Source organism: Shewanella sp. Koi 1, from assembly GCF_052907445.1.
Map to the genome: position 1 here is coordinate 1,265,082 of NZ_JBREJM010000001.1, position 57,671 is coordinate 1,322,752.

Annotated in this window: 48 protein-coding genes and 1 pseudogene (1 of these 49 only partly in view); 25 read left to right on the forward strand and 24 right to left on the reverse strand. The window is 48.3% G+C overall.

What is annotated here, in order from left to right:
• Positions 1-43 precede the first annotated feature (43 nt).
• Positions 44-655: a glycerol-3-phosphate 1-O-acyltransferase PlsY gene (gene plsY / locus ACUZ8J_RS05640; RefSeq protein WP_011717922.1), complete on the reverse strand. Its 612-nt coding sequence runs from the start codon at positions 653-655 to the stop codon at positions 44-46.
• Positions 656-916: 261 nt separating this feature from the next.
• Between plsY and folB the strand changes: the two genes are divergently transcribed.
• From folB to ACUZ8J_RS05660, 4 genes are all read left to right on the forward strand, one after another.
• The gene (folB, locus tag ACUZ8J_RS05645; protein WP_126511720.1) at positions 917-1,267 is read left to right on the forward strand and encodes a dihydroneopterin aldolase; all 351 of its coding nucleotides are present in this window, start codon (positions 917-919) and stop codon (positions 1,265-1,267) included.
• Between the two features lie 55 nt (positions 1,268-1,322).
• Positions 1,323-1,826, forward strand: coding sequence for a 2-amino-4-hydroxy-6-hydroxymethyldihydropteridine diphosphokinase (gene folK, locus ACUZ8J_RS05650; protein ID WP_446693311.1), 504 nt, complete (start codon positions 1,323-1,325; stop codon positions 1,824-1,826).
• A gap of 18 nt (positions 1,827-1,844) precedes the next feature.
• The gene (locus ACUZ8J_RS05655) at positions 1,845-2,645 is read left to right on the forward strand and encodes an undecaprenyl-diphosphate phosphatase (RefSeq protein ID WP_446693312.1); all 801 of its coding nucleotides are present in this window, start codon (positions 1,845-1,847) and stop codon (positions 2,643-2,645) included.
• A gap of 83 nt (positions 2,646-2,728) precedes the next feature.
• Positions 2,729-3,568, forward strand: coding sequence for a putative RNA methyltransferase (locus ACUZ8J_RS05660; RefSeq protein ID WP_446693313.1), 840 nt, complete (start codon positions 2,729-2,731; stop codon positions 3,566-3,568).
• A gap of 623 nt (positions 3,569-4,191) precedes the next feature.
• Here the strand turns inward: ACUZ8J_RS05660 and ACUZ8J_RS05665 are convergent.
• Both ACUZ8J_RS05665 and ACUZ8J_RS05670 read right to left on the reverse strand, forming a co-directional pair.
• Positions 4,192-4,458: an Lpp/OprI family alanine-zipper lipoprotein gene (locus ACUZ8J_RS05665; protein ID WP_011623648.1), complete on the reverse strand. Its 267-nt coding sequence runs from the start codon at positions 4,456-4,458 to the stop codon at positions 4,192-4,194.
• A 234-nt stretch (positions 4,459-4,692) separates the two neighbouring features.
• Positions 4,693-5,943, reverse strand: a complete 1,251-nt coding sequence (locus ACUZ8J_RS05670; RefSeq protein ID WP_446693314.1) for a multifunctional CCA addition/repair protein — start codon at positions 5,941-5,943, stop codon at positions 4,693-4,695.
• A gap of 174 nt (positions 5,944-6,117) precedes the next feature.
• Here ACUZ8J_RS05670 and ACUZ8J_RS05675 point away from each other — a divergent pair, with 174 nt between their 5' ends.
• Positions 6,118-7,806, forward strand: coding sequence for an AAA family ATPase (locus tag ACUZ8J_RS05675; protein ID WP_446693315.1), 1,689 nt, complete (start codon positions 6,118-6,120; stop codon positions 7,804-7,806).
• On the forward strand, positions 7,806-8,906 hold the full coding sequence (locus ACUZ8J_RS05680; RefSeq protein ID WP_446693316.1) for a general secretion pathway protein GspB: 1,101 nt from the start codon (positions 7,806-7,808) through the stop codon (positions 8,904-8,906). The genes ACUZ8J_RS05675 and ACUZ8J_RS05680 overlap by 1 nt, the downstream gene beginning before the upstream one ends.
• A 62-nt stretch (positions 8,907-8,968) precedes the next feature.
• Here the strand turns inward: ACUZ8J_RS05680 and nhaD are convergent, their stop codons facing one another.
• The gene (gene nhaD / locus ACUZ8J_RS05685; RefSeq protein ID WP_086903117.1) at positions 8,969-10,216 is read right to left on the reverse strand and encodes a sodium:proton antiporter NhaD; all 1,248 of its coding nucleotides are present in this window, start codon (positions 10,214-10,216) and stop codon (positions 8,969-8,971) included.
• Positions 10,217-10,749: 533 nt separating this feature from the next.
• Here nhaD and ACUZ8J_RS05690 point away from each other — a divergent pair.
• Complete coding sequence (locus ACUZ8J_RS05690; protein WP_011717913.1) at positions 10,750-10,947, forward strand: hypothetical protein; 198 nt, start codon at positions 10,750-10,752, stop codon at positions 10,945-10,947.
• Between the two features lie 97 nt (positions 10,948-11,044).
• On the opposite strand, the gene hemL is transcribed toward ACUZ8J_RS05690, so the two are convergent.
• The 3 genes from hemL to ACUZ8J_RS05705 form a co-directional block, all read right to left on the reverse strand.
• On the reverse strand, positions 11,045-12,337 hold the full coding sequence (gene hemL, locus ACUZ8J_RS05695; protein WP_089067246.1) for a glutamate-1-semialdehyde 2,1-aminomutase: 1,293 nt from the start codon (positions 12,335-12,337) through the stop codon (positions 11,045-11,047).
• Positions 12,338-12,363: 26 nt separating this feature from the next.
• Entirely contained in the window at positions 12,364-13,383 is a 1,020-nt protein-coding gene (locus ACUZ8J_RS05700) for an aspartate carbamoyltransferase (RefSeq protein WP_088210475.1), read from the reverse strand.
• Positions 13,384-13,574: 191 nt separating this feature from the next.
• A complete protein-coding gene (locus tag ACUZ8J_RS05705) occupies positions 13,575-15,299 on the reverse strand; it encodes a chloride channel protein (protein ID WP_374918533.1) in 1,725 nt (574 codons plus the stop codon).
• Between the two features lie 74 nt (positions 15,300-15,373).
• On the opposite strand from ACUZ8J_RS05705, the gene ACUZ8J_RS05710 reads away from it, so the two are divergent.
• Positions 15,374-16,180: a DUF6776 family protein gene (locus tag ACUZ8J_RS05710; protein ID WP_446693317.1), complete on the forward strand. Its 807-nt coding sequence runs from the start codon at positions 15,374-15,376 to the stop codon at positions 16,178-16,180.
• Positions 16,173-16,523, forward strand: coding sequence for an iron-sulfur cluster insertion protein ErpA (gene erpA, locus ACUZ8J_RS05715; RefSeq protein ID WP_011623639.1), 351 nt, complete (start codon positions 16,173-16,175; stop codon positions 16,521-16,523). Before ACUZ8J_RS05710 ends, erpA begins: the two co-directional genes overlap by 8 nt.
• A 126-nt stretch (positions 16,524-16,649) precedes the next feature.
• On the opposite strand, the gene ACUZ8J_RS05720 is transcribed toward erpA, so the two are convergent.
• The 3 genes from ACUZ8J_RS05720 to aqpZ all read right to left on the reverse strand — a co-directional run bounded on the left by ACUZ8J_RS05720 (position 16,650) and on the right by aqpZ (position 18,357).
• Entirely contained in the window at positions 16,650-17,105 is a 456-nt protein-coding gene (locus ACUZ8J_RS05720; protein WP_446693318.1) for a hypothetical protein, read from the reverse strand.
• Between the two features lie 19 nt (positions 17,106-17,124).
• On the reverse strand, positions 17,125-17,505 hold the full coding sequence (locus ACUZ8J_RS05725) for a DUF2750 domain-containing protein (RefSeq protein ID WP_011626909.1): 381 nt from the start codon (positions 17,503-17,505) through the stop codon (positions 17,125-17,127).
• Between the two features lie 156 nt (positions 17,506-17,661).
• Positions 17,662-18,357 carry an aquaporin Z gene (gene aqpZ, locus ACUZ8J_RS05730; protein ID WP_446693319.1) on the reverse strand — a complete coding sequence of 232 codons (696 nt, stop codon included), beginning with the start codon at positions 18,355-18,357 and terminating at the stop codon, positions 17,662-17,664.
• 690 nt (positions 18,358-19,047) lie between these two features.
• Here aqpZ and ACUZ8J_RS05735 point away from each other — a divergent pair.
• Entirely contained in the window at positions 19,048-22,071 is a 3,024-nt protein-coding gene (locus ACUZ8J_RS05735; protein ID WP_446693320.1) for a TonB-dependent receptor plug domain-containing protein, read from the forward strand.
• A gap of 597 nt (positions 22,072-22,668) precedes the next feature.
• On the opposite strand, the gene ACUZ8J_RS05740 is transcribed toward ACUZ8J_RS05735, so the two are convergent.
• Positions 22,669-25,077, reverse strand: coding sequence for a prolyl oligopeptidase family serine peptidase (locus tag ACUZ8J_RS05740; RefSeq protein WP_446693321.1), 2,409 nt, complete (start codon positions 25,075-25,077; stop codon positions 22,669-22,671).
• 310 nt (positions 25,078-25,387) lie between these two features.
• Between ACUZ8J_RS05740 and ACUZ8J_RS05745 the strand changes: the two genes are divergently transcribed.
• The gene (locus ACUZ8J_RS05745; RefSeq protein WP_446693322.1) at positions 25,388-27,538 is read left to right on the forward strand and encodes a winged helix-turn-helix domain-containing protein; all 2,151 of its coding nucleotides are present in this window, start codon (positions 25,388-25,390) and stop codon (positions 27,536-27,538) included.
• 9 nt (positions 27,539-27,547) lie between these two features.
• Here the strand turns inward: ACUZ8J_RS05745 and ACUZ8J_RS05750 are convergent, their stop codons facing one another.
• Both ACUZ8J_RS05750 and ACUZ8J_RS05755 read right to left on the reverse strand, forming a co-directional pair.
• Positions 27,548-28,657 carry an anhydro-N-acetylmuramic acid kinase gene (locus ACUZ8J_RS05750; protein WP_109285512.1) on the reverse strand — a complete coding sequence of 370 codons (1,110 nt, stop codon included), beginning with the start codon at positions 28,655-28,657 and terminating at the stop codon, positions 27,548-27,550.
• Between the two features lie 19 nt (positions 28,658-28,676).
• Positions 28,677-30,076: pseudogene (locus tag ACUZ8J_RS05755) on the reverse strand (peptidoglycan DD-metalloendopeptidase family protein).
• Positions 30,077-30,203: 127 nt separating this feature from the next.
• Between ACUZ8J_RS05755 and tyrS the strand changes: the two are divergent.
• Positions 30,204-31,400, forward strand: coding sequence for a tyrosine--tRNA ligase (tyrS, locus tag ACUZ8J_RS05760; RefSeq protein WP_011626902.1), 1,197 nt, complete (start codon positions 30,204-30,206; stop codon positions 31,398-31,400).
• A 152-nt stretch (positions 31,401-31,552) separates the two neighbouring features.
• Here tyrS and ACUZ8J_RS05765 read toward each other — a convergent pair whose 3' ends face one another.
• From ACUZ8J_RS05765 to gltB, 8 genes are all read right to left on the reverse strand, one after another.
• The gene (locus tag ACUZ8J_RS05765) at positions 31,553-31,981 is read right to left on the reverse strand and encodes a hypothetical protein (protein ID WP_089067254.1); all 429 of its coding nucleotides are present in this window, start codon (positions 31,979-31,981) and stop codon (positions 31,553-31,555) included.
• Positions 31,982-32,103: 122 nt separating this feature from the next.
• Positions 32,104-32,595 (reverse strand): nuclear transport factor 2 family protein, encoded by a 492-nt coding sequence (locus tag ACUZ8J_RS05770; protein WP_374918541.1) that lies wholly within the window; start codon positions 32,593-32,595, stop codon positions 32,104-32,106.
• 1 nt (position 32,596) lies between these two features.
• Positions 32,597-33,223 (reverse strand): trimeric intracellular cation channel family protein, encoded by a 627-nt coding sequence (locus ACUZ8J_RS05775; protein ID WP_086903127.1) that lies wholly within the window; start codon positions 33,221-33,223, stop codon positions 32,597-32,599.
• Positions 33,220-33,597: a DUF2721 domain-containing protein gene (locus ACUZ8J_RS05780; protein WP_011623626.1), complete on the reverse strand. Its 378-nt coding sequence runs from the start codon at positions 33,595-33,597 to the stop codon at positions 33,220-33,222. Before ACUZ8J_RS05780 ends, ACUZ8J_RS05775 begins: the two co-directional genes overlap by 4 nt.
• Before the next feature lie 55 nt (positions 33,598-33,652).
• Positions 33,653-34,642, reverse strand: a complete 990-nt coding sequence (locus tag ACUZ8J_RS05785) for a cobalamin biosynthesis protein CobD/CbiB (protein WP_446693323.1) — start codon at positions 34,640-34,642, stop codon at positions 33,653-33,655.
• A gap of 31 nt (positions 34,643-34,673) precedes the next feature.
• Positions 34,674-35,384 carry a 5'-methylthioadenosine/adenosylhomocysteine nucleosidase gene (locus ACUZ8J_RS05790; RefSeq protein WP_037427597.1) on the reverse strand — a complete coding sequence of 237 codons (711 nt, stop codon included), beginning with the start codon at positions 35,382-35,384 and terminating at the stop codon, positions 34,674-34,676.
• Between the two features lie 247 nt (positions 35,385-35,631).
• Positions 35,632-37,038 (reverse strand): FAD-dependent oxidoreductase, encoded by a 1,407-nt coding sequence (locus ACUZ8J_RS05795; protein WP_446693324.1) that lies wholly within the window; start codon positions 37,036-37,038, stop codon positions 35,632-35,634.
• 6 nt (positions 37,039-37,044) lie between these two features.
• The gene (gene gltB / locus ACUZ8J_RS05800; RefSeq protein ID WP_446693325.1) at positions 37,045-41,493 is read right to left on the reverse strand and encodes a glutamate synthase large subunit; all 4,449 of its coding nucleotides are present in this window, start codon (positions 41,491-41,493) and stop codon (positions 37,045-37,047) included.
• Positions 41,494-42,079: 586 nt separating this feature from the next.
• Here gltB and ACUZ8J_RS05805 point away from each other — a divergent pair.
• The 3 genes from ACUZ8J_RS05805 (at position 42,080) to oxyR (ending at position 44,689) form a co-directional block, all read left to right on the forward strand.
• Entirely contained in the window at positions 42,080-43,009 is a 930-nt protein-coding gene (locus ACUZ8J_RS05805; protein ID WP_446693326.1) for a TIGR01212 family radical SAM protein, read from the forward strand.
• Between the two features lie 185 nt (positions 43,010-43,194).
• Positions 43,195-43,560, forward strand: a complete 366-nt coding sequence (locus tag ACUZ8J_RS05810) for an Hpt domain-containing protein (RefSeq protein WP_086903132.1) — start codon at positions 43,195-43,197, stop codon at positions 43,558-43,560.
• A gap of 217 nt (positions 43,561-43,777) precedes the next feature.
• The gene (gene oxyR, locus ACUZ8J_RS05815; RefSeq protein WP_086903133.1) at positions 43,778-44,689 is read left to right on the forward strand and encodes a hydrogen peroxide-inducible genes transcriptional activator OxyR; all 912 of its coding nucleotides are present in this window, start codon (positions 43,778-43,780) and stop codon (positions 44,687-44,689) included.
• Between the two features lie 24 nt (positions 44,690-44,713).
• On the opposite strand, the gene ACUZ8J_RS05820 is transcribed toward oxyR, so the two are convergent.
• Entirely contained in the window at positions 44,714-45,781 is a 1,068-nt protein-coding gene (locus ACUZ8J_RS05820) for an adenylate/guanylate cyclase domain-containing protein (protein ID WP_041412723.1), read from the reverse strand.
• A gap of 123 nt (positions 45,782-45,904) precedes the next feature.
• Positions 45,905-46,576: a DNA mismatch repair endonuclease MutH gene (gene mutH / locus ACUZ8J_RS05825; protein ID WP_446693327.1), complete on the reverse strand. Its 672-nt coding sequence runs from the start codon at positions 46,574-46,576 to the stop codon at positions 45,905-45,907.
• A gap of 691 nt (positions 46,577-47,267) precedes the next feature.
• Here mutH and rppH point away from each other — a divergent pair.
• The 10 genes from rppH (at position 47,268) to ACUZ8J_RS05875 (ending at position 55,987) form a co-directional block, all read left to right on the forward strand.
• Entirely contained in the window at positions 47,268-47,792 is a 525-nt protein-coding gene (gene rppH / locus ACUZ8J_RS05830; protein WP_011623615.1) for an RNA pyrophosphohydrolase, read from the forward strand.
• A gap of 23 nt (positions 47,793-47,815) precedes the next feature.
• Positions 47,816-50,050 carry a phosphoenolpyruvate--protein phosphotransferase gene (gene ptsP / locus ACUZ8J_RS05835; protein WP_446693328.1) on the forward strand — a complete coding sequence of 745 codons (2,235 nt, stop codon included), beginning with the start codon at positions 47,816-47,818 and terminating at the stop codon, positions 50,048-50,050.
• A 58-nt stretch (positions 50,051-50,108) separates the two neighbouring features.
• Positions 50,109-50,909: a sulfite exporter TauE/SafE family protein gene (locus ACUZ8J_RS05840; protein WP_086903298.1), complete on the forward strand. Its 801-nt coding sequence runs from the start codon at positions 50,109-50,111 to the stop codon at positions 50,907-50,909.
• Positions 50,910-50,954: 45 nt separating this feature from the next.
• Positions 50,955-51,761 (forward strand): prolipoprotein diacylglyceryl transferase, encoded by an 807-nt coding sequence (gene lgt, locus ACUZ8J_RS05845; RefSeq protein ID WP_089067262.1) that lies wholly within the window; start codon positions 50,955-50,957, stop codon positions 51,759-51,761.
• On the forward strand, positions 51,761-52,555 hold the full coding sequence (gene thyA / locus ACUZ8J_RS05850; protein WP_086903299.1) for a thymidylate synthase: 795 nt from the start codon (positions 51,761-51,763) through the stop codon (positions 52,553-52,555). Before lgt ends, thyA begins: the two co-directional genes overlap by 1 nt.
• A gap of 117 nt (positions 52,556-52,672) precedes the next feature.
• On the forward strand, positions 52,673-53,842 hold the full coding sequence (nhaA, locus tag ACUZ8J_RS05855; RefSeq protein ID WP_446693329.1) for a Na+/H+ antiporter NhaA: 1,170 nt from the start codon (positions 52,673-52,675) through the stop codon (positions 53,840-53,842).
• 2 nt (positions 53,843-53,844) lie between these two features.
• Positions 53,845-54,231: a hypothetical protein gene (locus tag ACUZ8J_RS05860; RefSeq protein WP_086903301.1), complete on the forward strand. Its 387-nt coding sequence runs from the start codon at positions 53,845-53,847 to the stop codon at positions 54,229-54,231.
• Positions 54,232-54,326: 95 nt separating this feature from the next.
• Positions 54,327-55,235 carry a transcriptional activator NhaR gene (gene nhaR / locus ACUZ8J_RS05865; protein WP_086903346.1) on the forward strand — a complete coding sequence of 303 codons (909 nt, stop codon included), beginning with the start codon at positions 54,327-54,329 and terminating at the stop codon, positions 55,233-55,235.
• 82 nt (positions 55,236-55,317) lie between these two features.
• Complete coding sequence (locus ACUZ8J_RS05870) at positions 55,318-55,566, forward strand: FAD assembly factor SdhE (RefSeq protein ID WP_084294861.1); 249 nt, start codon at positions 55,318-55,320, stop codon at positions 55,564-55,566.
• Positions 55,547-55,987 carry a protein YgfX gene (locus tag ACUZ8J_RS05875; protein WP_446693330.1) on the forward strand — a complete coding sequence of 147 codons (441 nt, stop codon included), beginning with the start codon at positions 55,547-55,549 and terminating at the stop codon, positions 55,985-55,987. Before ACUZ8J_RS05870 ends, ACUZ8J_RS05875 begins: the two co-directional genes overlap by 20 nt.
• An 89-nt stretch (positions 55,988-56,076) precedes the next feature.
• Here the strand turns inward: ACUZ8J_RS05875 and nadB are convergent, their stop codons facing one another.
• On the reverse strand, positions 56,077-57,671 hold the 3' portion of the coding sequence (gene nadB / locus ACUZ8J_RS05880) for an L-aspartate oxidase (protein WP_446693331.1). 19 nt of this gene lie beyond the right edge of the window; 1,595 of the gene's 1,614 nt are visible here — the last part of the coding sequence; its start codon lies beyond the right edge, outside the window — the gene reads right to left on this strand; the stop codon is at positions 56,077-56,079.

Sequence of the window (57,671 nt, forward strand, 5' to 3'; positions counted from 1 at the left end):
GTTTTGCGTAGCTATGGGCTTACGTGACTAAGGTGTTGCTTGCCTAAGGTGCTTTAGGACGCTTTTTACGTGACACCTTAGACTCTTCACCTTTCAGCAGTCGCTGAATATTTTCTTTATGGCGGATGATAATCAGCGTTGAGAGCATAGCGACGGGAATCGTAAATCTATCATCTAGCCACCAAGTATAAAGTGGCGCCAGTAGGGCTGTGATAATTGCGGCGAGGGAAGAGTAGCGGCTGATCAGGACTAAGACGACCCAAGAAGCCATTAAGCAGATGGCCAAGTCATCGCCAATCGGCGCCATGGCACCAAAAGCTGTCGCCACGCCTTTACCACCTTTAAAACCAAAAAATATCGGATAGATATGCCCAAGACAGGCGGCGATGGCGATCAGGCCGAGGGATATGGCGTCAATTCCCATTAAATAGGCAAGATAAGTGGGTAAGGCGCCCTTAAGCATATCGAAAAATAACACCATGGCAGCCGAGCTTGCGCCGCCAATGCGCAGCACGTTGGTGGCTCCGGGGTTACCTGAGCCTTGCAATCTTGGGTCGGGTAGGCCTCTCATCCTACACACTAGCACAGCACTTGAGACAGAACCGGCTAAATAGGCGGCCACAATCATCAAAAGTGTCAGTGTTAATTGACTCACATTGGTTTCCTTACACGTCTTAAGGTATTATCGCGCCACAATTAAACAGCCTCTTGGCAAGCATTCAGTCATAAGCGATAGCGATAACGCGACTTATCAAGTTGCGATAGTTTCTGAACGAACAAATCCATTTGGGCGTTATCCTACTTCGGATTGGTCCGAGTAGAAAGTAAATTAGTCGTTCCATCGAACGGCGGATTATACAGACTCTATCGCGTTTAGCTTATCAGACCTCATTGGCATGAGTTAGTAGGAATTAGTATGGATAAAGTGCTTATTCGACAATTACGTATTGATACTGTGATTGGCGTCTATGAATGGGAAAAGAAAATCCAGCAGAGCCTGTTTTTGGATCTCGACATGGCTTGGGACAATAAGGCCGCGGCGGCAACTGACGACTATCAATACGCACTCTGCTATGAAACGGTGTCAAACCGCCTGACTCAGCTCGTCACCGAAAAGCCCATCGAGTTAATCGAAACAGTGGCCGAACGAGTGGCCGAATGTGTGCTCAACGAGTTTAAGGTCAATTGGGTGAAAGTCGTGGTGATGAAACCCGGCGCCGTGCCTTCGGCCTCTGCCGTTGGGGTTGAGATTGAACGCTCACGCTAGTCGTTACTCTAGATTCGGGTTTTAGCTTAGTTAGGCGGACGTTTCGGACATTGGTATGGCACGTATATACATTAGTTTAGGCAGTAATATAGAACCTTCTCGCTATCTGAAAGCGGGCTTGCAGTCATTACGAGAGCACTTTGGTCCACTGCAGCTTTCCTCTATGTATGAGAGTGAAGCCGTAGGGTTTGATGGCACTAACTTTTTAAATATGGTGGCCTGTGCACAAACGAGCCTGAATATTGCTGAGGTAGTTGCGCAGTTTAAGCAAATCGAGCAAAATCACGGCCGGTTGGTGGGGGCCAAAAAGTTTAGTCCAAGAACCTTAGATATTGACCTATTGCTTTACGATGATGTCGTTTGTCTGACCCCTGTGGTACTGCCCCGCGCTGAAATTGTCACTAATGCTTTTGTGCTTTGGCCTTTAGCGGAAATCGCCCCCAATTTGGTTCACCCATTGCAGCAGAAAACCTATGCCGTAATGTGGGATGAATATGATAAAGCGTCGCAAAAGCTGTGGCCGGTAGCCTTTGAATGGCCTCATGGGCTCACTTTTTAATTGATTGATAGGATTGTCATGGATACGTTTCAGGTAGTTATTTTAGCGTTAATTCAAGGATTAACAGAGTTCCTCCCCATTTCTAGTTCGGCGCACCTTATCCTACCCGCACAGCTTTTAGGCTGGGAAGACCAAGGCTTATCCTTCGACGTTGCCGTGAACACGGGCTCATTATTCGCCGTGGTGATTTATTTTCGCAATGAACTCTGGGCCATGTTCAAGGCCTGGATTGCCAGCATGGTGAAAGGTCAGCATTCCGATGACAGTAAGTTAGCCTGGTGGATCATTCTTGCCACTTTACCCGCAGTGTTTTTTGGCTTTATGGCCAAAGACTTTATCGAAACCCATCTGCGCAGCGCTGGTGTGATCGCCGTGACGACTGTGGTCTTTGGTTTGCTGCTCTGGTGGGCGGATAAGATGTCACGCCGTGACTTAACGGTTTATCAAACGGGTTGGCGCAAGGCGTTATTAATTGGTTTTGCTCAGGCGCTGGCATTAATCCCTGGTACTTCACGCTCGGGCGCGACGATGACGGCCGCGCTGATGTTAGGCCTTAGCCGCGATGCCGCAGCGCGTTTCTCGTTTTTGATGTCTGTGCCTGTCAGTTTGGGCGCGGCTATTCTAGTGGGTAAAGATTTGGCTGAAAGCCCGCTTCCCATTGATTATCAAGCACTGACACTTGGCACTGTGATTTCATTTGTAGCCGCTTATCTGTGTATTCACTATTTCTTAAAAATCATCAGCCGTATGGGTATGACGCCATTTGTGATTTACCGCCTCATCCTCGGTGCTGTGTTATGTGGATTTATCTTCCTATAATACAAAGGCGTCATGGCTAAAAATCGGGTCTAGTACCCGATTTTTGTGTTTTTAGGCGCGGATTTTCGTTAACGGAGTAAGTTATGGGCCTTCAATTTCAATGTCCTACCTGTGGTTCGGCACTGATGCAGCATCAGGCATCCCAAGGTTTTTACTGTGCGAACAAGCACCATTTTGATAAAAGCGAAGCGGGTTATTGGATTTTTACTAAACCAGCACGGCAAAAGCCAACTGGCGACTCTCGTCAGCAAGTGCGGGCAAAGCGCTTCTTGCTTGAGTCGGGGATTTTTTCACCTTTAGTTGAAAAAATGGCGGCGATCATCGCCCCTCATCTGAAAGCGGATGATTGCCTATTGGACTATGAGTGCGCTGACGGCTTCTATTTGCGAGCTTTAGCTTCTGTACTACCTAAACTCACAAACGAGCTAAACGTCCAGTACAGTGGCGTAGCGGACGCAGAAAATACTATTTTTGCTGCGGCCAAAGCGCAAACCCCTGCCGCGCTGTGCTTAAGCACCTCAAAAGTGCTGCCTTTTGCCGACAATTGCATTGACCTTATTACAGTGGTCGATAAGCCGTTGAAGGGGAAGGAATGCGTTCGAGTCCTTAAAGATCAGGGCTTGATGTTACAGGTGATCCCGGGGGCGCGGCATTTGTGGCAAATCAGGGAGTGTATTTATCCGGAACTGACTGAAAAAACGCCCCAAATTAACTTACCTTCGGGGTTAATTGTCAAAGAACAGCAGCAATTGCAATTTAGTTTGTCCGTTACGGGTGAACAAGCGCTGGTCTTGCTGGATATGACACCCTATGCATGGCGAGCCTCTGAACAAGTTAAACACCTTATTCGGACGAAAGCCTTCGATACGCTGGAAATTGATTTTGTTTTGGTCTTAGCGCAAAAGTCTTTAATTGAGTCCTAATAGGCCAAAACACCTAATTGAATAGGATGTTTTTTAATCTATTCATTGGCTTAGGGAATGCGTTTCTGGGTGCTTGAAGAGGGCGAATTGCGCAAGTCTATGATACTAATCGAGCTTTTTATGTTGTTTTAATGTAAATGCGAAACGGCGTCCCTTAAACTTCATCTTTATTACACTTTTGTCTCTCACAATTATTACCAGTTTATTGCCTTTGTTTCCCTAACAGCCTCAGTTTGTCGCGTTGCAGTTTCTTTAAAATGCCGACGATAACACTGGGGCAAAAATAAAGTTTTAAGCAAAAAGATTCGTGGAGATTAAGAAAACTTAAAATCTCAGTTTATGGATGAGATTAAAAATCAAATCCACTTAAAACAAATGAGCGATGAACTTCGGTTTTGAACTGGCATTGCCGTTAAGCCGAATGAGTTTTAAAGAGATGATGAGTGTAAAGGGCTAAAGAGCCGAGAAAGTTTAGGCTTAAATTGGAGATGACTTTTAAAGATAAGATGGGTGCTTGGATTAACTGAGGCCATAAAAAAAGGCTTGGATGGATGTGCTATTCGCTTTCATCTCTCTCAAGCCTTTTATGCTAACCTGCTGAATTACAGGTTAATTACTTATCATTACTTCTTGTAACGAGAAGCAACGTTGTCTAGACGGTCGTTAGCGCGCTTAGCTTCTGCTTGTGCGTCCATAGCTGCTGCTTTAGCATCTTTAACGTCTGCAGACAGTTTGCTTTGCTCTGATTTCAGAGAGCTAACATCAGCTGACAATTGATCAACTTTGTTGCCCAGAGTTGCAACGCTTTCTTCCAGAGCAGTAGTGTTTGCACAACCACCTAGTAGGGCAGTCATTGCTAAACCAGCAATCATCAGTACTTTTTTGTTCATTGTAAAAAATCCCTTAAAATAGGTTGGATTTGAATGTTTCGTCACTTTGGAATCGAAACTGCCTAATTATGACATAGCTATTTTAATTTGCTACGAATATTAATGCGTTTAACCACTATAGACATATAAATTTTTTTTAAAAGCGTTTTTTCGCGGTTATATCGGCCTTTTTCATCGAAAAATGGCACTGTATTTACCAGAAAGTGTGGTCGCATTTACAAAAACATTACAATTTTATGGCGTTTGTTTGGCTTGGTATTGCTGCCAGTTGAGTTTCACTTGCTCAACAACCTCTATCCGCTTCGAATTGAGCGCCTGTTTTATCTGTGCACCTTGAAACCCTGCCGCAATAATAGCCTTCACATCGACCGTATTAGCGGCTAAAAAACAAGCAGAAAGATAATCGCCTTGTGGATAGGCGTGATGCTCGAATCCGGTTCGGCCACGCATATCGGCTATGCAGGCTAATAGAAGTTGCTTCAGCCGTTCTGGTTTACGCCAAAAATCGGCATTATCGAAGAGTTTGATGATGGTTTCGCTTCTTAACTCAAAAGCTTGGTGCACATTCTGATGTTGATCGCTCACCAAGAGCGCTAGATCGCGATACTCGTTGGGGATCCGCAAGCGTTCACACAGACTTTTAATGACGGGTAAGCCTTTTTGTCCATGACCATGGTGTTTAGGCCAATGCTCTTTAGGGCTTAATGCTTTACCCAAGTCATGCACTAGGGCAGCAAAGCGCACGGCTTTTTCCTCTGTCAGAGCGGTCGCTTGAGCTAACACCAACATAGTGTGCAAACCTGTGTCTATCTCTGGGTGCCATTTTTCCGGTTGTGGCACACCAAAAAGCGCCTCAATCTCAGGGAAAAGAATATTCAAGGCGCCACATTGGCGTAGCACCTCGAAAAAGACTTCTGGGTGAGGGCTGCCAAGACTCTTATCGACTTCTTGCCAGACGCGCTCTGGGGTAAGGGCGGTTAACTCCTCGGCTTGGCTCATGTGCTGCATTAACGCCATGGTTTCAGCGGCAATCTCGAAACCTAAGTCATGAAAACGTGCGGCAAAGCGGGCAACCCTTAATACTCGCAGCGGATCTTCGGCAAAGGCGGCCGACACATGTCGCAGCTTACGCGCGTTGATATCGGCGATGCCATGGTAAGGATCGTACAAGTTACCCGCCTCATCTTGGGCGATGGCATTAATGGTTAAATCGCGTCTCAGCAGGTCTTGCTCTAGGGTGACATCCGGACTGGCGTAACAGCTGAAACCGCCATAGCCGAGGCCGACTTTGCGCTCTGTGCGTGCTAATGCATATTCTTGTTGGGTTTTAGGGTGCAAAAAGACTGGGAAGTCTTTACCTACCTGGCGATAACCTAACTGCTGCATTTGCTCCGGAGTCGCGCCGACAACCATAAAATCTTTATCTTTTATAGGGAGATTGAGCAGGCTGTCTCGTACAGCTCCGCCCACTAAATAAATTTTCACAGGAATATTTTAGCTAGTGTGTCATAAAGCTAGCTTAACATGATGAGGTGATGGCGAGGCGAATTTGGATGCAGATATTTATTGGGATGTCACATCCATGTTGCGGATGTTTTGACAATATCATTGGGACGTTTTAACGTGGGGCGTTATTTTTAGCTTAGGATGATTGGTGGTATGTACAAGGCCTTTTATGGACTCAGTGATAACCCTTTTTCGATTGCACCCAATCCCCATTATTTATTTTTGAGTGACAGGCACAGAGAGGCCTTAGCCCATTTGACCTATGGATTGGGTGAAACTGGAGGCTTTGTGTTGTTGACGGGGGAGGTCGGCACGGGGAAGACGACAGTATCTCGTTGTTTACTTGGGCAATTGCCTGATAATACCGACACTGCATTTATTTTAAATCCTTCGCTGACGGAGCTGGAGTTACTCGCCACGCTCTGTGATGAATTGAAGATTAGCTATGGTGAAAACCCAACCCTTAAACAACTCACTGACCATCTGAGTCGTTTTTTACTGGCTAATCATGAGAAAGGCCGCAATACCGTACTCATCATCGATGAGGCGCAGCATCTGCGTGCCGAAGTATTAGAGCAATTAAGGCTGCTCACCAATCTCGAGACCGACACCAAAAAACTGCTGCAGGTGATCTTAATTGGTCAGCCAGAGCTGCAATTGCTGCTTAAACGTCAAGAGCTTAGACAGTTAGCCCAGCGTATTACCGCCCGTTATCATCTATTGCCTCTTAATGAAGATGAAATCGCGCTCTATGTGTTGCACCGTTTACAGGTGGCAGGTCGTTTCGAACCGCTTTTTACTCGCAAAGCCATTAAAGTGCTGCACAAATACAGTGGTGGCATTCCGCGGTTAATTAACTTGCTGTGCGAACGTGCCTTGATGGCGGGTTACGCACAATCTAAGGTGCCAATCGATCACCATATGGTGAGACAAGCCGCGGCTGAGGTATTAGGCGAAGAAGAACCACAGCAAAATAAACTCTTGTGGCCAAGCGCTATTGCGGCGGCATTGGTTGTGGCTTTCGGCGTGTCTTATTGGTTATTTACCGAAAGTCCAGCGGTTGCCAATGTGGTCAATTCGCCTGTGACACAAGCGAGCCAAACGACACCCGCAGTGACTCAAGTTGCGACTCAAGCTAATAGTATTCAGCCGGAGCAAACACTGGCTGCAACCCAGAGTGCGCCAGTGGCTAGCGAGCCGCAAACGCTTGCAGCGGCGGATCCGAGTGTGCGGGTGTTGCAGGAGGCCATCAAACAAAGCCGCAGTATCGATACCGCCTTTGCAGGCCTCTTTAATGTGTGGGGTAAAGTCCCCTTTAAAGGCTTAACCGCGTGCCAGTCAGCGCTGGAGCAGGGGCTTTCCTGCTATCAACAGCAGGGCAATTGGATGTCGCTCACACGGCTCAATTATCCCGCGGTTGTGTATTTAGTGGATGACAACCAACAAGATTTTTATGGCGCTGTGATTGCTGTCGATGCTGATCAGCTATTGATGCAGTTAGGCGAGCAGCAGCTTTGGGTCGATAGAGCCTGGTTCAATCAACATTTTAGCGGCACCTTTGAAATTCTCTGGCAGGCCCCTAACTTGCCTATGCTGGAAATCAGTCAGAAGTCGAGTCCTGGGCAATTACAATGGCTTGAAAACGCCCTTGCCCATGTGGCTAACCGACCTTCGCGCCGAGTGTCTCAATTCGATCTGAAATTAGAGAACGATCTGAAAGCTTTCCAAAGCCAACATGGTTTAAAGGCCGACGGGATTGCAGGTAATCAAACCTTAGTGAGACTGAATTTGTATTTAAGTGATCAGGGACCGCGCCTCACCGACCAGGGAGCGCAGAGTTAATGTCCATTTTACTCGATGCGGTAACCCGTAATAAGCAGCAACAAACTTCACCCTTACCTGATGCGGTATTAACGCCGAGGGCAAGTTATCCTACGGCGCGTAAATCTGCATTCCCCGTGGCAAAATTATCCTTACTCGCCGTCGCGGTGGCGCTGGGTGTGGGGGTGGCGTGGGGCGTGGCGAATTGGCAACAGCAAAATGCGATGTCGATAGTGAATGCGGCGCCTAGCACTATCAATTCAAGCATGGCTGATAGAAAGGCTGAAAACACACCACTGACAGCCTCTACTGTGCAGCCATCTGCCGAAGGTGTTCGCGCCTCTGCTGGTGCAGTTACTCGCGCTGCGTTGCAAACAGGTGTATCAGAGCAAACCTCTGCAGAATCGTCAGGGTTTCGATTAGCGGGCAAAGTGGCACTGCCGAGGGAGCAGGTATTAAATGAGGCGCCTACAAACGTGCAGCCTTATCAGAATCCCAACATGAGTTCGGCTCTATCTACCACAGCATCCGCTTCTACGAGTGCGGATCCGAGCTACGATGACTATCTGGCGACGTCTGCTGCCCTAGATGAAACGACTCGAACGCAGCAACCCTCAGTTGAAGATGTTGCGCCACAGGATACGAGCGAGTCAGAGCCTATTATGTTGGGTGCTAATGCGAATCGTCAGGGCTTAGCGACACTCGAGGCTCTGCGTGAGCAAGTCAATGCCGCTGCGGCAGATGTGGGCTTAGAGACGGCGCAGAGCCGCAAAGAGGATGAGTTAGTCGCGAATTTTCAGGATGCACTCAAGGATGTGGAATATGTGAAGGCGGCTAAGACGCCGGTAACTGAGCCCAAGCTTGATCCTATTCCTAAGGTTGAAAACGATGATATTCCTAAATATGGGCAACTGCCTGCAGGATTACAGCTACAAGTGCCTGAATTTAATATTGTTGCCCACGTTTATTCGACGGATGCGAGTCAGCGTTGGTTGAATGTCGATGGCGCCGAGTTACAGGAAGGCGACCAGATTGGAGGCAAGTTAAAGATTATTGCGATTCGCCCACGGGATGTGGTGCTCGAAATTCAAGGTACGCAGTTTAGGGTGCCTGCTATTTAACTGTGCTGTAGCAAACAAAAAAGGCGCCGAATGGCGCCTTTTTTATCGCTTAAAATCAAAGGTTAAGCAAAGAAATTGTACGCCAGGAATAAGGTCAGGGCGTAACCAATGCTGTAGCACAGGAACAGAGCTGGCACATATTTCAGATAGCTTACGAAAGTCAGTTCTTTTACTTTGCTCATGGCGACGATACCCGCAGCCGAACCAATCACTAACAATGACCCCCCCACGCCCACACTGTAGGTTAACCCTAACCATTCTGGGGTGTTGAGTACTGGCTCTGCTTTAAGCAGCGCAGCCGTCAATGGCACGTTATCGATCAGGGCTGAACCCATACCTGTAACGAAGTTAGAGATGTTTGGATTAAACAGGCTGTAAGCTTCGGTCAGCATATCTAAGGTGCCGATTTCTTTAAGCATACCAACCAGCAGTAAAATCCCTAAGAAGAACAAAAGGGTGTCGTATTCGACTTGGCGAATATATTCGAGGATCTTGATTTCTTCTTTATCACTGCGGGTCGTGTGGCCGATAAGGAACATAATCGACAGACCGGTTAAGAAGGTCAGTACCGGTGGAATACCAAATAGAATGTTCAGCAGCATGGTCATCAGAATCGTGCAGAAGAACACTAAGGCAATCAGCAGATCCACGGTTTGATAGCTGTGCTTAATCGGGGTGGTAGTCACCACGCCTTCAGCCTTTAATGAGAACAACGTCGCCAGTAAAATCACACTCACGGCAGATGGGATAAACAGCATCAACAGTTCGGAGATATGTACGTGGCCGCCTAAGAAGATCATCAAGGTGGTAACGTCGCCGGTGATCAGGGCAACACCGCCAGAGTTCACGGCGAAAATAATCAACACAGCCATTCTGCGGCGCATTTGCTTTTCGAGCTTAAAGGTCGTTAACAAGCCTAAAGACACTAAGGTCGCGGTGACGTTATCACAGAAAGCCGACAGGATAAGCGCGAATAAGGCCACTTGGATCATTAACAAACGCACAGAAACCTTCTGCGGGAACAGCTTCTGCACCATAATTTGGATCATACCTTTGGCGTTTAGATAGGCCACAAAGGTCATTGTCGACATCAAAAACAGCCACAGGGTGGCAATTTCGAGCAAGTTTTCATTGAGTTGATGGGCAACCAATTTCTCATGGTTGGCGTCTCCGGCAGCCATAAACAGTGCTACCCAAGAAATACAGCCAAAGAATAAGGTGGTTTTTGCTTTATTAAGGTGGGTGACTTCTTCGAAAATAATACTGAGCAATGCGAGCACCGCCAGTATGATCAGAAAGGTATATAACATAACTGCAATTCCAACTGCTGTTTTAATGTCGTGGCAAGCCAAAGGCGAGCTATTGAGTGGCATTATCAAGGCTAAATTAAGCTTGCCGTGTTAATGCGTGCGGATCAGAACATAATGGGGTGAATAACGCAACTGTTAGCTGTAACTCGGATTTGCGTCATTTTGTGATATTGGTCTCAGTGAAAACGATTGTTTTTTAGCGTTAAACACTGTTTTATTTTTAATGAGCAGTTAATTATCTTGTTTGCTCGAGATTGGCGGAGGACTGTAAAGTAAGATCTACGATTAAAGTCTAAGCAGTTATTTTGCCGATCCCGCAATTAATTTTTCTTTATGAAGCAAATATTGCGTGAAAATGCAGTGACAGAGGTGAAGGATCGGATTTTGTGCTGTTTAGGGTGCTGAGTGCGGAATTCTTTAGTTGTGTCACAAAAATGACCAGGTCAAAATATTGACTGGACAGAAAGTGAGCTGTATCTTGTGCCACTTTAGTAGTTAAGACACTGGATGTTGTATTTTAAGGATAACGCAAAATGACATTTGTGCTCCGCAGTCTGATGTTATTAGGCTCTTTAGTATGGTTAACATATAGTGGCAAGCAGCTGATCGCATTGGGAATATTACATAATCCTAGCCTGATGGTTGACCATATCACTTTGACCTTACAGGTCCTCGTCGCGGCGGTGGTATTTAAATCAGCTTTAGGCTCTAAACGGTCTGATAGCTATTGATGGGGCCAAGGCTCATCATGCAATAGCCGACGCAACCGCCAAGCAATAAAAAGGGACGCAAATGCGTCCCTTAGTGTCTTAGTATTTAAGCTATCGCTTACATTGCCGCTTTCATACGAGCTAATACGCGGTCCGCCGCTTCTAGCGTGAGGCGCAGTTCTTCTTCACCATGGGCCATCGACAGGAAGCCTGCTTCATAGGCACTCGGTGCTAAGTAAACACCTTCATCTAACATGCCGTGATAGAAAGTGCGGAAGTGTTCGATATTGCACTTAGTCACTTGGTCGAAGCGCGTGATCTGCTCTTGTTCAGTAAAGAAGAAGCCGAACATGCCGCCGACATAGTTGATGGCCATTGGGATGCCGTGTTTGTCGGCCGCCGCTTTAAAGCCTTCGGCGATACGTTTGGTTTTCGCGCTCAGCGCTTCGTATAGACCTTCTTCACACAGGGCTTCCATTTGTGCCAGACCTGCTGACATTGCAATGGGGTTACCTGACAGGGTACCCGCTTGGTACACAGGACCCGTCGGAGCGATAAACTGCATCACTTCTTTACGGCCACCAAATGCACCCACAGGCATGCCGCCGCCAATCACTTTACCCAGTGTGGTTAAGTCTGGAGTAACGCCATAGTGGCCTTGTGCACCGCTTCGAGATACACGGAAACCTGTCATCACTTCGTCGATAATGAGCAGCGCACCGAACTCATCACACATAGTGCGCAGACCTTCGAGGAAGCCTGGGATAGGTGGGATACAGTTCATGTTGCCTGCCACAGGCTCGATGATGATACATGCAATCTCAGTTGGATATTGCTCGAACAACGTACGAACAGAATCGAGATCGTTATACACAGCAGTTAAGGTGTGCTTAGCGAAATCTTCAGGAATACCTGGAGAGCTTGGTTGACCCAAGGTTAAAGCACCAGAACCAGCTTTAACCAATAGGCAGTCAGCGTGGCCATGGTAGCAGCCTTCAAACTTTAAGATCTTGTCACGATTGGTAAAACCGCGCGCTAAGCGAATCGCACTCATGGTGGCTTCAGTGCCTGAGCTCACCATACGCACTTGCTCGATAGAAGGCACCATGGCGATGACTTTCTCGGCCATTTGCACTTCAAGCTCGGTCGGCGCACCAAAAGACAGGCCATTGTGCACCGCAGCTAATACGGCTTCACGGATCTTTGGATGGTTGTGGCCGAGGATCATCGGGCCCCAAGAGCCAACATAGTCGATATAAGCTTTACCATCGGCATCGTAAATATAAGCGCCATCGGCTTTTTCAATAAACAGCGGCGAACCACCTACACCGTTAAATGCACGAACCGGAGAGTTAACACCGCCGGGGATGGTTTTTTTAGCCTGTTCAAATAGCGCTTCGGAACGGGTCATGTTAAGTCCTTAAAGTAAGTAGCCGATTAGCGATCGGCTTTACGTGAATACCAATTAACGGGACACTCATATTTTTCGAGTTGCGAGTCAACCCCGAGTGTCAATGCAAACAGTGCCATACGAATTAGCAGTCCATTGTCCGCCTGTCTGAAGATAGCGAGATTAGGATGGCTGTTCAAATCATTATCTAACTCATTAGCTTGCGCACGCGAATCCCGTGGCAGCGGGTGCATGATCACAGTGTTAGATTTGCAATGTTGGGTATAAATACTGCGATTCAAACGGAATTTACCGCGGTATTTGTTCGCTTCTTCCTGGGATGGGAAGCGCTCTTCTTGAATGCGGGTCAGATAAAGAATGTCGGCTTTATCTAAGTGGCCTTCAAGCTGGTCTGTTATTTTGATGCTATGGCCAGCATTTTCAATGTCGGAGATCACATAGTCAGGCATTGCTAATTCAGCAGGCGAAATCAGTGTGAAGCTGATGTTCTTGTACATGCACAGTAGGCGCGACAGAGAATGAACGGTACGACCAAATTTTAAGTCGCCGACCATGGCGATATGCATGCCATCGATACCGCGGCCTGCATGGCCTAACTCTTTTTGAATGGTGAACAAATCGAGCAGGGCTTGAGTCGGGTGCTCGTTCGAACCATCACCACCGTTGATCACCGGAACGCGGCTACCTTCGGCAAACTCTTTTACTGAATAAGAGTCTGGGTGGCGCATCGCAATCACATCGGAATAGGTCGAGAGTACACGTGCGGTATCGTACAGTGACTCGCCCTTAGATAAGGACGAAGAGGCCATGCCTGTGGTTTCACGCACATGGCCGCCGAGTAAGTTAAAGGCACAGCCAAAACTCACGCGGGTACGGGTACTAGGCTCGAAAAACAGGTTACCTAAAATGGCGCCTTCGAGCACCTTAGTGCGCTTCTCACGAAGTGCATAGGGCATCATACGATTGGCAACATTAAAAATAGTTTGGATTGAATCAAGATCTAACTGGTTTACGGAGAGGATATGAGATCCTTCGAACTGGTTCATCAGCCTGTTTTCCAATTGCTAGGGGGCGTTAAAGTGCAAGGTTGCGCTTTGTGCCCTGGTGTATATGTAGGGTGGCTGAGGCGCGATTGTAACAGATGCACTGGGGCAGCGAAATAGTCGCCGCCCCCTCGTATAGATTTTTTAGGCTGCTAATACAGGATTTTGTGAATCAAAGCCCATCTTCGCAGGGCTTAGACTTGGCCGGAGCGAATTTCTTGCTGTAGGTTCGACCAACTGACCACCCCCACCACATTGTCTGGGGTGTCTTGATAGATAAACACCTCACCGCTGCGTTTGGGCGACAACAAGTTATACACCTCATCGAGGGTTTTAGTGTCACTCAGCCCCTGCATCGGATGGCGCGAGAGAGTGATGTTGTCATCGTAGGATTGCATCTCGAGACTGAGCATTTCGATCACCCCATCGGCGTTGCGTACTAACACTGGGCGACCTTCGGCGCGTTTTAACACTTCGAGCAGCAGCTCGTCGTTGTTGTTGACGATAACAAAACGCTTATCCATCAGGGCGCGCACGCCTTTTTTCTGTAGCGCCAAATTCACAGGGGCGACTTTATAACCTAAACCCATAATCTCTAGCTGCTTGAAGAAGATAGAGTTGGTTTTAAATCCTTGATAGGCAATCAAGAAGGCGGGAATCGTCACAAACATTGCTGGCAGAATGATACTGGCATCGTTGGTCATCTCAAGCAGCGCTACTAGGGCAGCGAGCGGCGCACTGAGGCAAACGCCCATCATCGCCGTCATGCCGATAACCGTATAGAGGCCAACGTAAGGTGCAATCGAAGGGAATAGAATGGCGCTAACTAAAGCTAAAATTGCGCCGATCAAGGCGCCGATGCCATAGAGTGGACCAATCAAACCGCCAGGGATACCAAGTCCGATTGCCGCTATGGTGGCGATAATCTTGGCCGCAAGCAGGGCGATGAGTAGCAATAAACTGGGGTGTTCGCTAATGGCTTCACTGATCGCTAAATCCCCAGTGCCGAGGGCTTGCGGCAAGATTAAGCCAATCAGCGTAGTGATACTGCCCGCCAATAATAGTCGATAAATCAGTGGCCAGTTTTGTCCGGTGGCGGTGACTTTAAGGAGGGCGAAATTGAAGAAGGCGGCTGCGCAGCCCAGTGCAATACCGCCCAAGGCTAAAATGGGATAGTGATCTAATGGAATATGGATCACCTGAATACGGTCAAACTCGTGCACATTACCAAAAACCAGCTGGCTGGAAACCGCACCACAAATGGCGGACAGCATTATGGGGAAGAAGTAATGCACCTTGTACTCGCGCACTATCACTTCGAGTACAAATATTACTGCCGCGAGCGGGGCGTTAAAGGTGGCGGCTATCCCTGCGGCAATCCCGCTGGCGCACATAATCCGCACGCTATTATCGGGAAGATTAAATTTTTCGGCTAAAACACTGGCACTCACGGCGCCGAGGTGAATGGCGGGGCCTTCGCGCCCCACCGAGAAATTAGTTCCTAAGGCAAACAGCGCCTGAAAAAATTGCCCCGCAGCAGATTGCAGTGGAATTTTGCCATAGTGCAATTTAACCCTATGTAATACATAGGCAATCCCCATGCGCTTGTAACGTTTGGAGCCGAGTTTGGCGACAATCCAGATCAACAAGGCGCCAAAAAGTGGCAACAGTGCTCGCCAGTCGGCGATGTTACCCGTAAAATCCAGCGTCTCGATTTGGGTGTAATGGTTCGCCCACAGGAGCAAGAGTCGAAACAACAGGATCACGCAGGAGGCGAAGATGGCGAATAGCAAGGCCAGTAAGCACAACTGCGCACTGATCTTGGCTTGGGATAAATGATCACGCAGCTCGTTAGTTAAGTACTTTTTAGCTGTGCTGATGGCGTCTTGAATCGCGGCTTTATTTATCGTTAATTGCACTGCATTGGCCTGAGTTGTATTGTATCGAACTCGTTCTTGAGTTGATTGTATTTTATATAAGGGGCTGTTACCTAATGCCAAATTATCATCGTTGGCTAGATCGGCTGCAAGTCATGGATCTAAAGTATCGTCCATCGACCAAGTATTTATTGTCCTTAGTCTTAGTGGCATTTCTGTTAGGCGCTTGGGTAAGCTTTATTGTGCTCAACAGTGACGAGCCCGTCGTAAAGCATATTGGCGGCGGTAAACTGCAACGTGTCACCGCGGAACTTGAGGCGCAAACCCAGGAACTTGCGACACGTAATTTAGAATTATCTGTCGAGCGTGAAGCCAATGTGCAAATGCAGGATATGTTTGCGCAGCAGATGAAAAAGCAAAAAGAGTTAGAACGCGAATTAGCCTTTTATCGCAGTATCATGTCGCCGGATGACAATGCCGAAGGGGTGGCCATTCACGGTTTAGAAATGACTGCAGGTGCCTTGGCGGATGAATACAATTTAAAACTGATTTTGACTCAACTGCAAAAACGTAAGCAGGCGATTCAAGGTCGTACCGAAATCACCCTCATTGGCGTGCAAGACGGAAAATCTGTTGAGTTAAGTGTGAACAAACTCACGGGTTCTAAGCTCGAGTTTGATTTTCGCTATTTTCAGGTCATAGATACCAAAGTGAGTGTGCCTGTGGGATTTAACCTAGTGCAGGTTAAAGTCAAAGTTGTGGTGCCTTCGAGCCGCTGGACCAAAAATTCACAGACAGAACATGTCTATAGTGTCCCTGAGCTTTTACAGGGTGAAAAAGAACCGCGGGTAATACTTGAACAAAATAGTCAGGTAACGGATAATTTGCCCCAGAAAACTGATGTAAGAGGTAGTAATGACTGATCAAGCTGACGCAGCAATGCCTATCAAATTTACCGATGCGGCAGCCGCTAAGGTAAAGGGCTTGTTGGAAGAAGAGCAAAATCCTGCACTTAAACTACGTGTGTACGTGACGGGTGGTGGTTGTTCTGGATTTCAGTACGGCTTTACCTTTGATGAAAAGGTCAACGAAGGCGACTTCACCGTTGAGAAGCAAGGCGTCCAATTGGTCGTCGATCCCATGAGCTTACAATACCTCGTTGGCGGTGAAGTGGATTACACTTCTGGCCTCGAAGGTTCACGTTTCTTTGTGAAGAACCCGAATGCGACAACGACTTGTGGTTGTGGTGCAAGTTTCTCCGTTTAAGTTTGTTCTACGCATGTAGTGAACTGATATAGAAGATAAAAAAGCCGTCGAGATGACGGCTTTTTTGTTGGTCTTTCCAGTGTTGCAAGTACTGGCAAAGTAAGGCGTAATCGTCTTGCCTTGGAGTTAATTCATAATATTCAGATTAAGTTTGGGTTTAAACCAAGCTTTTACTTTCTTATCGAATGCCACCCACACCTGCAATAAAGATAAAACAATCAACACGATAAAAATCACGTAATCGGGGAGCTTTTCTTGCCACTCGCCAAGGTGCACTGTGGTTGGCCCAGCCACGAGATTGTCAGGATCATAAAGGATCACTGGTAACATGCTGACTAGCGCCAACTGCACTAAGGTGTAACCCCTTAACATAATTAGCCCTGCCTTTTGGCGACCGATAATCCCGAGCACCATCAATAGGGTTAACAGGCAGAAAAGCACCCCTTGTTTGGCAATTAAGCCGCTTACCGATGCTGCAATATAGAGTAACAGCAAGGCAGTTAAGCGTTTAGGTAAACGGGCTTTTGCCAAGGGCGGCGTAGCCTGAGTTGCCAAAGAGGATTCTTGCTCGCTCAGCGACATTGCAGTTTGCCCTTATTGATTAGTGGCTTTGTTTAGTGACTAAACGTTGATCTAATTCATAGGGTGGAATTACCACACCTAAGTCATCCTGTACTGGGAATACGGCAACAAACAGATCGTCGTCTTCCATGCCAGGAACCCATCTTTCATGCCATTCATCATAGGGAATCGCTAAGGTTTGGCATTCGCTCCAGTCATCGACTGCCCAAGACTCGGCCGCTTCTTCGGTTGGCCACATTGGGATGCAATCTTCATCTTCAGTGGTCAGCATGACACAACCATCTTGGTCCTGTAGCGTCCATAACACTTTGTGTTGTTTAACTTGTTCAACGAGGTAATCGTAACGACCTTCTGGAGTCATGCCAGCGGCTTCTGCAAAGGTTTTAACAGTCTTGCTCATGAAAATATCTCTTATGCGTGAATAGGGCGAAGCCTGTCGTGCGACTCATGTATAGCGTCAGCACAGCAAAACTCACCAGTTGGCAAGATGGTAACATTAGAGCGGGGTTTGAAAAAGCACAACAGCGCCGCGAGGGCGCTGTTGCTAGCGGGGGAATTACTTAGCTGCGTTGAAATAACGGTAAATCACGCCGGCGAGAATGGCACCAAGGATAGGAGCGACCCAAAAAATCCACAGTTGCGATACGGCCCAATCGCCGACAAACAGCGCAGGGCCAGTACTGCGGGCCGGATTGACCGAGGTGTTTGACACGGGAATGCTGATCAAGTGGATAAGAGTTAAACACAGACCAATCGCGATAGGCGCAAAGCCTTTAGGTGCTCGCTCGTCGGTCGCCCCTAAAATCACCAATAAAAAGAACAAGGTCATCACGATTTCGCAGATCAACACCGACATCATGCTGTAACCGCCGGGCGAATGTTCGCCAAAGCCGTTAGAAGCAAAGCCCGCCGCGAGACTAAAACCTTCTTGCCCTGAGGCTATTGCGTACAATACGCCCGCACCGAAAATACCGCCCGCCACTTGGGCAATGATATAAGGCAGCAGTTCCGATGCCGGAAAACGCCCGCCAGCCCAGAGTCCAAAGGATACGGCGGGGTTTAAGTGGCAACCTGAAATATGACCAATGGCGAACGCCATCGTCAGAACCGTTAAACCAAAGGCTAACGACACCCCGAGTAAGCCTATCCCTACTTCTGGAAAGGCTGCCGCCAGCACTGCGCTGCCGCAGCCGCCTAGAACGAGCCAAAGAGTGCCCAAAAATTCTGCCGCCATTTTTTGTGACATATTCATTGATTGATTTCCTATTCAGTCGATTTATGCCGACATGCGCATCGCATTCTTGGCATAAACCTTTGTTTATCTTGCTGGTTAAGTTGAGCTAGATAAATAACCATTCCCTTAATTGATATGTTTGCGCGCCCAGAGTGTGCAGGCCTTGTACGGCCCTGACAGTGAGTCGGTTGTGTATTTACTGCTTAGTTAACAATCACTTTAGCGAGTTTAGATGACACAACTGTGATCAAGCATAGATGGATTTTTACATTGTGCATTTTTGATACGTGGCTTAATGCGCCAATGAGCGGCTTATTTTGGGCACATTCGTCATTTTAGTTGGTTATTTACCAAGGTCGTATTGATGAAAAACAGTTGGTATGGGGGATTTTTCTGCGATGTTTTTTGAGGATTCAATAGTCGGTTTATTCTCTTTTTATGTGGCTAATATACTGAAATTTAAAGAATAGATATTTAATAGATATAAAACGGGCAAAGAAACGAGTGGCATATCGTTGCCGCCCTTCACTCGGCAAAGTACAACGTTTTGGTTGCTGAAATGTTAATTGTGTTTTCTTGCTGTTGCTGATTGGCAAGCCTACGGGTTTGACGATACATCGCAGCGATAAATGCACTTTTGGCGATAACAAGTAACAGCTCCAAATAACAACAAGAATGGCTTGCGCTGTAAAAGTGAAGGTGGGAAGGATGAAGAAGAAATTATTGACCTTGGCAATCCAAGCTTCGATGTTTGGCATTGCTCCTTCGGTAGCATGGGCTGCCGATACGATTGAAGTGAATGCGGTGAATGAAAGCGCTAATCGGGTTGAAGTCGAGGTAGCGGATAAACAAGAAAGCATCGAAAAAGTGACAGTCACGGGCTCGCGGATTAAGCGTGACAGCTTTTCACTTAGCACTCCACTGCAGGGTTTAGATGCGAAAGATATCGCCGATAGCGGTATTGGATCATTGGCGGATATTCTAGTTGACCAAATTCCTGCATTAGCAGAAGGCGTTAGCAGTACAAATAGCCAATCGAGCGTGCAAAATACGGGTCTTTCAACCATTGATTTACGTAACCTAGGAACAGACCGCACCCTGACCTTGATCGATGGTCGCCGCGTAGTATCAAACAGTTATAGCGGTAACTATGTCAGCTTAAGCACCATTCCTGCCGCTATGGTCGATAAGGTCGAAATCATTACCGGTGGGGCGTCGGCTGTTTATGGTTCCGATGCGATTGCTGGGGTGGTGAACATTATCACTCAACAGAACAAGACGGGCTTTGAGATTAACGCCCGTGGCGGCGAAACCACCGAAGGTGGTGGTCGTGAAACCACAGTCGATGTAGGTTATGGCACTGATTTTAATGGTGATAAAGGTTATATCTTCGCCAGTGCGACTTACGATAAGCAACATGGGTTATTTGCGACCGACAGGGAAAGAGCCCTGTACGAGTCAAGTTTTGCCTACGATGAAAAGCAAATGTGTAATGCCATGAACACTGTCGATGGCGACCAGTGTATGCGCGATATTACCCGAGACGATTGGCGTGAGCGCAGCAATGACATCGTCGGTGGCCGCTTTAAATCAAACTCTTGGTGGTACGATGGCACTGAGCTTAAAACCGATTTTAAAGAAGAGCGCGATGGTTATAACGGTTACACCACAGGTTTATTAAAGGTCCCTGAGGATACCTTGGCCGCGGCGGTCAAAATGAACTATGACCTCAGTGACGATGTGCGCGCGAATGTGCAAGTGCAGTTTAGCCGCAATAATGCGTTTCGTCGTACCGATGCCGAAGGCCAAGACTATAACGACACTGAACTCTATATCGACCCTGTAACGGGTCTTCCCGGCACTATTGCTGCGGGCAGTATTTCACCAAACAATCCTTATGTGCCAGCCGAAATTGCTGCAACAGCAGGCAAGAGCATCACTTGGGATCGTCGCTTCCAAGAAGTTGGGCCCGTTGAGAGCGATAACGAGCGTACTACTTTGCGTACTTGGGCGGGATTGCAGGGCAACTTATTTGAAACTTGGACCTGGGATGCCTCACTGGGTTACGGTAAGTTTGAACAGCGTCAGCGTCGCAGCAATGAGATCAGTATTCGTCGTCTGCAATATGCTCTGGATGCTGAATACGCCGCCGATGGTGTGACTATCCAATGTGCCAGTGAAGAGGCAAGGGCCGAGGGTTGTGTTCCTGTCAATATCTTTGGTGAAGGTTCAATCAGTAAGGAAGGGGCGGACTATATCCGCGCCAATCCCTATATCAATACGGATATCACACAATTTAATGCTCTAGGATTTATCTCTGGTGAATTGTTTGAATTGCCCGCGGGTGGCGTGCAATCGGCATTCGGGGTTGAATATCGCCGTGATACTCAAGCCGTCGATACCGATAAAGCGATGCGTGGCGATGCGATAACGTTTAACGATGTGCCGCCCTTTGAAGGGGATGTGACGGTATGGGAAGCCTTTGGTGAAGCGAATCTTCCTTTGTTAAGGGATGAGGCTTTTGCTAATAGGCTCGACCTAGATTTGTCATTGCGTCTTGCCGATTACAGTCAGAAAAACATCGACCTAATGTCGAGCTATCGCGCGGGTATCCTGTGGGAGCCTATTGCCAACTATGCACTACGAGCTAACTACTCTCGCTCGCAACGTGCGCCGAATATTACCGAGCTGATTTCTCCACCCCGTGGAGATTACGACAGTATTCGCGATATTTGTGATGGGGTAACAGCAACCTCTACAGGGGCGGGGCATGATAGTTGTCGCCAAGACCCTGGTATTGCTGCCGCAATTGCGACTAACGGTATCTTTGAGGATGAGGGCGGTTCTAAATATTCGCCGAACGCCGGTAATGAAAACCTCACCGAGGAAACCGCGGATACCTATACCTTAGGCTTTACCATGGCGCCAGCCTTCCTCGAAGGCTTTAATCTGGCGGTCGATTATTACGATATCAAAGTTACCGATGCCATTGGTTCACTAAGCAACGAGGATATTCTGGCCGAATGTTATAACTCGAGTAATCCCTATGGCGCCGATAACGAGTACTGTCAGGTCATCAGCCGCGATACTGAAGGGCAAATCACCCAGGTTATCCAACAGGAACAGAACCTAAATGACATTGTCACCCGTGGTGTTGATATCGCCATGGCCTACGAGTGGCAATTAGACGGTTACGGTGAGCTCAGCTTAAAAACGAATTGGACCCATGTGTTGGAATTCAGCACTAGCTACTACGGCGCCGATGGTTTAGTTGAAGATGACTACGTGGGTGAGCTTGCCAGCGGGATTTTTGAGGACAGAGGTGCCATTTCATTAACCTGGAGCAATGATGATTGGCGTGTACGTTGGAGCGCTAAGTATAAGAGCGCCATGGTCGATAGCCACGATAGAGTTGAAGAGTGGAACGTGCTGAAAGCCGAAAACCAAGCCAAACTCGATGCTGGCGATACCAGTGCGGTAGCCAATCCAGAAACGCCGGCATTCCTATTCTACAGCTCGTATATCACCCACGATTTGTCGGTGTCTTACACTATGGACGTGAGTCAGGCTGAATTACGTTTATACGGCGGTGTGCGTAATATTTTCGACAATCAGGGTCCTTGGGTGGCCGATACTGGTGATTTAGTCGAAACGGGTAATGGTAACTACAGCAGCGCCTATGGCGGTGGTGTTGGCCGCTATGCCTACCTAGGTGCAGAGCTTAAGTTCTAATATCGTTGAATTGATACTAACCACTTAAGTTTGCTCAACCGCATGTGGCTCCCTGCATGCGGTTTTTTATTGCCAATCACCGTTAGACGCGGATATCAATCAGTTCATCGTAATCAGTTCATCGCAATAGGTTTTGTGCACGTAGTAAGCCATAAACTGGAGAGGCTGATACTTAGCTTTTACTGGTTTTAGACTACGGTAATTAACTTAAACTCTTAACTCTGGTGTTCAGATTGATATTTTAAAACAATCACTTAATAAAGGCGTTTAACACAAGAACCTTGCTCGCGCGCTACATATAAGCTCCTCACATAGGCGAATGCTCTACGGGTGCTTTGAGTGAGAAAGACAGAGCATAAAGTCAACGGGCTAACGGCGGAATAGTCAAAAGCTCTAAGAGTCAAAAGCTCTAAGAGACAAAGGCTAAAGATACAGAGGCTCAATGCATCAGTGATGGGTAGATACTTTCTTAAATTGAACCGAGCGTTTAGGGATAACTGATAGCAGTAACTTGTTAAGTGATTGGCAGCTTGTTATGCCGCCAATCCTTTGATGGGATGTACATGTGGAATGCTAAGCGTTATTTAGCTTATTGGCTCACAGGTTCGTGGACGACAGATTTGCCTTTAAGAACTGGCTTTGTTCCCAGAGCAAGTGTTCTAGGGATTCCTTAGCCGCATAACTGTGTCCTTCAAATGGCAGGATAACTAATCTTGCTTTACCGCCAAGGCCTTGAATAGCATCGAACAAACGCTCAGATTGCAGCGGGAAAGTGCCTGAGTTTTGATCCATCTCACCGTGAACTAATAGCAAAGGTGATTTGATGTTATCGGCGTAATTAAACGGTGACATTTGCTGATAAATATCATTGGCTTGCCAGTAGTAACGCTCCTCATTTTGAAACCCAAAAGGAGTGAGACTGCGATTATAGGCACCGCTTCGGGCAATACCTGCATAAAACAAATCCGTATGGGCGAGCAAGTTTGCCACCATAAAGGCTCCGTAGGAATGCCCACCCACCGCGATTTGTTTGCGATCGGCAATGCCTAAATCTACCAAGGTATCGACAGCCGCCTGTGCGTTGGCAACGAGTTGCTCGCGAAAGCTGTCATTGGGCTCCTTATCCCCTTGAGCGATGATGGGCATAGAGACTTTATCAAATACCGCAAAGCCTTCGGCGACTAATGGGATTGGGCCTCTAGGGCTGATGCTGGGATATTGATTGGCGCTAAAGCTAATTTGGCCCGCGACATCGGGATCGTTAAATTCCCGCGGATAGGCCCACATTAACACAGGTAGGGTGCCTTGCTCCTTGGTGTAATTAGCGGGTAAGTAGAGAGTGCCAGACAGGGGCACGCCATCGGCTCTTTTGTAGGTGATAAGCTTTTTCTGCATTCCCCGATAGGCACTCAGTTCATCGGCCTGTTGGTAGAGCACACTTTCTTTAGCACCATCGATTAAGACAAGGCTTGGGGCTTCAGTCGGGCTTTCACGGTTAATAATCAGCTGTAAGGGCTCAAGATTGAGCACGTAGCGCACCGACTCTAATTGCTGGGCTGGCGATTGCCAAAGCAGTGACGACTCACCCGTCAGTAATGAAGTGCGCTTTAAGAAAGGCTTATCCCCCTGTGGCGATGCCCCTTGGCCGTAGTGAATAAGCCCAGCGGTTTGCGCCTGCTGCAGGCGGATCACATGCCCTTTACCTTGGGTATATTCTCTGGAGAATGTTCCAAGCTCTTGATATTTATCGCGCAGATTACGCTCGTTCAACGTTTGTAGGCTACTTTCTCCAAGGCGGGTGTCTAGGCGACTCAGTCGCAGTAACTGTGCTTTGCTATTGCGCTGGGTCACTAAGGCGATGTTGTATTCCGCCCAGTCGATATCGATGATCCGCCAAGGGGTTTTGGCGATGAGTTTGGCCTTTTGGGCAAAGGGGGCATCGAGTTGCCATAGACTGTCCCGTAGCGGCGACTCCTGCTGGCTATCGCCCTGATCTAGAGCCTCGGTAAAGGCTAAGGTTGCGCTTCGCCCTTGAACCCAATGGAACTGGCGTGGGCCTGGGAGCACAGAGTCTCTTCCTTGGGGCTTTGATTCTCCACTCTGGCTGTGGTGCAGTTGCGTTATACGTTGGCCATCAAGATTATAAATCTCTGTTAAGGTTGGAAAATCATAATACTTTACTTGGGTTGAGAAGGGCTCGGTGAGCTGATGGGTTAAAATATAGCGCCCATCGGGAGACACCGAAAAATCCTCAAAAATACCCGGCGCAGCGATAGTTGTGAGCTTGCCATCTAAATCCACTCGGGCCAATTGACTGGTCGTCAGTTGGCTAAAGCGTTGTTTGTCGGCGCTGGTTTTCAATAAGTCTTGATAGGTACGCTGTGGGCTTTGTTTGCCCGAGGTTTCCTTGGTTTTCGGTGCGTAAACGGCCTGAGCCATGCTTGTGTTGGCATTGGAGGCTAACACAAAGCGAGCGAGTAGACTGCTATTGTTAGCCCACTGATAATCAAGGCTAATCGTGCCATTCAATCGGTTGTCTGACAGGCGCTTGTGGCTATCTTGAGCGAGGTTGTAAACATATAAGTAACCGCCCTCTGGCGTTAGGCTCACATAGGAGAGATAGCGACTGTCGGGGGAAAATTGCAGCTCGGTGATATCGTGGCCACCGGGCAAGCTTATCAACCGCTGCCGCTTGTCTTGAATATTAATCAGCCTGAGTTGGTGGTAGCGCTGGGTGATGCGACTCGGTAAATATTGCTCGGCGGCGATACGTAATCCTGCCAACTTTTGCTCTGGCTGGGCCAGCGTGGCAATGCTCGGCGCCGAAATCGGGCTGAGTAATGCCAGCCATTGATGATCGTTTGAGAGTCGAGTCGTGAGATTGCTACTGTGGCTGATGGTTTGCTGTAATGCGGGAGACGGTTTCTGGTAGTCCTGCGCTAAGATTTTGGGGGCAAACAGCGGGCACAACATCATGCCGATGCAAATCAAGGCAAAGCGAAGCATATCTAGGTCCCTAAGATGTGACTCACGCCCGCACTACGCATTCGTAAACAGGTGTAAGACGTTGAGGTTTATGTTGTTATTGGTCATGCAGTTGTAATCAATCTGTTGCTTGATCGCAATCGGCTTTGGCTCGTTTCTATATTGTTTAAATCTCTATTTTAGATTTTTTGCATGCTAATGTTTTGAATTTTAAATAGTTAGTTTAAATCATTCGTTTGCTAACCAGGCTCAGTCTTAGGTAGTATCTAGCCAAGATGTTGTACTCATTACCCTAACCATAAAAAGATGAATAACGCAGGTGTGAGAAAAAATGAAGGATAAGAGTAAGTTGAGTTTTTGCTTAGGAAGTTGTCGCATTGACCCTTCCGATAACTCAATTTCATTTCAAACGCAGGGGCAGGAAAGTGCTCAACAGGAATCGGCTAAGGTGTCACTTCAACCTAAGTTTATTGAAGTGCTTAGCTATCTCGCCCTGCGTCATCCTCATGTTGTGACCCGTGACGAGCTGATCGATAAAGTCTGGGAAGGCAATGCTTACGTTGGCACTAAGGCACTCACTAATGCCATTTGGCATTTACGTCAGCAATTATCGCCCCTCGAGCTTGAAGGCGGCGTGATTGAAACCGTGCGTAAAGCCGGTTATCGCTTGTTATTACCGCCAGTGTATGACATTGCCGATGAGACTGATGACGATAAACTGCAGACCACAGAGGCGAAGTTACAGCTCACCACACGACGCCTGTATTGGATGGCGAGTCTGATGGGGGCGGTCATGCTAGTGGCCGGTCTCTTTATGGGGGTGCATCTGTATCAAGATAAACAGCGGATGACGGAAACCCAAATCACAGTGCTTACGCGGGATCCGGGCTCTGAGCGTTACCCTAGGTTGTCCCACGATAGACGTTGGCTTGTGTATGGTGCGAGTCGCCCCGGAGTGACATCCAGTCTGTATCTTAAAGATTTTAAACGTGAAGATGTCCCCGCCCGCCAGTTAACGCCTTCCACATCGGCAGAGCTTCGCGCAGTGTGGAGCTTAGATGATACTAAGTTGTTTTTTGCCTCCCGTATCCATGGCACGGGGAAATGCCATATCACTCAGTTGACTCTTGCGACCAACGAGACCCTTGCCTTAGCGCCCTGTAGTAGCGATATGGCGGCCATAGATATTTCTCCCGACGGTCAATATCTTGCTTATATTTCCTCCCACGAGGCGGATAAAGTGGGGGGGATTTACCGTTTAGCTTTGGCAAATGCGGACGCTAAGGCTGAAAGATTATCCTGCGAAAGCCAGTGTAATTATGAGGATAGAGATTTAGCCTTTAGCCCTGATGGTCGCTGGCTCGCGATAGCGAGGCGCTTTAGTAATATCTCTGAGGATATTTTTATTCGCGACTTAGCCAGTGCCAATGAAACACGTTTAACCCATGGGTTAGAAGATATTCGCGGCTTGAGTTGGACGCCTGATAGCCAGTCGCTGGTTTTTGCCACCGAAGATTCCGGTAGTCGCAACGGTTTTACTATCGATATTGAAACGGCCCATATTCGCCCACTCGATGTGGAGGGCATGAGCTATCCCAGTAGCGTATCCGATGAGGGCGAGCTGGTTTATCACCAGTATCGTCGTCAATTCCAGATGGCGTATTTTTCCCTCGGCGAATCCGTGCCCGGCAGCTTGTTTCCGCTGCTGTATTCCGGCATTAGCCACCGCAATCCCGATTATTCCCCTGAGGCGAAACGGATAGTATTTGTCTCCAGCGATACGGGCTATAACGAGATTTGGACTTCGGATGCCAAAGGGCAAAAGCTGGAGCAACACACCCAGCTTAAGTCGCGTGTCGCTTATCCGCGTTGGTCCCCCGATGGTTCTAAAATTGCTTTTATCGCCCCCGACGATCGCAACGAAGGTAATCGTATTTTTATTTTAGATTTAACCAATAAGAACATTACCGCCCTAGCCTCGAGTTATCACAATCATGGCCGCCCCAGCTGGAATTGGCTGGGGACGGCGGTGTTGGCATCAACCAGCGATGGCATCACTGAATTCCATTTGGACAATAGTGCGCCTAAGGTGATTAGTCCGCTGAGTATGGCGGTGGGCTTTGCAAAATCGGCCAACGAATTTGTATTTAGTCGCTACGGAATGAATGGACTCTGGCAGATTGACCTCATGCAGCCCGAACAGGTGCAAGAGATTATCCCGGGGAAGGTGTTTCGTGCGGGCAATAACTGGGTGCTTACGTCACACGGAGTGTATTTTAAATCGAGCAATGGTAACGAGCAGCGGCTGAATTTTTGGGAGGCGAGTAGTCATCAGCTGACATCACTCCTAAGGGTTCCTCGCTCTAGCCTAAGCGGCTTTGGCTCCATGACCTATATCCCGGAGTCAAACCGCTTAGTGATGACGCTCGATGGCTTTCCGCAGCGGGACATCATACTGCTTAAACACAAGCTACTTAAGTAGGTTTGAGCTTTACTTAGCGCTAAAGCGTCCGCCCAATACGGCTTCGCGCGAAGCGCCTGTCACCGCAGGTAGGTTAGCGGGTAAGCCTAAATTGTGGCGCATTGCGAGCCACGCAAAGGCGATACCTTCGGCCCATTTAGGGTCGACACCGAGTGCTGAGGTGGTATCGATGTGATAATCCGGCAGTAGCGCCGCTAAGCGCTGCATTAACTCGGTATTAAAGGCGCCACCACCGCAGACAAATAACTCTCCCACTGGGGCGAGTTTAAGGATATCGCGGGCGATACTGTGGCAGGTTAAATCGAGTAATGTCGATTGGATATCTTCTTCATCCAGTTGATTAAACTCTGATAATTGCTGCTCTAACCAAGCCTGATTAAACAATTCACGCCCCGTGCTCTTGGGATAGGCGAGGGAGAAATAAGGGTGCGACAGCAATTGCGCCAATAGCTGTTGGTCGGTGTTGCCCGAAGCAGCCCATTCGCCGTCTTTGTCATAGGGCTCATTTTTCACTTGCTGGATCCAGGCATCAATCAGCGTATTGCCTGGCCCTGTGTCGAAGCCTAGGACCTCTTCACGATTCCCGGTCAGATAGGTGATATTGGCAATGCCGCCGATATTGAGGATCACGCGCTTTTTACCCACTTGGGCAAAGGTTTGCTGGTGGAAGGCGGGCACTAGTGGCGCACCTTGGCCACCTAAGGCAATGTCTTTACGACGAAAATCGGCTATAACATCGATGCCAGTCTCGGTTGCAATGGTATTTGGGTCACCAATTTGCAGGGTAAAACCCACCTCTAGATTTGGCATGTGGCGCACGGTTTGGCCATGGCTACCAATGGCAATGATGTCTTCTTTGGCTATCTGGGCTTTGGTAAGCAAGTTATTGACTGCGAGGGCAAATAATTTACCCACACTGCGGTCAAGGCGACCAAGGCGGTTGATTTCATCATTGCCAGGCAGGCATAAGCGCTGCAATCCCTTAAGCAAATGGCTTGGAATCGCCTCGGTATGCGTTGCGATAAGCTGTGGCTGCTCGCCCGCAAAGTCGACTAACACCGCATCAACGCCGTCCATGCTGGTGCCAGACATCAGTCCAATATAATAAGCCTTGTTCATGTAGGGGATCCGTCCGTCGTTATTGCATCGCCAATTGGGTTTGCTTGTTCTGTGAAATGCTGGCCATCAACTGTTTGCTGAGTGCATCGAATTGTGGCTTTTCTTTACGGGCAATCGATTCGGCCTTAGGTAAATCAACCGTTCTTGGATTACGGTGCACGCCATTAACGATAAATTCATAGTGTAGGTGAGCGCCGGTGACGCGTCCTGTTTTACCTAAGGTGCCGATAATTTGCCCCTGCTTAACGCTGGCCCCTTTACTGACGTTGCGTTTGGTCAAATGCAAATACTTAGTCGTGTAGGTATCGTTGTGCTTAATGAACACATAGTTACCGTTAAATTGATTGTAGCCGGATTCGATAACTCGGCCATTACCCGCCGCCTTAATGGGGGTGCCAATGGCGGCAACATAGTCAACGCCGCGGTGAGCCTTAACTTGCCCCGTCACTGGGTGTAAGCGTTTCGGGTTGAAGTTAGAGCTGACATATTTAAAGTCGACCGGTGAGCGCAGGAAGGCCTTACGCATGCTAGTGCCGTTTTCGGAGTAGTAGTTGCCGTCGGTATAACGAATCGCAGTGTAGCGCTCATCTTGGTTGATAAACTCGGCGGCGAGGATATTGCCGTTACGTAAAAACTCACCTTCGGCATATTCCTGCTCATAGATAATGGCGAAGCTGTCGCCTTCACGTAAATCCAAGGCAAAGTCGATATCCCAGCCAAACACGGTCGAGAGCTGCATAATTTGGTTCGCGTTTAAACCCGCATCCACGGCGGCATTCCAGAAGTTACTCTTGATTTTCGCACTGGTGAACTGGGTGCGGATTTCAATGTCTTTTTCGGAGATTTTCTCGGAATACTTTTCCTGATCCTTAGTGATCACTAAAGTCGATACCGCATCGACACGATAGCGGACTTCGGTTAAATCGCCCTTAGCATCCTTTGAAATCACGATTTCTTCGCCGGGGATGATTTTTAACAGATTCTGTTTGGCGAGTGGCAACCGGGTAATTTCATACACATCTTTGCTGGTGAGTCCCGCGCGCTCAAATACCGCGGCTAAGGTATCGCCATTTTTCACATTAAAATGTTCAACGTCCCTATGGTGGGCGCTCTCTAAGGTTTCACTGGCGGGCACATTGCCTGCGGCTAAGGTGTCGGCCGAAGATAACGGCGTGGCGTTGGTGGATGCATCTTGCGATTGCCCCTCAACACCTTCTGGACGCTCTGGTGAGCGAAAGGCTAAGGGAACATCGTAATTGTATTGACTTGAGCTTGGTCTGCGACACCTTGAGTTTGTCTTGAAGCTTGCGCTTCTTCAGAGGGAAAGAGCAGGGTTATCGTAGTGATAACAGAAAGAATGCTGAGGAGAATTTGATGCTTTTTAGGCAGCAATTTAAATAACGTTATAACCTTTCCCATGTGACGCCGATACCGATTACCTAAGGCTTGAATAATCCCGTTAGTGTACACACTTTCAATTGTGGTGGCTAACAAGTAACATAAGTCTCCTCATTTTATGATCATGGCCTTAGGAGTCCCCGCCGAGATGGCTGATTTAGACCAAGTATTAGCAGAAATTAGACGTGGTACCGATGAGATCCTACTCGAATCGGATCTGCTGGAAAAACTCAAAGAAGGACGTCCACTTCGTATCAAGTTAGGCGCTGATCCTACCGCACCGGATATCCATCTTGGACACACAGTAATTTTAAATAAATTAAGATTATTCCAAGAGTTAGGTCATGAAGTCATTTTCTTAATTGGTGACTTTACCGGTATGGTGGGTGATCCAAGTGGTAAAAACAGCACGCGTCCACCCCTCACCCGTGAGCAAGTATTAGCCAACGCCGAGACTTATAAAGAGCAGGTCTATAAAATTCTGGATCCTGCAAAAACCCGTATCGAGTTCAACTCGAGCTGGTTAGAGCCATTAGGCGCAGCGGGGATGATCCGTTTAGCCTCGCAGCAAACCGTTGCTCGTATGATGGAACGTGACGACTTTAAGAAGCGCTATGCTTCGGGTCAGTCGATCGCTATCCACGAATTTATGTACCCACTTTTACAGGGTTATGACTCAGTAGCCCTGAAGGCCGACGTTGAATTAGGCGGAACCGACCAGAAGTTCAACCTGTTGATGGGCCGTGAGTTACAAAAAGCCGAAGGCCAAAAACCACAAGCCGTGATCATGATGCCACTGCTTGAAGGTTTAGACGGCGTGAAGAAAATGTCTAAATCGGCGCACAACTACATTGGTGTGAGTGAGCCCGCCAATGAAATGTTTGGCAAGATCATGTCGATTTCTGACGAATTAATGTGGCGTTACTTTGAGCTACTGTCATTCCGTCCTTTGGCCGAGATTGAACAGTTCAAACAAGATATCGCCAACGGTGCTAACCCTCGTGATACCAAGATTGCGCTCGCGAAAGAAATTATCGCGCGCTTCCACGACCAAGCGGCGGCCGAGAGTGCCCATCAAGCCTTTATCGACCGTTTCCAAAAGGGCGCTATCCCAGATGATATCCCTGAGGTTGAATTAGCGGCGGGTGAAGGCTTAGCGATTGCTAACTTACTTAAAGATGCCGACTTAGTGGGGTCGACTTCCGATGCGATGCGTATGATCAAGCAAGGCGCGGTGAAGATGGACGGTGAGAAGGTTGACGATAGCCGTATGACCTTAAGCGCTGGCACGGTTGCCGTATTCCAAGTCGGTAAGCGTAAGTTCGCGAAAGTGACTCTGGTTTAAGCTGAATCGGATGTCACCATGTGACTACAGCCAGTGAGTGCTTAGAAGGTTAATAAGTACTTACCAAGCAGTAAAAAGAGCGCCTAAGGGCGCTCTTTTTATATCTGCATTTTATCTCGATAGCTTAAGAGACTGTGCTTAAGGTGCAGTGCTTAAGGTGCTGTGCTGGCCTCATGCTCGCCGATATTACATCTGTCGGTACCGAAATGCTGACCATCGCGACACTTCCACGCCAGTTGGGCGGAATCCACTTGCCAGCGTTGGGCACTTTTCTTAAGCGACAAAATTAACAGCATTTGTGGGTGCTGCTGCGACAACTCGCTCACTTGATAGGTAAATATTCCATCCTTGGTGGGCTGAGTACGAACAAGGGTAAATTTTTTACCCGCATATTGGCTACTGATGGCGCTGGGATCTTCGCTCCAGGCTTGATGTTGCTCCTGGGCGGCCCGCAGTTGCTGGTTGAAATGGCTTACGGGTTGCACCGCGTAGGACACAATAATCGGCTGCTGCGCCTGTGCGTGGGGCGCGAGCATTAGGCCATTCAGGGCGAGTAGGGCAATCAGTCCAAACAACTTCATACAAACCTCATTGAAACGAAACGACCCGTGGGCATAGGATGCCGCACCTCAGTCGTATTGACTCATTGCAGGTTTCGACTCGTTTTGAGGGCTCAAGTTTCAATAAAAGCTAAATTTTGTGACTACTGCATCGCTAATTGGTCTGACATGGTCTGGTAATCAATCAGATCCACATGCTCTGTGACCCTGTGATTACGCATATCGAGCTTAAGGCTGGTGACTCCAGGAATGGCGACATCAATAATTTTTCCGGGTTTACCAAACTGCTCGCCGGGCCCTTTAAAGTGATAGTTACCAATCATCACCACGAGGGAGCCTGCGTTATACATATGCTCGATATTGAAATCATATTCGAGCACACCTTCGTGGGCGCGCTCAAAGAAGTCGATAATAAACCGCCCACCCGTGTATTTACGATTAGCGGTTTTATCGAAGAAGACGGTATCACGGTTATAGAATTTGCCGAGTGTTTGATAGTCGTGCTCGGTTAGCGCGTTCATGTATTTTACGGCTAACTGCTGTTCTGCTGGCATTTCCCCTGAGTTAGCGTGTACTGACGCAGGAAACAAGGCCGGAACCCAAATAAGACAGACTAAAAGACACAATAATCGCAAACTATTCCCTCTTGGTTTTGAGATCAAAGGCGGGTAACGACAAATGCCATTTGATGGCGCATAGGCGAATGATTAAGGCACTGGTCATGGCTAAAAATAGTGCCGTTTTTTCGCCCATCCCGTAGGCAAGGCTTACGGTATAACCTATGCCGCCAATAATCGATGCTGTGGCATAGATTTCTGTGCGTAACACCATAGGGATTTGTCTGCACAGTAAGTCTCGAATAATGCCTCCTCCAACGCCCGTGATCAAGCCCATCACGACGGCAATCATGCCACTGAGTCCCATATTGAGGGCTTTTTCGGCACCAATCACAGTGAACAGGGCCAAACCTAAGGCATCGGCGACCGGCAGCGTATATTGCGGCATCTTGCGGGGGCGGCGCACCAACAGCAAACAAGCTAGGACTGTGGCGAGTATGACAATGATGTAGTTAGGGTCGCGGATCCAAAACACGGGCGTCGCACCAATCAGCGCATCGCGGATACTGCCACCGCCGACCGCTGTCACCGAGGCCAGCACGATAACGCCAAAGGGATCCATACGGTGACGACCTGCGGCTAAAGCGCCGGAAAGGGCAAATACCGCTGTGCCACATAAATCGAAGAAGTAAATCCAGTGGCTCATTTACTCATCTCTTTGATGTGGATGTTTAGTGCGTCCACAGAGATACGAATTTCTATCACAGATAAAATCAGTGAATAGAGCAGCAGTAGCAAGCTAGCACCGAAGATCACCGAGCCCGTCTTATTAAAACCGATATAGATAAAAATCATACAGAGCACACACAGGGCAAAACTGGATACGCCGGCCTCCTGCATGCGGCGAATAATCCGGATCCGTTGGCTTAAGTTTTTAATCTGATCCTTATGCACGGGTTTATCACCGTTACTGAGCTGACGTATCAGTGCTGCCAGTGCAAAGAAACGGTTGGTATAGGCCAGTAATAGCAGTGAGATTGCCGGAAATAACAAGGCGGGAGTTGTTAATGAAACATGCATGTTTTCGAACAAGATAGTCAGCCTTTAACCCAATGTTAAGATTAAAGGCATCATATCACAGGGTTTGTAGCCAGCGTAAACCCGCCCAAATGATAGGAAGTAAGGTAATAAAGCTAAACCAGATAGCACAGGCACGCGATGTCAGTTTTACCGCTGGGGCAATCATCTCTTGGTGCGGCTGTGGCCCATGGGCAATCTTAGCCACATCAATGCGCTGTCCCGAAAACTTCTGTGGTCCACCCAATTCAATGCCTAAAATGTTTGCCACTAAGGACACGCTCATCACATAACCCCGCAGGGCAGGATGATTTTTAGAGGTGCGAAACAGCAATGCTAAGGCCTTGGGGCCGCCCTGAATCGCAATCGACAGGCTCCATAACCAAGCAGGGATAGCCAGCAGCGCCGTAGAGATAACATGCACCGAACTGCAAAAGTGTTGGTACTTAGGTTGAATGGGCGGCCAACTGAGTTCGAGTTGTTTAATCATTCTGACCGCCAGCACCATAGGGGCGCCTGCGATCGCAAAGAAGAAGATAGTCGATGCCGTGCCGTAAATCGGTGCGGTAGCGAGCTTTTCTATCGTGGCCTTGGTTAAACCGACTTCCGACAGACTATCCGTATCACGGACAATCCACGGCTGTAATAGCTTTTTTGCGCTGGCATTATCCTCGCGCTTCAATGCTTTAGCTATTTCGTCGGCGACTTGGCTAAAGCCTGCATCCGTCAAACACAGATACAGAACTAAAAACTCAAAGAACCAAGGGAAGGCGGCGAGCTCGAGTAAAAAAGTGATAATCGCCCAGAAGGGAAACACCAGCAGCAACATGGCTAAAAAGCCGGCGGTCGCCTGTTGACTAGGCGCGCGCCCGGGGCGATTGACTTTGGCGGCGAGCTGTTTGGCTAAGTGACTAAACCAAATCAGTGGCTGCATTTCCCTCGGCAATGGCGCTAAACGCGCCAACAGTAAAGCAAAGAAAAGTACCAAGAAGCCCTCAAACAAAGCGCCATCAATTTCGACAAGTTGTTGATAAAAAGAACTGTGCATCAGGTACTTTCCGCAATCATGCTTTAGTCAATTACTTTACTGAGTTTGGATCTAATTGCTCAAGCAGCAACATCACCATCAATGCTGAATGGTAACCAGCCTTCACAATGTAAGAATCGAAATCGACCGGTGAGTCGTTGTTGGCGTTGTCAGAGAGCGAGCGGATCACCACGAATGGCACGCCAAACTGGTGACAAACTTGGGCAATTGCCGCGCCTTCCATCTCACAGGCCGCCATGGTTGGGAAGTGCTCTAACATGGTCTTGGTGCGAACAGGGTCGCAAATAAAGCTATCGCCAGTACAGATTAAGCCTTCAATCGCTTTCACTTCGCCTAATTGTGCGATGGCCTTATTGGCCGCTTCGACTAAGTATGGCGCTGGAATAAAGGCTGCAGGTTGCTGCGCCATTTGGCCAATTTCGTAACCAAATGCGGTGACATCCACATCGTGGTGGCGCACTTCAGATGAAATCACGATATCGCCAATCGACAGTGAATCGACAAAACCACCCGCAGAACCTGTGTTGATTACTGCATCGGGGGCGTATTTCTCAATCAGCAGTGTGGTGGCGATACTAGCGGCGACTTTACCAATACCAGAGCGTGTCACTACAACGTCTTTGCCCGCTAAGGTGCCAGCGATAAATTCAATACCTGCAATCGTTTGCGAAGAGGCGTTTGTCATAGCCGCAATAAGATGGGCAACTTCTGGCTCCATTGCGCCAATAATACCAATTTTCATGGGAGACCCTTTTGATTCAACTGAATGTGTGATGCCACTAAAAGAGTGGGATAACAGAATGGCGGCTAATATACCACAGTTATGCTTTGGCGTTATTGTGGGATTGCGATTGCTTGATTGGGGTGGGATAAAACGCGCGGAAGGTAAAAAAATGCGCACCCTAAGGTGCGCCAAAATTCACAAGCAAATGGTGGACTCGTGGGTACGAGTCCGAGACTCACAGGTACAGCGGTACAACAAAAAACAATTAATCTAAATAGTTAAGAATACCTTGCGCGGCATCACGTCCTTCAGCAATAGCGGTCACAACCAGATCCGAGCCACGGACCATATCGCCGCCAGCAAATACCTTTGGATTGGTGGTTTGGAATGGGTTATCGGCCTGTTTACTGGCTTTTACTCGGCCCCATTGGTCGAGTTCAATGCCGTAATCGGCAAACCAAGGCGCAGGGCTAGGTTGGAAACCGAAGGCGATAATCACCGCATCGGCGTCGAGTAACTGCTCGCTGCCTTCAATTGCTTCTGCACGTTGACGACCACTCGCATCGGCTTTACCCATTTGGGTTTCAACGCATTCCACACCCACCACTTTACCGTCCTGGGTTTTAATCGCCACGGGTTGACGGTTAAACAGGAAGTTCACTCCCTCTTCACGGGCGTTTTGCACTTCGCGGCGTGAACCTGGCATGTTGGCTTCATCACGGCGATAGGCACAAATCACACTGCTGGCACCTTGGCGCACGGCGGTGCGAACACAGTCCATGGCGGTATCACCACCACCGAGGACCACGACGCGCTTACCGGCAAGATTCAGGTAAGGGGTGTCTGGATTACTGCTGCCCATCAGGTGATGGGTATTACCAATTAAGTAGGGTAGAGCTTGGTACACGCCTTGGGCATCTTCGCCCTCAAGGCCCGCTTTCATGGCGGTGTAGGTTCCCATACCTAGGAAGACGGCATCGTATTCCTCAAGCAGTTGGTTAAAGGCAACATCCTTACCCACAGTTACGCCCAGTTTGAACTCGATGCCCATGCCTTCTAACACAGTGCGGCGAGTTGCCATCACGGCTTTATCCAGTTTAAAGGCGGGAATACCGTAGGTCAGCAGGCCACCAATCTGGGGATACTTATCAAATACCACAGCCTTAACCCCATTACGGGCAAGAATATCGGCGCAGCCTAAACCTGCAGGGCCAGCGCCCACAATCGCGATCTTTTCCTTGCGTGGCGTGACCTTACTCATATCTGGACGCCAGCCTTGGGCGATGGCGGTATCAGTAATATATTTCTCCACATTACCGATAGTCACGGCGCCAAAGTCGGCGTTTAGTGTACAAGCCCCTTCACAGAGTCTGTCCTGTGGACAGACGCGGCCGCAGATCTCGGGCAGGGTATTGGTTTCATGGACTAAGTCCGCCGCTTCCATGATCCGGCCCTGTTGCGCCAGTTTCAGCCAGTTGGGAATATAGTTGTGCAGCGGGCATTTCCACTCACAATAAGGGTTGCCGCAATCGAGGCAACGGTCCGCCTGTTCAGTCACCTGAGCTTGAGCAAAGGGCTGATAAATCTCAATAAACTGAGTCGAACGCTTTGCTGCAGGGTGTTTAGTTGGGTCTTTACGACCCACTTCAATAAATTGAAAATCGTTACTCATCTGCTATTACCCCGCTTTAACTGCTAGTTCCGGGCTCGATTGCTCTAATTTGAGCAGATCTGCAACGGCGATATTTTTCGGTTTCACTAAAACAAAGCAATCTAACCAGTTGGCAAAATCGCTTAAGATCATCTTCGCGTGCTCACTGCCAGTCTCGGCCACATGTTCTTCAATCAAGCCTTTCAAATGCTGTTGATGGATAGGTGACTCGAGTTTTTGGGTATCGACAAGCTCGTTATTCACGCGGCGGTTAAAGCGGCCAAATTGGTCGAAGACATAAGCAAAGCCGCCCGTCATCCCTGCGCCGAAGTTGACCCCGGTTTTGCCGAGTACAACGACAATACCGCTGGTCATGTATTCGCAGCCGTTATCGCCTAAGCCTTCAACTACGGCGATGGCGCCCGAGTTACGTACCGCGAAGCGTTCACCCGCTTGACCCGCTGCGAAGAAGCGTCCGCCAGTCGCGCCATACAGACAAGTGTTACCGACAATCGCGCTGCGCTCGCTCTGGAATGGACTCCCTAGCGGTGGATAAATCACAATCTTGCCGCCCGACATGCCTTTACCGACGTAGTCGTTGGCATCACCGCAGAGCTTGAGTTCAAGGCCTGGGCTATTCCATACCCCAAAGCTTTGGCCGGCACTGCCATTAAAGCTGAGTTTAATCGGTGCCTTAGTGCCTTTAACCCCAAGGGTAGTCGCGATATAGCCCGACAGGCGTGCGCCCACTGAGCGGTCAGTGTTGTTGATACTGTAAGCGGCATCGAAACACTCGCCCTTATCGACCGCACTCTGGCACTCGTTGAGCAGATGTTGATTGAGTAAGCCTAAATCCGCTGGTGGATTGGTTTCCTGCCAAGTGCGCGAGGTGCTGGCTCTAACCTTTGGCTGATACAGGATCGGCGCTAAATCGAGTCCGCGTTGTTTATCGGTCTGGCCTTCCAAGGTATGTAGCCACTCACTGCGGCCCACTAAGTCTTCGAATTTGCTGACCCCTAGCGTTGCCATCCACTCGCGTACTTCCTCGGCGACAAACTCAAAGTAAGTCATCACTCGCTCTGGTAAGCCGTGGTAGTGGTTATCGCGCAGTTTCTTGTCCTGAGTTGCGACACCAGTAGCGCAGTTGTTCAGGTGGCAAATACGCAGGTACTTACAACCTAAGGCAATCATAGGCACAGTCCCGAAGCCAAAGCTCTCGGCGCCGAGTAAGGCTGCCTTGATGACGTCGGTTCCGGTTTTTAGGCCGCCATCGACCTGCAAGCGGATCTTATGGCGCAGACCATTTTCCACCAGAGATTGATGCACTTCGGCAAGGCCGAGTTCCCATGGGCTGCCGGCGTATTTCACCGAAGTGATAGGGCTCGCGCCCGTGCCACCATCGTAGCCAGAAATGGTGATCATATCGGCGTAGGCTTTTGCTACACCTGTGGCGATCGTACCGACACCTGGCTCAGACACTAACTTCACGGAGATCAGTGCCTTGGTATTGATTTGTTTTAAATCGAAAATCAGCTGGGCTAAGTCTTCGATAGAATAAATATCATGGTGCGGTGGTGGTGAAATCAAGGTTACACCTGGGCGTGCGTGGCGCAGCCCTGCAATTTCCACACTCACCTTATGGCCTGGCAGTTGTCCGCCTTCACCGGGTTTTGCGCCCTGTGCGACTTTAATTTGCAACACATCGGCGTTGACTAGGTAATGGGCGGTTACCCCAAAACGTGCCGACGCAATTTGTTTAATCGCCGAGTTACGCTCGGTATTAAAGCGGCGAGCATCTTCACCACCTTCGCCCGAGTTGGAGCGGCCACCTAAACGGTTCATGGCGATGGCTAATGCCTCATGGGCCTCAGGGCTTAGGGCGCCGATACTCATGGCCGCACTGTCAAAGCGCGGGAACAAGTGGCTGGCAGCCTCGACCTTATCCAGTTCAATTGCGGCTTGGTCAGCTTTAATGCCAATCAAATCCCTTAGGGTAGCAACCGGGCGGTTATCGACTAATTCGGCGAACTTCTTGTAGGTTGCAAAATTCTTGTCGATTAATGACGCCTGCAGCGTGTTGACCACATCTGGGTTGAAGCAGTGGTACTCACCGCCATCTACATATTTGAGTAAACCGCCTTGTGGCAGTGGCACATGGGCGCGGTAAGCGGCTTTATGCAGCAGCGCTTGATCTTGAGCGATATCCTCAAAGCTGGCGCCTTCGATACGGCTCACCACTCCTTTAAAGCAGAGTTCAATTACATCGCTGGCAATACCAATGGCCTCAAACTGTTGGCTACAACGGTAGGAGCCGACGGTGCTGATCCCCATTTTCGACATGATCTTACGCAGGCCTTTCTCGATGCCGTAGCGGAAGTTCAGCATCAGCGCCGTGGTATCGGTCAGTTGATGGCGTTTCGCTAGATCTGAGATTGATTCATACACTAGATACGGATAAATCGCCGTAGCACCAAAGCCGAGTAGCACTGCAAAGTGGTGCGGATCCCGCGCCGAAGCAGTCTCAACAATGATGTTGGTATCGCAGCGTAGGCTCTTGCTCACCAGCATTTGTTGTACTGCGCCAACCGCCATGGCCGCTGGGATCACCTGCGCCGATTTATCAATCGCACGGTCGGATAAAATCAGCAGTGTAGTGCCACTGCGAGCTAAACGCTCGGCTTCCGAGGTGATGCGGCGGATAGCGTGCTCTAAGCCTTCCTTCGGATCGTAGTTTAAGTCGACGATATTGGCGCGATAGTAAGTGCTATCCAATCCGAGTAATTGGTTGAAATCACTGAATAATAATATCGGCGAGTTGAACATCACTCGATAAGCATGGCCAGTGGTTTCGTTGAAGAGGTTTTGCTCGCGGCCGATACAGGTCGCCAGAGACATCACGTGCTTTTCACGCAGCGGATCGATAGGCGGGTTAGTGACTTGAGCGAATTTCTGTCGGAAATAGTCATAGAGCGAGCGTGACTTTTTCGACAATACGGCCATTGGCGTATCGTCGCCCATGGAACCTGTCGCTTCTTCGCCTTGTTTTGCCAGCACCCAAATCACTTGTTCAAGCTCTTCGCGGGTGTAACCAAATTGCTTTTGGTATTGCAGCAGTTGCTCAGGGCTTAATTCGCTAGCGCCATGTTGCTCCGTTGCTAACTGCTCGGCTGGTACCAGAGTACGGCTGTTTTTCGCCATCCACTCTTTATAGGGGTGGCGACGCTTAAGGTCGTTATCGATTTCGAATGACTGGTACAGACGACCATTGAGTGTATCTAACACTAACAGCTCACCAGGGCCGACACGGCCTTTTTCAATCACTTCATCGGCGGCATAGTCCCAAATGCCCACTTCGGAGGCGAGGGTGAGGATACGATCTTTAGTGATCACATAACGTGATGGACGCAAACCGTTACGATCCACTGCGCAAGCGGCGTGGCGACCGTTGGTCATTACGATACCCGCAGGACCATCCCAAGGTTCCATATGCATGGAGTTAAAGTCATAGAAGGCTTTTAGCTCATCATCCATCTCTGGGTTACTCTGCCACGCTGGCGGAATAAGCAAACGCATGGCTCGGTATAGGTCCATACCGCCCGAGAGCAACATCTCGAGCATATTATCGAGGGAGGATGAATCGGAGCCCGTTTCATTCACAAAGGGTGCCGCCTGTTGTAAGTCGGGCAGCAGTGGTGAATTAAACTTGTAGGCACGGGCACGGGCCCATTGGCGGTTACCGGTAATAGTGTTGATCTCGCCGTTATGGGCAAGATATCTAAAGGGCTGAGCGAGTGGCCATTTAGGTGAAGTATTGGTTGAAAAGCGTTGATGGAATAAACAAATAGAGCTCTTCAAACGGATGTCGGCAAGGTCAGGATAGAATGCGGGCAAGTCGGCAGGCATCATCAAGCCTTTGTAGACTATGACTTGGCCTGAAAGACTCGCGACATAAAAGTCTTTATCGTCAGTAATTTGTTGCTCTAAACGGCGGCGAGCCATGTAGAGGCGACGCTCAAGATCTTTCTCACGCCAGCCAATCGGGGCGTTGATCAGGACTTGATAGATTTGCGGCAGGCTCGATTTACCAATCTCACCCAATACCTCAGGATTGACGGGGACTTTACGCCAGCCGGCAATGCTTAAGGTTTCACGCTCGAGTTCGCGTTCGAGAATAAACTTGGCTTGGTCGGCCAGTTCTTCATCTTGACTTAAAAACAACATGCCCACGGCGAATTTACGGCTCAGGTGCCAGTCATTTTCCGCGGCAATGGCTTCAAAGAATTGCAATGGTAGCTGCATTAATAAACCACAGCCGTCCCCAGTTCGACCGTCAGAGGCGATACCGCCACGGTGTTTCATGCGATCGAGGCCATGGATGGCGGTGCGCACGATACGATGGCTGGCCTCGCCATCCATTTGTGCAATCAAGCCAAAACCACAATTGTCCCGCTCAAAACTGGGATGATATAAGCTCATACAAAAACCTCCCTTGACCTCAACGAAATTACTACTCGGGAGAAATGTAAAGACTTTCTATAGATATGCACCCGAACCACCCAAATTATCCTGAGATTAACTAAAGGTCAAACCAAAAATTTGCATAAAATATGGGTATTCATTCATGTTTTATACACAAAACATAATTACTTGACGTTGACGTTAACTGATTAAAGTGCTGTATAACATTATGAATAAAAAGAATTTTAAAAAATGAAAAACGATGGGGTTACTAAAATGTAACATTAAGGGCGATTGTTTTTGATTTAGAAATAGTGATTTTTATTGCAAATACAGTGCGTGTATAAAAATATGAAATAAATGAATTGTTATTCTGTTTGCCTGTGAGTGGAATCACGGAGTGTAAAGACACTGTGAGCAATGACTCAGGTTTTGAGCTTTGACGCTGTGAATCTAACGGGAGTTTGATTTACCACCAAGAAAACCATGCTCGCTTTGTTTATCATGAGTTTTTTCATCTAAACACACGTCTTTACTCCTTCTTTTTTGTGATTTTATCTTGGTTATTTTTAATGAAACGACATGAAATTTGGCGGGCGAGCTAATGGGGCTCGATGCATACGTAAACACATTCGGTGCCGTGTGTAAGGCTAAATACGGCGAGCGCTTACGCAAGCTGACTATCGATGCCAAATTCACTTGCCCTAACCGTGATGGCACTCTGGGACGTGCCGGTTGTACCTTTTGTAATGTGGCCTCCTTTAGTTATCAGCAGGCGGAAACGCTCAGCATTAGTGAGCAATTACAGCAGGGGAAAGCCCGTTATAAAGAGGCGAAACCTAAGCTGAACGCAGATAAATTTATCGCGTACTTTCAAGCCTATACGAGTACCTATGATGAGTATCAAGTGTTGATGGCTAAATACGATGAAGCGGTCAAGGACAGTGAGATTGTGGGCCTGTGTGTCGGCACTCGTCCCGACTGTGTGCCAGATAATGTGTTAGATTTATTAGCGAGTTATCAGCAAAAGGGCGTCGATGTCTGGTTGGAGCTTGGATTGCAAACCGCCAATGATAGCACCTTGCATAAGATTAACCGTGGGCACGACTTTGCCTGTTATTGCGATACAGTTGTACGGGCCAGAAGCCGAGGCTTAAAAGTTTGTACTCACCTTATCTTAGGCTTACCCGGTGAAACTCACCTCGATTATATGGCGACACTGCAAGCGGTTCTGGCGCAGGGCGTCGATGGCTTAAAGCTACATCCATTACATGTCGTCGAGGGCAGTACGATGGCGAAAGCTTGGCGTGCAGGACGTTTACCCTTGCTCAGTATTGAGGAGTATGCGGCTTGTGTCGGCGAACTGGTTCGGCATACACCGAAAGAGGTGATTTTTCATCGGGTGACCGCCTATGCGAAAAAACCGATACTACTCGCGCCTGATTGGTGCGGCTATCGTTGGAATGGGTTAGTGGCAATTGTTGAGGATCTTGCGCGTAAGGGTGGACAAGGCGCGGCATTAGCGCGACCATAATGACCATATTGCTTGAAGGGATTCAGTTGATCTCAATTTATCGCTGAGAGTGTTTGAAATAGTTGAAATTTTGTTAAATAAACCGTGATTTGACCACAAATGCTGCTATAAGTTGCACTGACAATTTTAGTGGGTATCATGTCATAAACGTGTTTTAAGCATTGGACTACTTAAGGGAGGCCTAGATGGCCACAGTTGAATTAGAAACAATCCTAGATCTCAATACGTTAGAACAGTATTGCAGTGCGATTGGTGCCGGAACTCTGCTAAAGAGTGTGGTCTTGTTTGAGCAATTAATGCCTGAGTATGTAGGGAATCTAGTCAAGGCTAACGAAGCTGCCGATAAGGACACTTTATGCTCCGAGGCCCATAAATTTAAAGGTGCGGCGGGCTCAGTCGGTTTAAAACGTATTCAGCAAATTGCCCAGTTACTCCAACATGGTGAAGAAGCGCGTTGGGAAGCTGAGCATGGAACGTGGGTCGCGCAAATTGTTGAATTTGCAAGTGCCGATCTCCAGCAGTTAAAGCAATTCCTACAGGCTAAAGCTTAGTTTGTCGCCTAGAGGTGCAGCGCGATGTTGCACCTCCAAGTCTTATCTCCTGTGTTTATTCCATCCGTTTGTACGCTGTAAGTGCTCTCTTACCTTTTCCTTTGATTGAAAATCGATTTTGCTCACACTATTGAGCAATTCAGCCGCGTTTTAGTTGATAACTTATGCTAGAGTTGATTAAATTTATTAATTCATAACCTTAGTGGCAATCGATTAAATGAAAAATTTACCTAGCCTTAAGAATTTATTCTATTTGGTGAATCTTCACCAAGAGCAGAATTTTAACCGCGCCGCTAAGGTGTGTTTTGTGAGCCAATCAACGCTGTCGAGCGGGATCCAGAATCTTGAAGAACAGCTTGGCCATCAATTAATTGAACGTGATCATAAATCCTTTATGTTCACCGCTATTGGCGAAGAAGTGGTGCAGCGTTCCCGCAAAATACTCACGGATGTGGATGATTTAGTCGAACTGGTTAAAAACCAGGGTGAACCAATGACTGGTGATATCCGCTTAGGCTGTATTCCAACGATTGCACCATTTTTATTAAGCCGCGTGGTTAAGCAATGTCAGCAAGCTTATCCGGCGATGAGTTTATTACTCAAAGAGGATACTACTGAGCGTTTGCTCGATGCCTTAGGCAAAGGGGAATTGGATTTACTGATCCTCGCCTTACCCGTGGATACCAGTGGTTACCACAGCATGAAAGTCGGGATAGACCCCTTTAAGATGGTGATCCATAAAGATTTAGTGGGTGGCATTCATCAACCTATCGATTATCAGACCTTGCCCGATGAGAGTATCTTCCTGCTGCAGAGTGAACACTGTATTACAGGGCATGCTATTACCGCTTGTCAGTTAGGTGACAGCGCTAAGGTGAATCCCTTTGCTGCAACCAGTCTGCATACTTTAGTACAAATGGTGGATAGTAAGCTGGGCACAACCTTCTTGCCGCAAATGGCGATTGATGCTGGCATCTTAAATGATACCGATCTGGTGGTGATGACTCCGCCAGGTGAAGCGCCTTACCGTGATATCGGCTTAGTTTGGCGACAAACAACCAGCCGGATTTTGACCTTCCGTACCTTAGGTTTGCTTATTCAAAAGCTGTTAACCAAAGAAATGGAATAATCGCTGTAAGTTAAAGCTAGAATATTAGAGAGGGGAAACACCAAACACTTCAATCGAGTGTTGTTTCCCCTTTAATTTGACTGGACCCAAATTAGTTAAGCGGTATTCGCTATTGGGATTGTCGAGTCGACCCGCCAACGCACCTGAGATCAACATGCGTTGCCCCAGTGGATTACACTGATCTTGAAGTCTAGCTAAGGTATTTAGCACATCACTAAAGAAGCTAATTTCTTGTTTTTGCACACCAACCACAGCAGCAACCACTTGTCCACAGTGGGCCGCAGCCTTAAATTTGGGCACAAAACCATAGTGCTCTTCAAAGTAACGTCGCTGCCAATTTAACTGCTGGCTAAATTCAAAATAGATATTCATGCAGCGGTCGTGCACCACGCCTTCTTCTAACGGCCAGTGGATCAATACGGCATCACCCATATAACGGTAAATTTCGGCTTCGTTATTAGTCACAGTATCGGATAACAGGCTAAAGCTGTCTTGAATGAGACGGCTAAAACGGTAATCCCCGAGGGATTCGGCGTGGGTTGTCGAGGCAACCATATCTAAATAAAGGAATAAACGCTGTTCGTACCTAGGTTTATGGTATTTACCTAAACCAATATTGAGCAGAATACGCGGCCCAACTAAGAGTGCCATTTGTTCGACAAAGGCTAAGCTGACCCGAACAACCACTAAATAGACGATGAGCGCTTGGAAGGACGGACTATAGAGAATATGCGCCGTGAGCATTTGCCTTAGGGTCGACATATGATTTTCAATGGCCCACATATTCAAGAACTGGGTCATATAGGCTAAGGTCGTCGCCCCGAGTAGCAGGAACAAACCTTTAAAAATCACTGAGAAAACATAGGGAAGACGATTGATGGCGCTGAAGTCGGCGATCAGGTTCGACATCCAATGTAGGCTGCCAAAAATGATGCCCATGTAGACGGCAAGCGTCGCGAGATCGGCCGAACCGACAGCCCATTGTGGTAACTCTGGCGACTGTGCATATCGGAAAAACACGAACGCAGCCATGGCTATCGCCCAAGCTAATATCGCAAAAAGAAGTTTTTTCGCTTGTCTACGTGCTCTCACAACGGGTTTTGTATCCGAATACGACCATATATTTCAGGATGCCGTAGTTTATAGAAAATCATCACTAGAGTGCCAGCGATATTTGTGATCTGGATCAATCCAACGCTATATAGCTACGAAAATTTAACCAAATACCTTATTTAATAGCATGGCGGTAAAAGCGGTCTTTAAATAGAAACCCCGTGGATTGGTCATTTTCAGGCTACCGTCCTCGGCAATGCTCTGGGTCCGCGCCTTACTGTTGGCGGCTTTAGGGCGCAGTTGCAACACTTCGCCATGCCTTGCGGTGAGTTTTTCCACTTTACCTAAGGCGATAAGTTCCATTATCTCCTCCCAATCCTGTTGCAGTAACCTTTGCTCTTGGAGATCGGGTTCCCACAATATGGGGGTGCCGACTCGACGATCTCCCACAGGAATATGCCGCTCGCCCTCAACGGGTACCCAGAGCACACGCTGTAACTTGTGACACACTAAGCTGTCTTGCCAAGTTAAGCCTTTGATATTGGTTAGCGGCGCCACACACACATAGGTGGTTTCCAGTGGTTTGCCTTTGCTATCGATGGGAATGGTTTTTAGCTCAACGCCGAGGTGGAGAAAATCCTGCTCGGGCTTTGAGCCGGCAGTTGCTCCTAACTCCATTTCAATGAGTTGTCCGACCCAGCCCTTATCTCGTTTCAGATCCTTAGGCACAGTAATCCCTCGGTGGGCTGCAATTTGGGCCAAAGAGATGCCGGCCATCATATTGGCACGTTCGAGCAGTTCGCTCAGATTTTGAGGAGGGATTATTGGTTTCATAGGGCGAATTTTACTGGAAAATAGGTGCTTAGCAACAGAGGTTAAAAATTAAGCACTCAAAAAAGGATAAGATTGTACTCACAGATAAATCTGTAAGTGCATGATTTTAATGCTAGTTGTCAGTTTGCATTCCAATACCTGCGAAAGTGTTCAAAGTTACTCTCGGTTTTCCCTTGCGTTTCTCACATATTTATCCACAGATATTATGGATAACTCACAATGCAGTGGGCTTTAACCGAATAAAAATCGTGAGTCAATGGCTAAAAGGGGCATTTTTCCACGGGAGTGTGGGTAATTTTGGGTGAGCTCTGTGTATAACATTTAGGTGTAACTCGGATGAAATCGGATAACTCGCATTAGGTTAAAAAGTGAGCTTTTTAGTTTTTAAGTCACATATTCTTACGCTGGTTAAATGTAACCTTATGATTTTATATTTTTTATTTTATTTAAATAAGCAGGCTGTCATGAACGATATTTGATGTTTTTTGAACGATATACCTAGTTTACCTTAGTTTCAAACAGAGATATCCACAGAAAATGTGGATATCCCCAAGGTTGAAACCCTTGGATTGTTGATAAAGTAGTAAGTTGAGGGTATTTATCCAAAAAATAGCTGTAAATAGAGGTTTGCTGAGAGACTGGCTTTGTGAAACAATCGGTTTATTAAAAGTTATCCTTATTTGGAGTCCATGTGATTGATAGCGACGGCTTTCGCGCAAATGTGGGCATAATAATTTGTAATAGATACGGCCAAGTCATGTGGGCCAGACGATTCGGACAACATTCATGGCAATTTCCTCAGGGCGGCGTCGATGATGGTGAGACGGCCGAAGAGGCGATGTACCGTGAATTGTATGAGGAAGTAGGCTTAAGACCTGAGCATGTCACTATATTAACCTCGACCCGTTCTTGGTTGAGATATCGTTTACCTAAACGTTTAGTGAGGCAGGACAGCAAGCCTGTGTGTATCGGCCAAAAACAAAAATGGTTTCTGTTGCAACTCAAAAGCCAAGATAGTGCGATTAATTTAAGTTCTTCAGGCCACCCTGAGTTTGACGATTGGCGTTGGGTAAGTTATTGGTATCCTGTGCGGCAAGTTGTCTCATTTAAGCGTGATGTTTATCGTAAGGTCATGAAAGAATTTGCGGTAACGGCATTGTCATTCCAAACCCAGGAAATTCCGAGGAAGCGGGTAAGACAAAGAACAACGGGCTGATTTTCAAAAGAGGATTGAAAACAGTGTTAAATACGCTCAGGGATATTACTCAAGCTGTGGCGTCCGCCCACAGCTTAGAAACCGCATTAGAAGTCCTAGTTTCATCGACCAAAGCGGCGATGGAAACCCAATGTTGCTCGGTCTACATCTTAGATCAGCAAGAACTCGTATTATCAGCCACCGATGGCCTCGAAAAGAGTGCCGTTGGGCGCGTGCGTATGCCGTTAACCCAAGGCTTGGTTGGTTTGGCTGCTGAACGCGAAGAAGCCGTAAACCTCGCCGATGCGCGTTTGCATCCACGCTTTAAACTCTTCCCCGAAGTCGCTGAAGAAGAATACCGTGCCTTTTTAGCCGTTCCCATTATTTATCAAAAAGCCGTAGTTGGCGTGATTGTGGTGCAGCAGGCCAGCGCGCGGCAGTTTAGCGAAGGGGAAGAAGCCTTCTTAATGACCTTGGCCGCGCAGCTCGCGATGGCTATTCGAGGATTAAAGCAAAAGGCACAGGTCAGTTCGCTGCATCAACAGATTTTATTCCAGGGTACCTCAGCATCTAGCGGTATCGCCATTGCCCATGCCTTAGTGCTCGGTGGCGAAATCTCCCTCGAACAGCCCGATGTGCGCTGCGAGGATATTGCTCTCGAATCCAGCCGACTAGTAGCGGCGATGGGGCGTTGTAAGGAGGCAATCGGCGCCTTATCTCAACGTTTCGACCGTGAGCAGGATGAAGAAGTAGCCTCGATATTCAATGCCTTGCAGCTGCTGCTCGATGATGCCAGCCTAGGGGGGGAATATGCCCGTGAAGTGCAGCAGGGATGGGAAGCCGAATCGGCGGTCAGCCGAGTTTCGTTGCGTTATATTCAACAGTTTTTAGCGATGGAAGATCCCTACCTGAAGGAGCGGGCGAGCGATATTCGTGACCTTGGGCAAAAGGTATTAAGGCAGTTAATCGAACCCGAGCGTTTAGAGCTTGAGCCCGATAAGCCGGTGATTCTCGTTACCCGTGAAGCGGATGCAACATTGCTGGCGGAATTCCCTCGACAAAAATTAGCCGGTATTGTCACTGAACTGGGGGGCGTTAACTCCCATGCGGCCATTTTAGCGCGCGCACTAGGCGTGCCCGCCATTACCGGCGTTGAGCAATTGTTGTCGGCCGATATTGACCAGAAGTTATTAGTGGTCAATGCCAGCCGTGGGCAATTGATGGTGTCGCCATCGCCCGCCATTGTAAGCGAATATCGCAGTTTGATTTCGGCGCAAAAGGCGTTGCAACGCCAATACGCGCAGGAGTTAGCCCTGCCGTCTGTCATGCTCGATGGTACGCGTATTCGTTTGTATCTTAACGCTGGGTTACTCAGTGGCGTTGCCTCTGAAATCGCCGAAGGCGCCGATGGTATCGGGCTCTATCGCACCGAAATTCCCTTTATGCTGCAGCAGCGTTTTCCGAGTGAGTCCGAGCAGGTAAAAGTTTATCAACAGGTATTATCGGCGGCATCGGGGCGTCCTGTGGTGATGCGTACCTTAGACGTGGGGGGCGATAAGCCGCTGCCTTATTTCCCGATCAAAGAAGATAACCCCTTCCTCGGCTGGCGTGGTATCCGCTTATCATTGGATCATCCCGAGCTGTTCCTCGTACAGCTAAGAGCGATGTTGCAAGCAGGCGGAGAGGGCAGGCAGCTCAGTATTTTACTTCCCATGGTCAGTAATTTAGATGAAATTGATCAATCCTTGGCCTATCTAGAGCAGGCCTATGTTGAACTCAAGAACGATGTGAACAGCCAGATTGAAATGCCGCGCATTGGCATTATGCTCGAAGTTCCTGCGCTGTTATATCAGTTAGATGAAGTCGCAAAACGCGTCGATTTTGTGTCGGTCGGCAGTAACGATTTGACCCAATATTTACTCGCAGTAGATCGTAACAACCCAAGGGTGAGTTCCCTGTTTGATAGTTATCATCCAGGCATTCTTCGGGCGCTGCACCAGGCTCGGCTCGATTGTGACTACCATGAACTCGATATTAGTATCTGTGGCGAGCTGGCGGGGGAACCCATGGGGGCGATTCTGTTGGTGGCGATGGGATATCAGCATTTGAGTATGAACCAAGGCAGTTTAGCGCGGATAAATTACCTGCTGCGCCGTGTGTCTCGCGCCGATTTGACGCAACTCTTGTCGCAGGCTTTGAGCCTATCAAATGGTTTCCAAGTGCGTGAGTTGGTTAAAGAATATTTAACACAGCAGGGATTGGCCACAATTCTTAATTAACTAATCGCGCCTTTTGCTTTAAGCTAAGGCTTCACTTAATCACGCTGTAGGTACCCGTGTGGATAGTTTGCTGTCGGTGTTCTTTATTTGCTTGGCTTTAGGCGCATTTGTCGGTTTTATGGCGGGGTTATTGGGCATCGGTGGTGGCTTAATTGTCGTGCCCGCACTGCTTTATATCTTACCTTCTGTCGGTATCACTTCGGCTCAGTTACCCCATATTGCGATTGCCACATCCCTTGCGGCGATTATTTTAACCTCGATTTCTTCTGCAAGAGCGCACCATAAACGCGGTAATGTGCCCTGGGGATTGTTTCGAACCATGTTCCCGGGGATTATTCTCGGCGCCTTGATGTCCGGCTTTATTGCCGAACAAATCCCTGCGGCGACCCTCAGACAAGGGTTTGCGGTATTTGTGATGTTAATGGCGATTCAAATGGCTTATCCCTTTAAAACCGAATCGAACCGAGAACTGCCAAACTCGATGATTTTGTTTGTGGTGGCCGTGATTGTGGCCGCGATTGCAGGATTAATGGGGATTGGCGGCGGCGTCTTGTTAGTGCCGTTTTTAACCTATTTTGGTTTGCAGATGCGCCTAGCGGTGGGATTTTCCGCCGCGACTGGATTATTAATCTCCTTGTCGGGCAGCTTAGGGTATATAATCGCGGGCTTTAACGCGCCGGATCTCCCCGAGGGAACCTTAGGGTATATCTATTTACCAGCGCTATTTGGCTTAATAATAACCTCAATTTTAATGGCTCCAGTAGGCGTTAAGGCGGCAAGCACTTGGCCTACCTCGGTCCTTAAAAAAATATTTGCACTTTTACTCCTGTGTGTCGGTCTCAAATTAATTCTGAGCTGATTTTTAGTGTTTAGCCCTCGATTTGAGGCTGTTGATGGATAAGTTATGGCATTGAATTTTCCCAATATCGATCCTGTGATCGTGAAGTTTGGTCCCTTTGATATTTTTGGACAAACCTTTGAACCCGCCCTGCGTTGGTATGGATTTACTTACTTAGTTGGCTTTGTCGCCGCCATGTGGTTACTCAATCGCCAGGCCGACCGCTCCAATGGTTTATGGTCAAGAGAACAGGTTTCCGATTTACTGTTTTATGGCTTTTTAGGGGTGATTTTAGGTGGCCGCATCGGCTACGTGCTCTTCTATCATTTCGATTATTTCCTCGCTAGCCCAATGTATTTGTTTAAGATCTCAGAAGGCGGCATGTCCTTCCACGGCGGTCTGATGGGGGTAATTACCGCCATGATTTATATCGCCTGGAAGCAAAAGCGTACCTTCTTTGCGGTCGCAGATATGGTGGCACCTGTTGTACCTATTGGCTTAGGTGCGGGCCGTATCGGTAACTTTATCAATGGTGAGTTATGGGGCCGAGTCACCGATGTCCCTTGGGCCATGGTGTTCCCAAGTGGTGGACCAGAACCTCGTCATCCATCACAACTCTATCAATTCGCCCTTGAAGGGGTCGCCTTATTCCTGCTCCTCTATTGGTTCAGTAAACGAACGAAGAAAGTCGGCGCCGTGTCGGGCATGTTCTTACTCGGATACGGGATTTTCCGTATGATTGTTGAAACCGTAAGACAACCCGATGCGCAGTTAGGTCTCTACTGGGGCTTTATGACGATGGGGCAAATCTTATCTGTGCCGATGGTCCTCTTCGGTTTATATCTCATTCTTCGTCCAGAGGGTAAGCAGTAATGCAACAGTATTTAGACTTGATGAAGCACATCTTAGCCGAAGGTGTGGATAAATCAGACCGCACCGGTACCGGCACTCGCTCGGTGTTTGGCTATCAAATGCGTTTCGATTTGAGTAAGGGCTTCCCCTTAGTGACCACCAAGAAGTGCCATATGCGCTCGATTATTCATGAGCTATTGTGGTTCCTGAAGGGCGATACCAATATTGCTTATCTGCGTGAGAATAAAGTCAGTATTTGGGACGAATGGGCCGATGAAAACGGCGATTTAGGCCCTGTCTATGGCGCGCAGTGGCGCAGCTGGCCGACCCAAAGTGGCGATGCTATCGACCAAATCGCTCAGGTGATCGCACAAATCAAATCTCAACCCGATTCCCGTCGTTTGATTGTTTCGGCTTGGAACGTGGGTGAACTGGATAAAATGGCGTTGGCACCTTGCCATGCCTTTTTCCAATTCTATGTTGCCGATGGCAAATTATCCTGTCAGCTGTACCAGCGTAGCTGTGATGTGTTCTTAGGCTTACCTTTCAATATCGCTAGTTATGCGCTGCTGACCATGATGGTGGCACAGCAATGTGATTTAGCTTTGGGTGACTTTGTGTGGACGGGCGGCGATACCCACTTGTATTCCAACCATATGGAACAAACGGCGTTGCAGTTAAGCCGCGAGCCAAGACCGTTACCCACCATGACGATCCTGCGTAAACCCGCTTCTATTTTCGATTATCAATTCGAAGATTTCGAGCTAACTCACTACGATCCACACCCGCATATCAAAGCGCCTGTCGCCGTTTAACGGCGAAATAATCGACTAATACCTCGGAATTGCCGAGGTATTTTGTCGAAACTATCGATTATACTTGTCAATTTTCTTCGTCTACACTCATTTCATTATGATTTTTTGGAGTGCAAGATGGAAAAAGCAATTAGAAATTTTCTGAGCCAGGAATCGGCTGGCGGCATCCTGTTATTGGTTGCTGTTGTCTTAGCCATGCTCATGGCCAATTCTCCTCTAGCGGGACTCTATCAAGGTTTTCTCGGAACTGAAGTACAAGTGCGTGTCGGCGCGCTCGATCTGCATAAGCCGCTGTTGCTGTGGATTAACGATGGCCTGATGGCATTGTTTTTCTTACTGATTGGCTTAGAGGTAAAGCGTGAACTGTTAGAAGGCGCCTTATCCAGTGTGACCCAGGCTTCACTGCCAACCTTTGCCGCGATTGGTGGTATGTTAGTTCCAGCAGGCATTTATCTGCTATTTAACTATGGCGATCCTGTGACTCAAGCGGGTTGGGCCATTCCTGCGGCCACCGATATTGCGTTTGCGTTAGGTATCATGGCGCTGCTAGGTAGCCGCGTGCCAGTGGCATTGAAGGTTTTCCTGTTGGCGCTCGCTATCATCGATGACTTAGGCGTGATTGTGATTATTGCGCTCTTCTACAGCAGCGATCTCTCAACCATTAGCTTAGTGATTGCCAGCATTGCGATTGTCGGTTTAGTCGCCTTAAACCGTAAAGGTGTGACCGCGTTAGCACCCTATGGCGTGTTGGGACTCGTACTGTGGGTCGCGGTATTAAAGTCTGGCGTCCACGCGACTTTGGCTGGTGTGATCATTGCCTTCTGTATCCCACTGCGGGCAAAAGATGGCAGTTCACCCTCTGAGCATTTAGAGCATAGCCTGCACCCTTGGAGCACCTTCCTTATCCTGCCAGTCTTTGCCTTTGCGAATGCGGGTGTGGCTTTAGGTAACATGAGTTTGGATACCCTGATTTCCCCTGTTCCAGTCGGGATTGCATTGGGACTCATGTTAGGTAAGCCGATTGGTGTAATGTTGTTTAGTTATGTGGCCGTCAAACTGAAATTGGCGCAATTACCCGATGGGATTGGTTGGAAGCAGATTGCGCCTGTGGCGGCAATGTGTGGTATTGGTTTTACGATGTCGATGTTTATTGCTTCGCTGGCATTTGAGCAAGCAGACCCTATGTACGGCGACTTAGCGCGCCTTGGCACCTTGATAGGCTCAATTCTGGCGGCCTTGATCGGGTATTTCTGGTTATCAAAAGTGTTACCTAAAAAAGGAGTATAACTATGATAAATATGAAATTAGTAGGAGTGGCAGCACTGTTAACACTTTCTTCAAGCGCAATGGCTTCGCAGATTGATGCCTGTAACAAGGATGTCGCATCACAAACCTGTCAAAGCTACCTTGAGGGCATAGTCGATGGCGCGTTAATGTTTAAGTCTGAGGCATTAGGCGCAAGGCTTGAAACCAATGGCTATGAGTCTAGAGCGCTCAAGTACCGCGGTGGTAAACGTTTCCAAGAGGCGAATCGCACTTATTGCGCTAACCGTATTCCGGATAGAGACAGCTTAGTCTCGGGTGTAACGGAAGCGGTTAGCACGGGCACCGCAGCCGATTTAGAACAGTTGCAGGGAATTGTGGTTAACTTATTGGATTGTCAGCGTTTAAAATAGCGCTATCGACTCATCATTTGTTAAGCTGAGTCACTGCGATCCGACATGCCGCAGCCCTTGAGGCTGCGGTATCCATCATAGGAAGCTCATTGGCGATGCTGCATCTTAATTACAACCATCTTTATTATTTCTGGATGATCAAGAAGAAGGGCTCTGTGGCCAAGGCGGCCGAAGCCCTTTGTCTGACGCCTCAAACCATCACGGGGCAAATTCGCGCCCTTGAAGATCGTCTTAACGGCAGCCTATTCAAACGTGTCGGACGCAATTTAGAGGCGACAGAGCTCGGTGAGTTGGTATTTCGCTACGCCGATAAGATGTTTTCCCTCAGTTATGAGATGCTCGATTTACTCAACTATCAAAAAGATGATGCCATTTTATTTGAAGTGGGTATTGCCGATGCCTTGTCTAAAGCCTTGGCGAGTCGCGTATTACTTTCTGTGGTGCCCAATGACGGCTCTATGCATCTTGCTTGTTATGAAGCGACCCACGAAAGTTTAATGACTCGTTTACGCGAGCATAAACTGGATATGATCCTCTCGGACTGTGCAGGTGAGTCATTGAAATATCCTGAGATTTTATCGAAAAAACTGGGTGAGTGTGGCGTGAGCTTTTTCTCCGCCGAAACCTACAGCGCCGATTTCCCGGCTTGTTTAGAACAAGCACAATTGCTGATCCCCGGCCGTAGAACATCGCTTGGGCAACAATTATACCGTTGGTTCGATGAGCAAAATCTAAAGGTCAGTATCCTAGGTGAGTTTGACGATGCGGCGATGATGAAGGCCTTTGGCTACCTGAAGCGCGGGATCTTCGTCACACCGTCGGTTTATCCTCAAGAGGTGATTTCCCATGGCATGCATCTCCTAGGTGAAACCTTAGATGTTAAGGAAGAATACCATGTGATGTTTGCCGAGCGGATGATCCAACATCCCGCGGTGAAACGTTTATTAGAGACGGATTTCAGTGATTTATTTGCCGGATTAGACAGCCAAGTTCAGCGCTGTTAAACCGAGTTTCAATACGGCTTGCATCGACACTCTACGGCGTGAACTGGTAGACTAAGGCGAAATTAGTTTTGGGAGAATTAACTTGGAGTTAATGAACATTGCACGGGTCCGTTGGGCATGTCGCCGCGGAATGCTCGAATTGGACGTCTTGTTCCAGCCTTTCGTCGAAAATGTTTATCAGGATTTGTCGGATGACGACAAGGCCCTGTTTATTCGTTTACTCGAGTGTGAAGACCCTGAATTATTTGCATGGTTTATGGGTCATGAAGCCTGTCCCGATGCAGAGCTTGCCCGCATGGTAGTGCAAGTCCGTGGCAGAGCGGCGCCATAGTTTTAGCGTAAAAGCCTCTCGCGACCAGCGACTCTCGTTGGTCGTTTTTGTTTGTGTCTGCAGTACCTCTTTACTTATTTGGCCTGAAACGGATGTCGTATTTTGGCGTGTGCTTAAGTTGGTCTTCGCCGTTTTAATCTTCGGATTCTTGGGCTATCAGTTATGGCGACTGAGAAGCTGGCATTGCCGTTTCGAGCTTAATGGAAAAGGGGAAGGCTGGCTCTCGACGGGGGAGACGTTTCATGTGCTCCCCAGAACTTGGGTAACGCCTTTTATCTGCTTGGTTTATTATCAGTCCGCCGATAAGTTGCATCTCTTGCCCCTTTGGGCCGATATGTTTAGCGATACGGATTACCGCCACTTATGCCGACTATTACTTAAGGTTAAAACTCAAGTGACGAGCCAGCGCGAATCTCTTTAATCCATATCTAACATGTTTCCTTAACCTAAATAAAACGGGCTAAATCTGAGTCGATTTAGCCCGTTAAACGTGTCACTTAAGCAACTCGGTTATTTTTCAGGTTGCAGAATCGTTGGTTGCGGTGAGTCAACTTTCTCTGGATGGTCGATATTGTAGTGCAGACCACGGCTCTCTTTACGATCCATAGCACAGCGGATAATCAGCTCCGCCACTTGCACTAAGTTACGCAGTTCCAGCAGGTTATTACTGACTCTGAAGTTGCTGTAATACTCTTGGATTTCCTGTTGCAACATCAGGCAGCGGCGCAATGCACGCTCCAAGCGTTTATCCGAGCGGACAATCCCCACATAGTCCCACATGAAGAGGCGCAGTTCATGCCAGTTGTGGGCAATCACCACTTCTTCATCGGAGTTGGACACTTTACTCTCGTCCCACGCCGGAATTTGCCCCGGTAATGGAATTTTGTGCATTTGGCTCTCAATATCCTGCGATGCGGCGCGGGCAAATACCAAGCACTCGAGCAGTGAGTTACTCGCCAAGCGGTTTGCACCATGTAAGCCGGTATAAGCGACTTCGCCGATGGCGTAGAGGCCGTTGAGGTCGGTTTGGCCGTGCAAGTCCGTCATTACACCACCACAGGTATAGTGGGCGGCAGGCACCACAGGAATGGCATCCTTGGTGATATCAATACCCAGTTCTAAACAGCGACTGTAAATTGTTGGGAAGTGCTTGATGGTAAAGTCGCTGTCTTTATGGCTGATGTCTAAGTAGACGCAATCGGCGCCTAAACGTTTCATCTCATAGTCGATGGCGCGGGCCACGATATCGCGGGGCGCGAGTTCGGCGCGCTCATCAAAGTCAGGCATGAAGCGACTGCCATCGGGGCGACGTAAATAAGCTCCTTCACCGCGCAGGGCTTCGGTCAGTAGGAAGTTACGCGCATCGGCATGGTAAAGGCAGGTCGGATGGAATTGATTAAATTCCATATTGGCCACACGGCAACCTGCGCGCCACGCCATGGCAATACCATCACCACTCGCCACATCGGGGTTTGAAGTGTATTGGTAGACCTTAGAGCTACCGCCCGTGGCTAATGCGACAAATTTTGCCTTAATGGTTTCGACCTGCTCGGCGTTACGGTTCCACACATAAGCGCCTAACACGCGATTGCCTGGGCGATTTAATTTACGGGTGGTGATGAGGTCGATGGCGTTGTAACGTTCTAAAACTTGAATATTGGGGTGGGCGAGGGCGCGTTCTTGTAGCGTGGTTTGCACTTCTTTGCCCGTTGCATCGGCGGCATGCAGAATGCGTCTATGGCTGTGGCCGCCTTCGCGGGTCAAATGATAAGGTGCCTCTTTGGCATTATCGCCAGCGGTTTCTTCTTTATCGAATGCCACGCCACATTCAATTAACCATTGCATGGCGCTCTTGGCGTTTTCAGCGGTAAAAGTTACCACTTCTTTATCGCACAAGCCGGCACCGGCCACTAACGTATCGGCCACATGGGATTCGATGGTGTCACTTTCATCGAACACGGAGGCGATACCGCCTTGGGCGTAGTATGTCGACCCTTCCGAGAGTGGGCCTTTTGAGAGCAGAATTACGTTTGCTTTTTCAGCAAGATGCAAAGCTAGTGTCAGACCTGCGGCACCGCTACCTATGACTAATATGTCAGATTGGT

Excerpts from the sequence above, each read along its gene's own strand:
- ACUZ8J_RS05750 (WP_109285512.1), bottom strand. The coding sequence starts at position 28,657 with ATGAACAAGGCTTATTATATTGGACTGATGTCTGGCACCAGCATGGAC.
- ACUZ8J_RS05785 (WP_446693323.1), bottom strand. The coding sequence starts at position 34,642 with ATGCACAGTTCTTTTTATCAACAACTTGTCGAAATTGATGGCGCTTTG.
- ACUZ8J_RS05735 (WP_446693320.1), top strand. The coding sequence starts at position 19,048 with ATGAAGAAGAAATTATTGACCTTGGCAATCCAAGCTTCGATGTTTGGC.
- ACUZ8J_RS05690 (WP_011717913.1), top strand. The coding sequence starts at position 10,750 with ATGACATTTGTGCTCCGCAGTCTGATGTTATTAGGCTCTTTAGTATGG.
- ACUZ8J_RS05780 (WP_011623626.1), bottom strand. The coding sequence starts at position 33,597 with ATGCATGTTTCATTAACAACTCCCGCCTTGTTATTTCCGGCAATCTCA.
- ACUZ8J_RS05720 (WP_446693318.1), bottom strand. The coding sequence starts at position 17,105 with ATGTCGCTGAGCGAGCAAGAATCCTCTTTGGCAACTCAGGCTACGCCG.
- aqpZ (WP_446693319.1), bottom strand. The coding sequence starts at position 18,357 with ATGAATATGTCACAAAAAATGGCGGCAGAATTTTTGGGCACTCTTTGG.
- ACUZ8J_RS05805 (WP_446693326.1), top strand. The coding sequence starts at position 42,080 with ATGGGGCTCGATGCATACGTAAACACATTCGGTGCCGTGTGTAAGGCT.
- thyA (WP_086903299.1), top strand. The coding sequence starts at position 51,761 with ATGCAACAGTATTTAGACTTGATGAAGCACATCTTAGCCGAAGGTGTG.
- nhaD (WP_086903117.1), bottom strand. The coding sequence starts at position 10,216 with ATGTTATATACCTTTCTGATCATACTGGCGGTGCTCGCATTGCTCAGT.
- ACUZ8J_RS05790 (WP_037427597.1), bottom strand. The coding sequence starts at position 35,384 with ATGAAAATTGGTATTATTGGCGCAATGGAGCCAGAAGTTGCCCATCTT.
- ACUZ8J_RS05710 (WP_446693317.1), top strand. The coding sequence starts at position 15,374 with ATGCCAAATTATCATCGTTGGCTAGATCGGCTGCAAGTCATGGATCTA.
- hemL (WP_089067246.1), bottom strand. The coding sequence starts at position 12,337 with ATGACCCGTTCCGAAGCGCTATTTGAACAGGCTAAAAAAACCATCCCC.
- ACUZ8J_RS05675 (WP_446693315.1), top strand. The coding sequence starts at position 6,118 with ATGTACAAGGCCTTTTATGGACTCAGTGATAACCCTTTTTCGATTGCA.
- mutH (WP_446693327.1), bottom strand. The coding sequence starts at position 46,576 with ATGAAACCAATAATCCCTCCTCAAAATCTGAGCGAACTGCTCGAACGT.
- ACUZ8J_RS05725 (WP_011626909.1), bottom strand. The coding sequence starts at position 17,505 with ATGAGCAAGACTGTTAAAACCTTTGCAGAAGCCGCTGGCATGACTCCA.
- ACUZ8J_RS05860 (WP_086903301.1), top strand. The coding sequence starts at position 53,845 with ATGATAAATATGAAATTAGTAGGAGTGGCAGCACTGTTAACACTTTCT.
- ACUZ8J_RS05740 (WP_446693321.1), bottom strand. The coding sequence starts at position 25,077 with ATGCTTCGCTTTGCCTTGATTTGCATCGGCATGATGTTGTGCCCGCTG.
- lgt (WP_089067262.1), top strand. The coding sequence starts at position 50,955 with ATGGCATTGAATTTTCCCAATATCGATCCTGTGATCGTGAAGTTTGGT.
- oxyR (WP_086903133.1), top strand. The coding sequence starts at position 43,778 with ATGAAAAATTTACCTAGCCTTAAGAATTTATTCTATTTGGTGAATCTT.
- erpA (WP_011623639.1), top strand. The coding sequence starts at position 16,173 with ATGACTGATCAAGCTGACGCAGCAATGCCTATCAAATTTACCGATGCG.
- ACUZ8J_RS05795 (WP_446693324.1), bottom strand. The coding sequence starts at position 37,038 with ATGAGTAACGATTTTCAATTTATTGAAGTGGGTCGTAAAGACCCAACT.
- nhaR (WP_086903346.1), top strand. The coding sequence starts at position 54,327 with ATGCTGCATCTTAATTACAACCATCTTTATTATTTCTGGATGATCAAG.
- ACUZ8J_RS05775 (WP_086903127.1), bottom strand. The coding sequence starts at position 33,223 with ATGAGCCACTGGATTTACTTCTTCGATTTATGTGGCACAGCGGTATTT.
- folB (WP_126511720.1), top strand. The coding sequence starts at position 917 with ATGGATAAAGTGCTTATTCGACAATTACGTATTGATACTGTGATTGGC.
- ACUZ8J_RS05655 (WP_446693312.1), top strand. The coding sequence starts at position 1,845 with ATGGATACGTTTCAGGTAGTTATTTTAGCGTTAATTCAAGGATTAACA.
- folK (WP_446693311.1), top strand. The coding sequence starts at position 1,323 with ATGGCACGTATATACATTAGTTTAGGCAGTAATATAGAACCTTCTCGC.
- gltB (WP_446693325.1), bottom strand. The coding sequence starts at position 41,493 with ATGAGCTTATATCATCCCAGTTTTGAGCGGGACAATTGTGGTTTTGGC.
- ACUZ8J_RS05660 (WP_446693313.1), top strand. The coding sequence starts at position 2,729 with ATGGGCCTTCAATTTCAATGTCCTACCTGTGGTTCGGCACTGATGCAG.
- ACUZ8J_RS05745 (WP_446693322.1), top strand. The coding sequence starts at position 25,388 with ATGAAGGATAAGAGTAAGTTGAGTTTTTGCTTAGGAAGTTGTCGCATT.
- ACUZ8J_RS05765 (WP_089067254.1), bottom strand. The coding sequence starts at position 31,981 with ATGAAGTTGTTTGGACTGATTGCCCTACTCGCCCTGAATGGCCTAATG.
- ACUZ8J_RS05810 (WP_086903132.1), top strand. The coding sequence starts at position 43,195 with ATGGCCACAGTTGAATTAGAAACAATCCTAGATCTCAATACGTTAGAA.
- nhaA (WP_446693329.1), top strand. The coding sequence starts at position 52,673 with ATGGAAAAAGCAATTAGAAATTTTCTGAGCCAGGAATCGGCTGGCGGC.
- ACUZ8J_RS05665 (WP_011623648.1), bottom strand. The coding sequence starts at position 4,458 with ATGAACAAAAAAGTACTGATGATTGCTGGTTTAGCAATGACTGCCCTA.
- tyrS (WP_011626902.1), top strand. The coding sequence starts at position 30,204 with ATGGCTGATTTAGACCAAGTATTAGCAGAAATTAGACGTGGTACCGAT.
- ACUZ8J_RS05680 (WP_446693316.1), top strand. The coding sequence starts at position 7,806 with ATGTCCATTTTACTCGATGCGGTAACCCGTAATAAGCAGCAACAAACT.
- ACUZ8J_RS05700 (WP_088210475.1), bottom strand. The coding sequence starts at position 13,383 with ATGAACCAGTTCGAAGGATCTCATATCCTCTCCGTAAACCAGTTAGAT.